This window comes from Rhodanobacter sp. FW104-R8 (genome assembly GCF_001617365.1).
Taxonomy (GTDB): Bacteria; Pseudomonadota; Gammaproteobacteria; order Xanthomonadales; family Rhodanobacteraceae; genus Rhodanobacter.
On sequence record NZ_LVJR01000026.1, the window covers coordinates 55,895 to 112,186 of the forward strand.

Consider the following 56,292-nt stretch of genomic DNA (forward strand, 5'->3'; position numbering starts at 1 on the left):
CCTGGTTGAGGGTGTCGGCGCGCTGCCGCACACGGCTCACCACCTGCACGAGCTTCCTGTCCATGCGGCCGAGGCCGGCCAGCAGGCGACCGATCTCGTCGTTGCGGCCGGGGTCGACCGGCGCGCCCAGCGCCCCCTCGCTGATCCGCGACGCCACGCTCGTGGCAGCCACCAGCCGTCCGGTGAGCTGGCGCAGGATGCGCAAGTCCATCCACAGCGTGAGGCCCATCGCTGCCAGCGCCAGCGCGACCAGGGCATAGAGGCCGATCCGGTTGACCCGGTGTTGCACGGCAGCCATGGCCTGGCCATCGTCCAGCGCCAGGCCGAACAGGTTGGAGAAGTCGCTTTGCAGCGGCCCGAACGCGTCGTGCACGTCGTTGGATACTTTCAATCGCGCAAGATCGAACTGTTCCGCCTTGAGCAGCTGCATGGTGTCGTCCACTGCCTGGTCGGCCGCCGCACGATGTGCGTCGATCAGGCCGAGCAACTGCTTCTGTTTCGCTCCCAGGCCGCTATCCAGCAGGCGCTGCCGGTACTTGGCGATGTCCACGCGGCGCGCCCCGATCAGCGTCTGCGCATCGTCGACCGACGAGGGCAGTTCGGTGAGTGCGGCATGGGTGAGCGTCTGCAGCACCGCGTTGTAGTCGTTCTGGATGTGTCCCACCGCCGAGACAGGCGCGAGTGTTTCGGACACGACGCTCTGCAGCCGCGTGTCGGAGCGGCTGAGCAATCCGGCCGACACCAGCAGTACCAGCAACAGCAGCGCCACCGTACCCGCGAGACGGGCAACCAGGCGTGCACCAAACGAGGACGGCGAGGGGAGAGGCAATCGCGGAAACATGGGGATACCGGCTGTCGGGGGAGCTTGCTTAGCGGCAGATCGGATCGGGAGCTTGAGGGAAACTTAAAATATTTCTCTTTTGTTTCAGTGATTTGAAACATCCATGGCGCTTCGCGTAATACGCCAGCCCAGCATAGTCGGCGTACGTGAAAGATCAGCGTCGTGTGCCGAAGTATCCGGGTCGGTTCACGTTGAGCTGGCCTCGGCGTACCTCTTCTTCAGGCGTCGGTTCTCGTCCTGCAATTCCTTGAACCGGGACATCAACGGTGCATCCACGTCGTCAAACTTGCTGCGCCACCAGCAGAACGTCGCTGTGCTGAGGCTTTGTCACGGCACTGCTTCGGTACCGGCGTGCCGGCTTCCGCCTCGCGCAGGAAGCCGATGATTTGTTCTTCGGTAAACCGCTTCTTCACGTCCAATCTCCTTCGGATGGGGGATTGGACTCCAAACCACGGTGCTACTCAAAAGCGGGGGGACGTCGGTGGCTAGCGAAGATTGCGCAAACGCGCAAACTCTATTCGTCTGCACAACAAGTCGCACTCTCGGACAAATGTGTGGTGGGCCCACCAGGACTCGAACCTGGAACCAAAGGATTATGAGTCCTCTGCTCTAACCATTGAGCTATAGGCCCGCGCAAGGGCGGAAGTTTACCGTAGCGCGCCAGTCGTGCACGAAGACGACATGCCGCAAGTCGTGTGGTGACGTGATGGCTCGGGGCGTAGGCTGGTCATCCCCCCTAGGTCGGAGCATGCGCATGAACACCGAGGCGATCGCGAAACGGTTGGTCGAGTTGTGCCGTGAAGGCAAATACGAGGACGCGCAGCGTGAGCTGTATGCGGAGGATGCGGTGAGCATCGAGCCGGATGGCCTGCCGCCGGGGGCGCTGGGCAACGTGCGCGGGCTGGCGGCGATCTACGAGAAGGGGCGGCAGTTCAGCGCGATGATCGAGGCGGTGCACGGTGGCAGCGTGAGCGAGCCGGTGGTCGCGGAGAACTGGTTCAGCATCGCGCTGGCGATGGACGTGACGATGAAGGGCCGGGGCCGGACGAACATGAGCGAGATCTGCGTGTATCGCGTGCACGGCGGCAAGATCGTGCGCGAGCAGTTCTTCTACGACGTCGGCTGAGTGCGTACCCATGAAAACGAAGAAGCCCCGCATCGGCGGGGCTTCTTCGATGTTGCGATGACGCAGCAGTGATCAATCGACGTCGAGGAACGAACGCAGCTGTTCCGAACGGCTCGGGTGGCGCAGCTTGCGCAGTGCCTTGGCCTCGATCTGGCGGATGCGCTCGCGGGTGACGTCGAACTGCTTGCCGACTTCTTCCAGCGTGTGGTCGGTGTTCATGTCGATGCCGAAGCGCATGCGCAGCACCTTCGCTTCGCGCGGGGTGAGTCCGGCGAGCACGTCGCGCACGGTTTCCATCAGGCCGGTTTCGGTGGCCGAGTCGATCGGCGAGCTGGCGTTGCCGTCCTCGATGAAGTCGCCCAGGTGGGAATCCTCGTCGTCGCCGATCGGGGTTTCCATCGAGATCGGTTCCTTGGCGATCTTCAGTACCTTGCGGATCTTGTCCTCGGGCATGTCCATCTCCTTGGCCAGCTCCTCCGGCGTGGCCTCGCGGCCGAACTGCTGCAGCATCTGGCGGGAAATGCGGTTCAACTTGTTGATCGTCTCGATCATGTGCACCGGGATGCGGATGGTCCTGGCTTGATCGGCGATGCTGCGGGTGATCGCCTGGCGGATCCACCAGGTGGCGTAGGTCGAGAACTTGTAGCCGCGGCGGTATTCGAACTTGTCCACCGCCTTCATCAGGCCGATGTTGCCTTCCTGGATCAGGTCGAGGAACTGCAGGCCGCGGTTGGTGTACTTCTTGGCGATCGAGATCACCAGGCGCAGGTTCGCCTCGACCATTTCCTTCTTGGCGCGGCGGGCCTTCGCCTCGCCGCTGGCCATGGCGCGGTTGATGTCCTTGATGTCGGTGAGCGGCAGGAACAGCTTGCGCTCGATTGCGGCGAGCTTTTCCTGCTCGGCGTCGATCGCCGCGCGGTGGACCTTGATGTTCGGCGACCATTTCTGGCGCTTGCGGCTGAGCTCGGCCACCCACTCGAGGTTGCCCTCGTTGCTGGGGAACGCCTTGATGAACTCGGCCTTGGGCATCTTCACCTGCTTGACGAAGATGTCCATCAGCACGCGCTCGTGGTGGCGGATGTCGTTGACCACCTCGCGCAGCTTGCGCACGAAGCCGTCGATCAGCGCGCTGGGCAGCTTGAGTTTCAGGAACTCCTCGGCCATCAGGTCGCGCAGCTTGACTATCTTCCTGTCGGTGATGCTGGCGGCTTTAGGCGCGGCCTTCTGGAACTTGGCGTAATGCTCGCGCAGCAGCTCCATGCGGCGCTTGACCTCTTCCGGGTCGGGACCGCTGGGGCCGGCTTCTTCCTCGTCCTCGGTGGCGGTGTCGTCGTCGTCGGTGTCGGCGTCGTCGTCACCGACCTCGGGCTCGGGCGCCAGCAGGGCGGCGGCTTCCTTCTCCTTGCGGGCGAGGTCGGCGGCTTCCTCCAGGTCGAGGAAGCCGGCCAGGATCTCGCTGAGGCGGCGCTTGCCGTCCAGGTGCTGGTCGTATTCCTCCAGCAGCAGCTCGATGGTCAGCGGGAAGCTGGCCAGCGCGGTCTGCACCTGGCCCAGGCCTTCCTCGATGCGCTTGGCGATGGCGATCTCGCCCTCGCGGGTGAGCAGCTCGACCGTGCCCATCTCGCGCATGTACATGCGCACCGGGTCGGTGGTGCGGCCCACTTCGGAATCCACCGCGGAGAGCAGCGCCACGGCTTCCTCGGCGGCGGCCTCGTCGTCGGTACTGCTGCCGGCCTTGTCGGCCAGCGGGTCGGTGTCCGGCGCGGCGTCGTGCACTTCGATGCCGACGCCCTTGAGCACCGCCATGATGTCTTCGATCTGCTCCGGGTCGACGATGTCGTCGGGCAGGTGGTCGTTGATCTCGGCGTAGGTCAGGTAGCCCTGCTCCAGGCCCTTGGAGATGAGCGCCTTGATTTCAGACTGTTGCTCGTGGGGAGCTTTGCTATTCATTCACCGACCGCCGCAGGGTTCAAGAACCGGACATTATAGCGATGTGCTGCTTTTTTGACCAGTTTTCAAGTGGAAAAAGGTCGCGGGGGGACACGCAAAAATCGCGCCAGATCGCGGTGTTGCCATGTCTCGCCGGCCTCGGCTTGGCGAAACACGCCACCCGCCGTTCAGCCGGTGTCGAGCCAGAAGGTCACCGGGCCGTCGTTCACCAGCTGGACCACCATATGGGCGCCGAAGCGCCCGGTTTCCACCCCGGGGTACGCGGCGCGGGCCAGCTCCAGCAGCCGTTCGAACCAGCGCCGGCCGTGTTCGGGCGGTGCCGCGCTGGTGAAGCTGGGGCGCATGCCGGAACGGGTGTCGGCGGCGAGGGTGAACTGGCTGACCAGCAGCAGGCCGCCGCCGGTGTCGGCGAGCGAGCGGTTCATCTTGCCGTGGTCGTCGGCGAACACGCGGTAGCCGAGCAGGCGTTCCAGCATGCGTTTCGCCTGTGCCTCGCCGTCGTCGGGCTGCACCGCCACCAGGGCCAGCAGGCCGGGGCCGATCGCGCCGACCGTTTCGCCGCCGACGCCGACGCTGGCAGACAGGACACGCTGGATCAGGGCAATCATCTGTTCGGGATTCGGGATACGGGACTCGGGATTCGCAAGAGCATAAGCGATGGACGGCTGGCGGCGCGCGGCCCGCTACACTGGCGCCCCTATGCGCATCGACATGTACCTCATCTACCTGCTGCTGCGCCTGCTGGCGCTGCTGCCGCTGCGCGTGCTGCACGGCCTGGGCGCTGCCCTGGGCCGGCTGTTGCTGTGGCGTGGCGGCCGCACGGTGCACAACAGCGCGGCGAACCTGGCGATCGCGCGCCCGCAGCTGGACGGCGCGGCGCGGGCGGCGCTGCTGCGCGAGGTGCTGGCCGAAAGCGGCAAGTCCGCCAGCGAGATCGTCAAGGTCTGGGGCGCGGGCGCCGGGCGCGCGCTGGCGCTGGTGCGCGAGGTGCGCGGCGAGGCCTTGCTGGACGCGGCGCTGGCCGCGGGCAAGGGCGTGATCATCGCCGCGCCGCATCTGGGCTGCTGGGAGCTGCTGAACTACTGGCTGTGCCGCAAGACGCCGATGGCGATCCTGTACCGGCCGCCGCGCATCGCCGCGATCGAGGGCCTGCTGCGCAAGGTGCGCGGCGCGCTGGCGCCGGAGCAGGTGCGCGCCGACGGCGCCGGCGTGCGCACGCTGTACAAGCGGCTGGCCGCGGGCGGCACGGTCGGCATCCTGCCGGACCAGAAGCCGCGCGCGGGCGAGGGCCAGGTCGCGCCGTTCTTCGGCCGCGACGCGCTGACCATGGTGCTGCTGCCGCGGCTGGCCGCGCGTACCGGGGCGACCGTGCTGTACGCGTTCGCCGAACGGTTGCCGCGCGGCGCCGGCTATCGCATCCACCTGCTGCCGGCGCCGGGCGGGCTGGCCGACGCCGACCTGGGCGTGGCCTGTAGCGCGCTCAACCGGGGGGTGCAGGAATGCGTGGAGCTGGCTTTCACGCAGTACCAGTGGCAGTACAAGCGCTACTCGGCGGATGGCCTGGTCAGCCCGTACGACTGAGCGAACGGGTAGGGGCACACTCCGTCCACAAGGGACTTCCTTCGGTCGTGCGTGAATGCTCTTGAGGGTTGATTACAACCAAAAGCATTCGCGCACAGGGTGCGCTCTACAGTTTCGTAGGGCGGACACCGTCCGCCGGCTCTTCGACAATGCGCCACGGCCGAGGGCGGCGGACAGTGTCCGCCCTGCGAAGCCAAGGCAAGGGCATCGCGCACGACCGAAGGAAGTCCCTTGTGGACGGGGCGCGCTACCGCTGGGCCTTCTCCAGCCGGCGCAGGAACACGCCCATTTCCTTCTCGGCCTGCTTGTCGCCGCGAAGGGCGGCGGCGGCGATGCCGCTGCGCCAGGCGTCGGCGGCGGCGATTTCGTCGCCGTGGGCCAGGCAGGCCTTGCCGAGCAGCTTCCATGCCGCCGAATAGGTCGGATCGAAGCCGAGCGCGCGGCGCAGTTCGTCGACCGCGGCGCCGGCGTCGCCTTCGGCTAGCAGCGCGCTGCCCAGCGAGAAGCGCAGCAGCGCGCCGTCGCGCGGGCCGCCGCATTGCTGGCGCAGGCTGGCGATCAGGTTCGCGCTCATGGCTGGGTGCGGTAGCGCCAGTCGTCGGCCGGGTAGACCCGGGTCGGCTGCGCGGGTTCGGGCGGGGTGTGGCCGCTGCGCAGGTCGGCCAGCGAGACGGCGGGCCAGGCCACCAGCCAGGAGGAGCGGAACGGCTGCGCCAGCAGGGCGTAGCGCAGGTCGTTCGCGTCCGGCCTGTGCACGTGCAGCACGATCACGCCGTCCGGGTGGGCGCGGGCGAAATCCTGTATGGCCTGGTCACCGAACAGTTCGCTGATCGGCCGGGTCAGCCGCCCCTCGAAATGGAACTGGCCTTCGTAGTTGCCGGTGTAGGCGAGCGGGTGGCCGGCCTGTTCGGCGGCGCCGAGCAGGTGGGCGATCGGGCGCAGGTCGAAACGTGGCCACAGGGTCAGCGTGAACAGCGCGTTGAGCGCGAGCACGCCGACCAGCCCGGCCACCGCCAGCCGACGCAGCTCGCCGCGGCCGCGCAGCAGCAGCAGGCCGCCGAGCAACAGGAACACCACGCTGAAGTAGCGGCTGTACGGCGCCGCCGAGTCGACCCACTCGCCGTGCAGGCGGTTGCTCGCCACCAGCAGCGGCAGCATGAACAGCGCCACGGCGAACGCGATGCCGCCCACGCCCAGCGGCCACGTGCCGAGCCAGCCGTTGCCGGCCAGGTTCGGCCGGCGCTCGCGCAGCACGGCGATCGCGCCGGCCATCAGCAGCGCGGCGCCGGCGAGTTCCGGCAGCGGGTAGTACAGCTGCTTGCCGCTGATCAGCGAAAACACCACGAAGGTGGGCAGCAGCCAGCACAGCGCAAAGCGCAGGCCCGGTTCCAGCGGCCGGCGCAGGCCGGCCACGGCCACCCAGATCCGCGGCCAGCCGCTGAACGGGAACAGCATCAGCGGCAGCCACAGCAGGTAGAACCAGAACGGCTCGGCGTGGTTCTGCAGGTCCTTGCCGGCGGCCAGCTTGTCGACCACGCGGCCGGCAGTCTGGGTGAAGAACAGCCGCTGCCGGTACGCCTCGCCGCCGGAGAAGCCGGCCGGCAGCGCCCATGCCAGCAGCATCGCGCCGCCGAGCAGCAGCGCCAGCGCGCCGCGGCCGTACCAGCGCGCGCGGTGGCGGTCGGCCCAGTCGTTCCACAACGGGCCGAGCAGCCAGGGGAAGGCCACGTGCAGCAGCATCACCGGCCCCTTGGTCAGCAGTCCCAGGCCCACGCACACGCCGAACAGCAGCCAGCGCGGCTCGGCCCGCTGCGTCTTCGGGGTCAGGCACAGCAGGGCGGCGAGCGCCCACGTGGCCAGCAGCACGTCGTACATGATCTGCAGGCCGAACAGGAACGCGTAGCCGAATGCCAGCAACATCCACGGCGTCGCCTTGGCCATCCACGGCCGGTTCGGGAACAGTCGCCGCGCCAGCAGCGAGGCCAGCACCAGCTGCGCGCCGCCCACCAGCACCTCGAGCACGCGCGGCCACGCGTCGCTGACGCCGAACGCGAACCAGCCGGCATGGATCAGCCAGAACAGCAGCGGCGCCTTCTCGCTGTACGGCTGGCCGTTGATGTGCGGCACCAGCCAGTGGCCCTGGTTCCACATCTCCCAGGCCACCGCCAGGGTGCGGGTGGAATACAGCGGCATCGGCCCGTGCGAGAAGATCGCCAGCAGCGCCACGGCGGCCCACAGCGGCAGCCAGGGCCAGACGGCGCGCAGTTGTTCGGAACGGCTGTAGGAGGGGCTCAATGACACGGGCAGGCTCTTGGCGGGCTGGAGACGGATTCTAGACTGCGCGAGGCGGCGGCAAGGCAACCGGGCCCGGGCACCCGGCTCAGGCCGGGCCCCAGTAGCCGATGCGCCGGCGGATCTTCAGCTTGCGCCACAGGTTCAGCGGCTTGCGCCGGCGGTTGCGCGCGCCGGCGGCAACGAAGCTGTCGATCGCGTCCAGCACGCGTTCGCTGGAGCGGCCGTCGCGGTAGGGGTGGATCGCGTCGGCGTACCCGCGGATCGCCTGCAGCAGTTCCGGTGGACGCGCCAGCGCGCGCTCGATCGCGCTCTCGAACTGCGCCGGGTCGTCGATGTCGATCAGCTGCGGGCCGGGCCGGCGGTTCCTGAACGTCACCACCGGCTTGCCGGTGAGCAGGAACTCGTTGAGCGCCGAGGAGGTGTCCGAGCACATCATGTCCACCTGCGGGAACAGCTCCAGGATGTTGTCGTTCCCGGCGAAGCTGAGGTACTCGTTCTGCAGCGCCTTGAACTTCGCGGTGGTGTCGGGGTTCATCTTCGGGTGGAAAGTGACGATCCAGCGCCAGCGGCCGTCGCGCGACAGCCGCTTCACTTCCTCGTACAGCGTCTCCGCCGCGCTCCACGAGGGCGAGAAGGTGGAGTGGTACAGGATCACCGGCGGCCGGCGCACCGGCGGCAGCGGGCCGGTGATCTCCTTCATGAAGGGGTCGAGCTTGGGGAAGCCGGTCTCGATGACGCTGAAGTGGCCCACCTTGTCGGCGATCGCCTGGAACTGCGCAGTGTCGCGCGGGCCGGTGGTGCAGTACAGGTCGAAGAAGCCGCGCACGTAGATGTGCCGCGGCTTGCCGGCATCGAAGCCATGGAAGGTCTCGACCTTCACGCCGGGAAAGAAGTGCGGCACCACGTTGGACGAGGTGATCACCGCCAGCGGCTGCCACGCGCGCACCTCGGCCACCGTCAGCAGGCGCTCGCCCGCGACCAGGTCTTCGGCGCCGGGGCCGTCGAAGAACCACGCGGCCTCGTCGCCGCGGGCGCGGATCGCCTCCTGCAGCGGGCGCAGGATGGCCAGCGCATAGCGCTCGGAACCGTAGAGGAGGTAGTGCTTTTTGGAAGACATCGCGGGATTTGGAATCGTGAAGTGTGCTTGACACAGTTTATGGCCAGCCCTGACACCCTCTCCTCAATCCTCTCCCGGAGGGAGAGGAGGCGAAGGTGCCGTGCGGTTTCGTTGCCTCGTGCATTGCGGTGGACTTGTGTTCAGCGATCTATGTGATGTTTGTTCAATAAATCGGTCGCATCCGCGACCGATTTGGGGTTGTTGACCATCTCGTAGTAGCGCATGCGCTTGTACAGCGCGTAGCTGGCCGCGGTCTGCGCGATCAGGAAGCCGCGCCAGCCGTCCAGGAAGGCCAGCCGGAACAGGTAGTCCTTGACGAAGGCCAGCAGGTAGACGAACGGCGCCTGCCACATCCGCACCGGCTTGCCCTTGTCCAGCCAGTCGCGGCATTTCAGCTCGGCGTAGCGCAGCACCTTCAGCTGCTTGTGCGGCAGGGTCGGGTTGTTGGCGTGGTCGAACGGGGCGCGCAGGGTCGGCGCGGCGCCCTCGAAACGCAGCGATTCGTGTACCCGCGCATCGCTCCAGCGCGCGCGGCCGCGGTGGTACAGCCGCGCCAGCTTCTCGCCCACCGACGGGCGGTACCAGCGCATCGGCCGCCCCATGTAGATCGTGCGCCGGCGCAGGTACGCCGCCGGCGCATCGCCGGCCATCAGTGCCGGCAGGCGCTGCTGCAGTTCCGCGGCGAGTTCCGGGCTGAGGTATTCGTCGGCGTCCAGCACCAGGATCCAGTCGTGCGCGCACTGTGTGGTGGCGAAGTTGCGCTGCGCGCCGAAGCCCAGCCAGTCCTGGTGCACCACGCGCGCGCCGCGCGCCTGCGCGATCGCCACGGTATCGTCGTCGCTGCCGGAGTCGACCACCAGCTTCTCGGCCGCGAACGGCACGCTGTCCAGGCAGCGCGCGATGCTCCCGGCCTCGTTGCGGGTGATGACGGCAAGGGTCAGCGGCAGGGTGGGCATGCGCGGATTCTAGCCGAAGCCCGTGCCGGCTCCGGCCGCGCCGGGCGGGGCGGATTTCCCGTTCAGCCGGGCCGGTCGCATCCTCGCGGGGAAATCCATGACAATATTTGTCAACTTGCGACCGGCCGGGCCTCGCTGCCTGTTCTCTCATCCATCATCGGCATGCCATGAAACGAACCCTCGTCACCGGTGGTGCCGGATTCCTCGGATCGCACCTGTGTGATCGCCTGCTTCGCGACGGCCACGAAGTGCTGTGCGTGGACAACTTCTTCACCGGCAGCAAGCGCAACGTGGCGCATCTGCTCACGCATCCGTACTTCGAGCTGATGCGGCACGACGTGACCTTCCCGCTGTACGTGGAGGTGGAGCGCATCTTCAACCTGGCCTGCCCGGCCTCGCCGGTGCACTACCAGCACGACCCGGTGCAGACCACCAAGACCAGCGTGCACGGCGCGATCAACATGCTGGGCCTGGCCAAGCGGGTGAAGGCGCGCATCCTGCAGGCCTCCACCAGCGAGGTGTACGGCGACCCGGAGGTGCACCCGCAGGTCGAGGGCTACTGGGGCAGGGTGAACCCGATCGGCATCCGCAGCTGCTACGACGAGGGCAAGCGCTGCGCCGAGACGCTGTTCTTCGACTATTACCGCCAGCACGCGCTGGACATCAAGGTGGTGCGCATCTTCAATACCTACGGCCCGCGCATGCATCCGAACGACGGCCGGGTGGTGAGCAACTTCATCATGCAGGCGCTGCGCGGCGAGGACATCACCATCTACGGCGACGGCAGCCAGACCCGCAGCTTCTGCTACGTCGACGACCTGATCGAGGTGATCGTGCGCATGATGGAATCCGAACGCGGCTTCACCGGCCCGGTGAACATCGGCAACCCGGTCGAGCACACCATGCTGGAACTGGCCGAGAAAGTGATCGCCCTGGCCGGCGGCCGCTCGAAGCTGGTGTACAGGCCGCTGCCGTCGGACGACCCGCGCCAGCGCCAGCCGGACATCGGCGTGGCCCGCGACCGGCTCGGCTGGCAGCCGACGGTGGCGCTGGAGGACGGCCTGAAGGAAACCATCGGCTACTTCCGCCGGCTGCTGCAGGACGGTGCGGCGGCATGACCGGCTTTGCGGTCGTCATCACCAGCTACAACTACCGCGAGTTCGTCGGCCTGGCGATCGACGACGCGCTGGCGCAGACCCGCGCACCGATGCAGGTCATCGTGGTGGACGACGGCTCCACCGACGGCACCCCGGCCCACCTGCGCGAACGCTACGGCGCCGACCCGCGGGTGACCTTGCTGTGCGGCGACAACGGCGGCCAGCTCAGCGCGTTCCAGCGCGGCATGGCCCAGGTGCGGGCCGACGTGGTCTGCTTCCTCGACGCCGACGACCGCTGGGAGCCGGATTATCTCGCGCAGCTCGGCGCGCTCTACGACGCGCGCCGCGACATCGACTTCGTGTTTTCCGACATGCAGCTGTTCGGCGACGAGCAGCGCTGGATGGGCTGGGGCGGACGCTCGCAGGACCTCGGCTTCACCGTGATCAGCACCTACATGCTGATGCACTGGTACGGCGCGCCGACCTCGGCGTTGTCGATGCGTGCCTCGTGGGCGCGCCGCACGCTGGAACTGCCCGCGCATCTCATCGGCACCTGGCGGCTGTCCGCCGACAACTGCCTGGTGTTCGGCGCCAGCGTGCTGGGCGCGCACAAGTACTACCTGCGCACCGGCGCCGTGCGTTACCGCATCCACGGCAAGAACGGCTGGTGGGGCAGGCAGACGCCGGCCAGCCGCTACCTCAACCGGTTCCATTCGCGCTGCCTGATCGAGACCTACGCCAAAAGCATCGGCCTGGACGAGCGCTGCGTGGAAAGCGCCAAGTTCGAGTTCCGCACCAAGCCGGACCCGACCTGGAAGGAGGCGAAGCGCTACGCGAAACTGGCGCGGCTGCGCCGTGGCTCGTGGCTGGCCAACCAGGAACGCGCGCTGGCGATCCTGTGGCCGGCGCTGTGGCGCCGCCGCCGCGCGCCCGACGAGTCATGAGGCCGGACGGGATCGCCGCGATGCGCATCAGCGTTGCCGTCATCACCTACAACTGGCCCGAGGCGCTGGCGCTGGTGTTGCACGCGCTCGCGGCACAGACCGAGCTGCCCCACGAGGTGATCGTCACCGACGACGGCTCGCAACCGGCCACGCGCGAACTGCTCGAGCGCATGGCGCGGGACTATCCGGTGCGCCTGGTGCACCTGTGGCAGCCGGACGACGGCGCGCGCATGAGCCGCGCGCGCAACCGCGCGATCGCCGCCGCGCAGGGCGACTACGTGATCCTGCTCGACGGCGACATGGTGGCCGAGCCGCACTTCGTCGCCGACCACCGCGCGTTCGCGCGCCGCGGCTGTTTCGTGCAGGGCTCGCGCGTGCTCACCGACGCCGCGCTGACCCGACGCATGCTGGAACGGGAGGTGACGATGCCGGGCTTCTTCAGCCGCGGCATCGAGCGGCGCCGGCACACCCTGCGCCTGCCGCTGCTGGCGCGCTGGTATGCCCGGCCCGGCACCAAGCGGCGCGGCATCAAGAGCTGCAACATGGCGTTCTGGCGCGACGACCTGCTGCGCGTGAACGGCTTCAACGAGACGATGACCGGCTGGGGCCGCGAGGACACCGAGCTGGCGCTGCGCGCGTTCCATGCCGGCCTGCTGCGGCGCGAGCTGCGCTTCAGCGGGCTGGCCACGCACCTCTACCATCGCACCCGCAAGCACGTGGTCGGCAACCCGAACGACCGCATCGTGGACGACACCCGCGCACGCGGCCTGGTGCGCTGCGAATTCGGCGTCGACCGGCACCTGGCCGAGTTTGCCGTGCCGCCGGCCGACCTGCGCGAGCTCGTGCGCGGGCGCGACGCCGGTCAGAGCAGCTGACGCAGGACCGCGTCCAGCCGCGCGGCGAAGGCCGCCTCGTTCGCGGTGAACCACGCCCGCGCCTGCTCGCCCAGCGCCACGCGCTCCTGCGCGGGCATCGCCAGCAGGCGTTCGACCTCGGCCTCCAGCGCCGCGTCGTCGAACTGGTGCCGGGCGGCCAGGTTGAATGTGCCGGTGGCGCGGGTCTTTACCAAGGCGCCGCGCATCGCGGTGACCAGTTCGTTCATCGGCGGCGCGTCGCAGGTGATCACCACCGCCTTGCAGCTCATCGCCTCGGCGATGTAATGGCCCCAGCCCTCGGTTTCCGACAGGCACAGGTGGAACTGGTGCGCATTCTGCAGTCGCCGGACCTCGTCCACGCTGTCGAGGTAGCCGATCCGGTGTTCGAGGTTGGCGGGAACGGGGTCGGCCAGGCGGGTCGCGGTGCGCGGCGACTGCAACACCAGCAGTTTCGGCCATTCCGGGTGCCGCCGCCACAGCGCCAGCAGCCGTTGCGTGCCCTTCATCCGGCTGGCGCCGGCCAGGTGCAGGAAGGTCGGCTGCCGCGGGATTTCCGGCTGCAGGCAGTCGGTGCTGCGGAAGCCGATGTGCAGGGCGCGGCAGCCGCGCGCGGTGAACAGCTCGACGGCGTAGCGGGTCTTGCACAGGATCGCATCGTAGCGGCCCAGGTGGCGCTGGCTGCGCGGTGACAGCCATTCCGGGTTCGGCACCAGCAGGTTCAGCCGGGCCAGCCCGAACCAGTCCGGGCGCACGTGTTCCAGCGCGATGTTCGCGTCGTACAGCGCGAGCCGGCGGTCGGCATGGCGCAGCCGCCGCCACCACAGGCGCAGGCGCATCCGCCACGCCTGCCAGCGGCCGTCGTGCCGGCGCGGCCCCAGCCGGGTCACCTCGACCTGGTGGCCGAGCGCGCGCAGCGCGTCGGACAGCAGCCGGATGTCGTGGCTGAGACCGCGCTGGTTGTCCCATGCGAGCAGATTGATACGAGCCATGGCGGGTCGGGGTCAGTGGGGCGGGGCGTTGCGCAGCTGACGGCCGATGCTGACGGCCAGACCCAGTACGAGGAACAGGTAGAGCGACTGCGGCATGGCCCGGTACAGCACGTTGTCGCTGAACGCGCACAGGACATACATGCCGACCACGATCAGCCCCGCCGCCGCATCGGCGGCGACCGGCTCCTGCGGATGGCCGAGCCGGCGGCCGAAGAAGACCAGCGGCACGGCGAACAGCAGCAGCAGCACGAGCAGGGCGGGCATGCCGCCAGCCACCATCGACTCGAGGTACTCGCTGTGCGGGTGCACGTAGCCGGCGATCGACGCGCTGGCCTTGCCGGCCGCGACCTGTTCGCGCGCGTACACGCCGAACTGGTCCAGGCCGATGCCGGCCAGCGGATGCTCGCGGAAGGCCTGCCAGGCGACGCGCCACATCTCCAGTCGCTCGCCGATCGCGCCGCTGGTGGCGCTGGCGGCGCCATCGCCGTAGCTGGCGACTTCGGCCGGAACATTGGCCAGCCGGTCGACCATCTCCCGGTGCAGCGTGGCGGTGACCGTGAGCATGCCGGCCACGGTCACCGCGAACAGCACGAGCGCGCGGCGCCAGTGGCGCGAATGCGCGCAGTACCACGCCACCAGGCTGAGGTAGACCGGGGCGAAGGCCAGCAACGGCCCGCGGCTCTGGGTCAGCACCGCCCCGTACAGGCCCACCACCACCGCGGCGATGTGCAGCCAGCGCAGCCGGCGCGGGGTGGTTGGGCGCAGCGCCTGCAGCGTCGAAAGCAGCACCATAATCAGCAGGAACATCGCGAACTCGACCGCGGCCCAGTCGCCGCCATTCAGCCCGAAGGGCCGGTCGACGCCCTGCACGTAACGCTGGTGGATGGCGGCCGCGCCGAGTATCAGGGCGGTCAGGCTGATCCCGACGTCGATCACGCTCCGCCTGAGCGGCAGGCTGAACACGGCGGCGATCGCCAGGAACAGCAGGGTCTGCGCCGGCAGGTCGATCGCGGGCCAGTCGAGCCGATGCCCGAGGAAGTTGCCGAGGTCATACACCAGGCGCAATGCGCAGACGGCGGCCACCGGCCACGCCAGGCGATAGGCGCGGCGGGATTCCGGGCGCGTGGCCAGCAGCACGAGGCCGGCGACGAACAGCAGCGCCATCGGCACGGCCTTGAGGCGGCTCGAGACGGCGAAACAAAGCGGCATCACCGCCAGCAGCGATGATGCCGTCCAGACTTGCCATGAAACCGGATGTGCGCGCACGTGATGAACCTGTCGAACCAACACCTACTCCCTGTCCGCTCATGCTAACGGCGCGGCGCCACCGACGCGGCCTGCATGGCACATCCCTGTACCGCGGAGGTTCATCCGGGTTGTGTATGGCCGCCGTGAACGATACATCTTACTGCCCCTGCGGGTCGCGGTCTCAGGGCTGATCGTCGGCATCCTGCTCCGCGCTCGCGCCGGGCACGCAGCCGGGTATCACCGCGTCGGTCCGGAACAGCCACCATTCGCGGCGGTTGGCATGGCCGACGTAGGTGGCGCGGCGGCGATCCACGCAATCGCCCATCGCCTCGTCGAGGCTGAAGATCCAGCGCTGCGCCGGATCGGCCCGCAGCCAGGCCACCGCGTCGGCGTACTGCTGCGGCCACGGCTTCAGGAAGCCGAACTCGGCGACCGGGCCCTGCGCCATCAGCAGGTTCTGCTCCTTCCAGGCGAGCAGGCCGATGGTCGTGTCCGGGCCGGCGATGGCGCGCGCCCGCACCATCACGTCGCGCGCCGAACGGTCGCCGTTGAGCATCGGGTAACCCCACAGGCCGTACACGCTCCACAGCACGCCGGCGAACAGCAGCCAGCCCAGCGGCGCGCGGCGCACCCGGGTGAACGCGACGACGACGAGGCCGGCCACGCCGATGGCCAGCAGCATCCACCAGATGCGCGGGTCGAGGCTCTCGCCCAGCTTCACCGCCCAGGCCGGACGGCGATGGACCGCCCAGGCCGCGGCCACGGCCAGGCCGCTGGCCAGCAGCGCGGTGAGCGCGAACACCGCGAGGCGCACGCCGCGCCGGCGCAGCAGGCCGGGCAGCAGCGGCGCCAGCGCCAGCGCGGTCATCGGCAGCGCCGGCAGGATGTAGACGTCGCGCTTGCCCGGGCTGAACGAGAAGAACAGCAATACCAGCACGATCCAGCCCAGCGGCAGCAGGAAGCGCGCGTCGCGCCGCTGCAGCCGGCGCCACCATGCCGGCAGCGCCCACGGCAGCAGCAGCGACAGCGGCAGCCAGTCGGCGACGATGATGCCGAGGAAGTAGAACGGCGAATGGAGGTGCCCGGGCGGCGTGGCGTAGCGGTGCACGGTCTGCCCGAACAGGATGTTCTGCACGTACTCGGCGTGTTGCGGGTCGCCGTCGGCATGCGCCACCAGCAGCATCGGCAGCAGCCAGCCCAGGATCGGCACGAAGAACAGCGCCAGGGCGCCGGCCCAGCGCCAGCCGCCGGTGGGCAGCGCCAGCTGGCGCCAGCGGCCGCGGCGCGCCACGAGATAGGGGATCAGCATCAGCAGCGCCAGCACGCCGACGCCCTTGGTCGCCACGCCCACCCCGGCGAAGAAGCAGCCGGCGGCGAACCAGCGCCACGACGGCCCCAGCAGCAGGTGGCGCAGCAGGCCGTAGTTGGCCAGGGTGATCCAGCCCAGCAGCAGCGGGTCGATCTGCGCGTTGCGCATCTGGTAGGTGAAGTGGATGGTGACCAGCAGCGTGGCCGTCGCCAGCAGCGCGCTGCGGTGGTTCCACAGCCGGCGCGCCAGGTCGTAGACCAGCGCCAGCGCGCCCAGCGCGGCGAGCAGCGAGGGCAGCAGGAAGGCGATGCGCCAGCTGCCGGTGAGGAAATGGCTGAGCGCCTGCAGCCACATGAACACCGGCGGCTTGTCCGGGTACAGCTCGTGGCCGCGATGCGGGAACAGCCACTGGCCGTGCCCGACCATCCATTGCGCCACCAGCGCGAAGCGCGGTTCGTCGGACGGCCACGGGTCGCGCAGGCCCAGCCCCAGGCCGAGCAGCAGCAGCGCGAACACGCCGAACAGCAGCAGCTCCGAGCGGGCGCTGCGCAGCCACAGCGGACGCGCTTGGGACAGGGGCAGGCAGGGCTTCACGGGCGGGCGTTCCGGCGGCGGCGATCAGGGGTGCCGGCATCATATCCCGGCAGGTGGATGGCATTCGCGCCGGCGCGGCGGGCCGCCGCGAGCGGCCGGGGATTTCCTCAGTCCCGCTTCTGCAGCACCGCGTAGTACATGCCGTCGAGGTCGCCGTCGCCGGGCAGGATCTGCCAGCCGACGGCGGCGGGCTGCCCGGCCGGCAGGGTGAACGCCACAGCCTGCGCATCGGCTTGCGTGGCCAGCAATTCGCCCACGATCGCCTCGTTCTCCGCACGCAGCACCGAGCAGGTGATGTAGACCAGCCGCCCGCCCGGCGCCAGCAGCGGCCACAGCGCGGCCAGGATGCGGCGCTGCTGCGTCTGCATCGCGGCGATGTCGCTTTCGCGCCGGTGCAGGCGCACGTCCGGCCGGCGGCGCAGTACGCCGCTGGCCGAGCAGGGCGCGTCGATCAGGATGCGATCGAACGGCCGGCCGCTCCACCAGCCCTTCGGCGCGCCGGCGTCGCCGGCCACCACTTTCGCGTCCAGGCGCAGGCGCATCAGGTTCTGGCGGATGCGTTCGACGCGCGCGGCGTCGAACTCCAGCGCGGTCAGCTCGATGTCGGCGCGTTCGAGCAGGTGGCAGGCCTTGCCGCCGGGCGCGGCGCAGGCGTCCAGCACGCGCAGGCCGTCGCGCAGCTCGGCGAGGTCGGCGGCCACTTGGGCGGCACCGTCCTGCACCGCGAACAGGCCATCGTCGAAGCCGGGCATGCGGGTGACGTCGGTGCTGTGCGGCAGCACCAGCGCGTCGTCCAGCCATGGATGCGCGGTGGCGGCATAGCCGGCGGCCTGCAGTCGTGCGATCAGCGCCTCGCGCCCGCTGCGTCGCCGGTTGACGCGCAACATCAGCGGCGGTTCGCCGTTGTCGGCGGCCATCACCGCCTCGGCCTGCTGCGGCCAGTCGCGCCGCAGCGCGGCGGCCAGCCAGGCCGGATGGGCGTGACGGGTCTGCGGCGTGGCGTCGAGTTTCGCCAGCAGGCTTGCGCGCTCGCGCTGCCAGCGCCGCAGCACGGCGTTGACCAGGCCGGCCAGTTGCGGCCGCTTGAGCGCGCGCACCGCCTCGACCGTGGCGGCCACCGCGGCGTAGTCCTGCAGTTGGAGGATCTCCAACTGCACCAGGCCGAGCACCAGCAGCGCGTGTACCGCCGGGTCCTTGGGCCGCAGGGATTTTTCCAGCAGGCCGTCGACCGCGGGATCGAAGCGCAGCCACCAGCGCGCGCCTTCGCTGAGCAGGGCCATCAGCAGGGCACGGTCGCGCGGGTCGGCCAGTCGCGGCGCGGAACGCTCCATCACGTCACGCAGCGAGGCGCCGCGCAGGGCCACCTCGGCGAGCCCCTTGGCGGCCAAGGCGCGGGTATCGGTCTTCATCGGCGCTGACGCAATTCAGGACGGGCGTTGAGGTAGTCCATCGCACCGATGCGCTTGCCGCCGGCACGCTGTACCGCGGTGATGCGCAAGACGCCCTGGCTGCAGGCGATGTCGATGCCTTCGCGGCCGGTCGCCAGCACGCTGCCGGGAGCGGCGGAGTGATTGCCTTCGAGTGCGTGCGCCGCCCAGATCCGCAGCGTCTCGCCGGCGATCTCGCCCTCGGCCACCGGCCACGGGTCGAACGCGCGCACCTGGCGTTCCAGCTCGGGCGCGCAGCGGCTGAAGTCGAGCTTCGCCTCGGCCTTGTCCAGCTTGTGCGCATAGGTCACGCCGTCGTCCGGTTGCGGCGTGGCGGCCAGCACCTCGCCGGCCAGCGTGCGACGCAGGCCTTCGGCCAGCACGTCCGCGCCCAGCGTGGCGAGGCGGTCGTGCAGCGAGCCGCCGGTGTCGCCGTCGCCGATCGGGGTGCGCCGTTCGAGCAGCACCGGGCCGGTATCCAGGCCGGCTTCCATCCGCATCAGGTCGACCCCGCTCTCGGCGTCGCCGGCGAGGATCGCGCGTTGGATCGGCGCGGCCCCGCGCCAGCGCGGCAGCAGGCTGGCGTGCACGTTCCAGCAGCCCAGGCGCGGGATCGCCAGCACCTTGCGCGGCAGGATCAGGCCGTAGGCCACCACCACCAGCAGGTCGGGGCGATAGCCGGCGAGCCGCTGCTGCACCTCGGCGGGCTTCAGCGATTCGGGCTGTTCCAGCGCAAGGCCGGCGGCCAGCGCGGCCTGCTTGACCGGACTGGGGGCGAGCTTGCGGCCGCGACCGGCGGGACGGTCGGGCTGGGTATAGACGGCCACCACCTCGGCGCCGCTGGCGCGGCAGGCCTCAAGGCAGGGCACGGAGAATTCCGGGGTGCCGGCGAAGACCAGCCGCAGGGGCTGTGGGTTCAAGCGCTGGCCGCCTGCTTGCGGTGCTTCTCCAGCCGCTTCAGCAGCAGGCTGCGTTTCAGCGGCGAGAGGTAGTCGACGAACACCTTGCCTTCCAGGTGGTCCATCTCGTGCTGGATGCACACCGCCAGCGGGCCCTCGGCCTCGACGACGACCTCCTTGCCGTCCGCGTCCCGCGCCTTCACCTTCACCCTCAGCGCGCGGGTGACGTCGGCGTACAGGCCGGGAAACGACAGGCAGCCTTCCTGGTAGACCTGCGAGCCGTCCTTTTCGAGGATCTGCGCGTTGACCAGCGCCAGCGGCTGGTTGCGCCCTTCGCTCATGTCGGCCACCAGCACGCGCTGGTGCACGTTGACCTGGGTGGCGGCGAGGCCGACGCCGTTGGCGGCGTACATGGTCTCGACCATGTCGGCGACGAACTGCTTCAGCTTCGCGTCGAACACGGTCACCGGTTCGGCGCGGGTGCGCAGCCGGGGGTCGGGGAATTCGAGAATGGACAGGATGGACATGGAAATCACCTCGGCGCCGAAAATGCGGGCGATTTGGTAAAAAGCCACCCTCGGAGCCATCTAGAATGTGCCTCATTGTACGTCGGCAAGCGTCCGAGTACAGACGATTTTTGCCAACCCGCGCCAGTTGCGCACGTTAACCATTCGGTTACACTCGACCGAGTTCTGGGAAGGGGGGATTCCCGCCAATGATCCGAAAAACTATCGTGTTGCTCGCCGGCATGCTGGTCACCGTGGCCGTGTATGCGGCGGGTGCGCAACTGCGAGCCGATCATCCCGACAGCTACACCGTGCGTCGTGGCGACACCCTCTGGGACATCTCCGCCAAGTTCCTGTCCAAGCCGTGGCTTTGGCCGGAAATCTGGCAGGCCAATCCGCAGGTGCGCAACCCGCACCTGATCTACCCCGGCGACGTGCTCAACCTGTCCTTCATCAACGGTCCGCGCCTGGGCCTGCAGCCGAGCGTGCATCGCGAGGGCGAGGCGGTGCCGGCGATCCCGCTGTCCGAGTTGAGGATGTTCCTCAAGGACATGCGGGTAATGGACTCGAAGGCGGTCAGTTCCGCGCCGTACGTGGTCGGCCTGGAGGAGTCCCGCTTGCGCGGCGCCGTCGGCCAGAACATCTATGTGCGCGGCCTGCAGGGCGAGCCGGGCCAGCGCTGGGCGATCGTGCGGCCGAGCCATGTGTTCCGCGGCTTCGACCAGAACGATGCGGCCCATGCCGATCTGGTCGCACATGACCTGGACAGCAACGCGGCGATGGTCCGCGCGCCGTGGCGCGAGGATTCCCGCAACGACGGCCACTACGGCAAGGGCGACGACCTCGGCGTCGAGGTCAGCGTGATCGGCACCGCCGAGACGCTGCGCACCGGCGATCCGGCCACGCTGCTGCTGCTCGGCGCCACCCAGGAGATCCGCAGCGGCGACCGCATCATGCCGGTCGACGACGCGCCGTACGACGCCTACTACTACCCGCACCCGCCGAAGTCGGTGCCGGCCAATGCCAAGGTGATCGGCTTCGCCGACGCGATGGACGCGGCCGGGTCGCGCCAGGTGGTGCTGCTGTCGGTCGGCGCGAAGGACGGCGTCGACAACGGCCAGACCTTCGCGATGTTCCAGCCCGGCGAGACGGTCCACGACGACGTGGCCAGCAACAGCTGGAACCGCGGCGTCGGCGAGACGGTGAAGCTGCCGGACGAGTACATCGGCCACGTGATGGTGTTCCGCACCTTCGACCGGGTCAGCTACGGCCTGGTGATGGACGGCCTGCGGCCGGTGCACGTCGGTTCCCGCCTGGTCATGCCGGAATAGGCGTCCGCGACCGACGTTGCGGCATCTGCCTACAGGACGGCGCGGCTTCCACCGCGCCGTTTCCTTTGCGGCCCGCTCCGTAAACTGCCGCCATGACCATGGACGATCCCGATGAACTGCGCGCCTGGCTGATCGCCCTGCGCACGCCCGGCCTCGGCCCAGGCGGGCTGCGCGAACGGCTGGACGCGGCCGGCAGCGACATCCGTGCGGCGCTGGCGCAGCTGCGCCGCCATGCCGCGCCGCTGGGCGAGCCGGCGCAGGCCTGGCTGGCGCGACCCGACGAGGCGCGCCTGGCCGCCGACCTGGCCTGGCTGGCCGAGCCGGGACACCGGCTGCTGCGTTGCACGGAGGCGGATTTTCCGCCGCAGCTGGAACACATCCCGCAGCCGCCGGCCGTGCTGTTCGTGGCCGGCGACGCCAGCCTGCTGTTGCATCCCCAGGTGGCGATCGTGGGCGCGCGCGGCGCCAGCGCGGCGGGGTTGGCGCATGCGCGGACGTTCGCCCGTGTGCTCGCCGCGACCGGCTTCGCGATCACCAGCGGCATGGCCGACGGCATCGACGGCGCCGCCCACGTGGCGGCGCTGGACGCCGAGGCGCCGACCCTGGCCGTGGTCGGTACCGGCCCGGACCGGGTGTACCCGCGCAAGCACCAGGCACTGGCCCGGCGGATCGCCGCGCACGGCGCGCTGGTCAGCGAATTCCCGCCCGGCACGCCCGCGCGTGCCGATCATTTTCCGCGCCGCAACCGGATCATCGCGGGCCTGGCGCTGGGCACGCTGGTGATCGAGGCGGGCCTGCGTTCCGGCTCGCTGATCACCGCCCGGCTGGCCGCCGAACAGGGACGCGAGGTGTTCGCCCTGCCCGGTTCCATCCATAATCCGCTGGCCCGCGGCTGCCATCGGCTGATCCGTGACGGCGCCCGGCTGGTCGAGGACGCCGCGGAAATTGTCGAGACATTGACGCCGGCTGCGCGCATGCTGGGCGGTGAGCTGGCCGCACGGCTGCGTGAGGCTGGCGGCGGGGAGATCCGTTCCGGCAGCGTGGCCGGTGCCTCGCACGGGCTCGACGGGCATGGCGATGACCCCGGGTATCGGCGGCTTTTGACTGAACTTGGTCATGCGCCGACGACGTTGGACGAACTTGTGCAGCGTACCGGGCAATCGACGGCCGCGCTTTCCTCGATGCTGCTGATGCTGGAGCTGGAGGCGCGGGTCGAATGCCTGCCCGGCAACCGCTACCAGCGATTGCCCGGCGGCTGAGCCGCGCGGCGCGGTTTGCTTGACAGCCGCTGGCGCGGCGTGGTTTCAACTATATATATGCCCGGCACGGAAGCGCCGGTGGTTCACCTCTGGATACCCTGTTTCATGGCAAAAAACCTGCTCATCGTCGAATCGCCGGCCAAGGCCAAGACGATCAACAAATACCTCGGCAAGGACTTCCAGGTACTTGCCTCCTACGGTCACGTGCGTGACCTGAAGCCGAAGGAGGGCGCGGTCGACACCGAGCACGATTTCGCGATGGCCTACGAGGTGATCGAGCGCAACGAGAAACACGTGGAGGCGATCGCCAAGGCGGCGAAGCTGGCCGACGACATCTACCTGGCGACCGACTTGGATCGCGAGGGCGAGGCGATCAGCTGGCATATCAGCGAGATCCTGAAGGAGCGCGGCCTGACCAAGGGCAAGCAGCTGCACCGGGTGGTGTTCTCCGAGATCACGCCGAAGGCGATCAAGGCCGCGGTGGCCTCGCCGCGGCAGCTGTCGCACGACCTGGTCGATGCGCAGCAGGCGCGCCGCGCGCTGGACTACCTGGTCGGCTTCAACCTGTCGCCGGTGCTGTGGCGCAAGGTGCAGCGCGGCCTCTCCGCCGGCCGCGTGCAGTCACCGGCGCTGCGCATGATCGTCGAGCGTGAGGATGAGATCGAGGCGTTCAAGGCGCGCGAATACTGGACCATCGAGGCCCAGCTGAAGCACGCCGAAGGCGATTTCACCGCGCGCCTCTCTAGGCTCAACGGCAAGAAGTTCGAGCAGTTCGACCTCACCAACGAGGCCGACGCGCAAGCCGCCCGCGACGCCTTGAAGCAGGCCGCGCGCGGCCGCCTCACGGTCAGCGAGGTCAGCTCGAAGGAGCGCAAGCGCCGCCCGGCCGCGCCGTTCACCACCTCCACCCTGCAGCAGGAGGCCGCGCGCAAGCTCGGCTTCACCACCAGCCGCACGATGAAGGTGGCGCAGGGCCTGTACGAAGGCGTGGCGCTGGGCAGCGAGGGCAACGTCGGCCTGATCACCTACATGCGTACCGACTCCACCATGCTCGGCGACGACGCCGTGGCCGAGCTGCGCCAGCTGATCGCGCGCGATTTCGGTGGTCACGCGTTACCCGATGCTCCGCAGGTGTACAAGACCAAGTCGAAGAACGCGCAGGAAGCGCACGAGGCGATCCGCCCGACCTCGGCGCTGCACACGCCGAAATCGGTGGCGTCCTTCCTCAACGACGACCAGCGCAAGCTGTACGAACTGATCTGGAAGCGCACCGTCGCCTGCCAGATGATCCACGCCACGCTGAACACCGTCACCGCGGAATTCGCCGTGCGCGACGTGGCCGGCGGCGACGCCGCGCTCCGCGCCAGCGGCACCACCGTGGTCGACCCCGGCTTCCTTGCCGTGTACGAGGAGGGCCGCGACCAGAAGAGCGCCGAGGACGACGACGAAGGCCGCCGGCTGCCGCGGCTGGAGAAGGGCGAAGCGGTGCCGCTGCACGAGATCGTCGCCGACCAGCACTTCACCGAGCCGCCGCCGCGCTACTCCGAGGCGAGCCTGGTCAAGGCGCTGGAAGAGCACGGCATCGGCCGGCCGTCGACCTACGCCAGCATCATCCAGGTGCTGCAGAACCGCGAGTACGTGTTCCTCGACAGCCGCCGCTTCAAGCCCAGCGACGTCGGCCGCGCGGTCAGCAAGTTCCTCACCCAGCACTTCACCCGCTACGTCGACTACGACTTCACCGCGAAGATGGAGGACGAACTCGATGCGGTCAGCCGCGGCGAGGAAGCCTGGGTGCCGCTGATGGAGCGCTTCTGGCAGCCGTTCAAGCAGCAGGTGGACGAGAAGACCGAATCGGTCGACCGCAGCGAGGCCACCGGCGCGCGCGAGCTGGGCAGCGACCCGAAGACCGGCAAGCCGGTCTCGGTGCGGCTGGGCCGCTACGGGCCGTACGCGCAGATCGGCGACAAGGACCAGGACGAGAAGCTGCAGTTCGCCAGCCTGCGCGGCGGGCAGAGCATGCACACCATCACCCTGGCCGAGGCGCTGGAGCTGTTCAAGCTGCCGCGCAAGCTGGGCCAGGCCGACAACGGCGACGAGGTGAGCGTCGGCGTCGGCCGCTTCGGCCCGTTCGTGAAGCAGGGCAGCACCTACGCCTCGCTCAAGCCCGAGGACGATCCGTACACGATCGAATTGCCGCGCGCGGTGCAGATCGTGCAGGAAAAACTCGAGATGCTGGCCAACCGCGTCATCCTCGACTTCGGCAACGGCGTGCAGGTGCTGAACGGCCGCTACGGCGCCTACATCACCGACGGCGAGAAGAATGCGCGCATCCCGAAGGAGCAGGAACCGAAGGAGCTGACCGAAGCGCAGTGCATGGAACTGCTCGCCGCCGCGCCGGTGCGCAAGGGCCGTTTCGGCAAGAAGACCGCCGTGAAGAAGGCGGCCGCGAAAAAGGCCGCGCCAGCGAAGAAGGCTCCTGCCAAGAAGGCGCCGGTGAAGAAAGCCGCGGCAAAGAAGACGGCCGTGAAGAAGGCCGCCGCGAAAAAGGCCGTCGCGAAGAAGCCCGCCGGCGGCAAGGCCGAGGCCTGAGTGCTGCAGCGCTTCACGCTCGCCGAGGTCGATGCCGCCGCCGCGCTGCTGCGTGGCGGCGGCGTATTGGCCTATCCCACCGAAGCGGTGTTCGGGCTCGGCTGCGACCCGCACGACCAGGCCGCGTTCGCGCGCGTGTTCGCGCTGAAGCAGCGCCCGGCGACCCAGGGCGTGCTGCTGATCGCCGCGGATTTCGCCCAGGTCGAGCGCTACATCGAATTGGCGGCGGTGCCGGGCGAGGTGTTCGCGCAGGTGCGCGCGAGCTGGCCCGGCCCGCATACCTGGGTCTTCCCGCGCTCGGCCGCGGTGCCGGCCTGGGTCGCCGGCGCGCATGCCGGCATCGCGCTGCGGGTCACCGCGCACGAGCCCGCCGCCGCGCTGTGCCGCGCGTTCGGCGGTGCGCTGGTGTCGACCAGCGCGAACCCGCATGGCCGACCGCCGGCGCGCGAGGCGCAGACCGTGGCGGACTATTTCGATGACGCGCTGGACGGCCTGCTGGATGCCCCGCTGGGCGGCCAGGCCAGCCCCACCGTGATCCGCGACGCGCTGTCGGGCGCTATCATCCGCGCCTGAGCGCTCGGGGGAGCGCTCAGGCCCATGCGTCAGCTGAACCGCCGTAAGACGTCGGCGGCAGCCGTTCATGCCGCCGTTCATCGTATGGCGCGATGCTGCCGGCCGTGACGAATCGAAGATCAGGGAGACCGCAGTTTGGCCATCGTTTACGACACCTACCAGCGCGAGGCGCCGTCGCGGCTGCCGCTGCTGGGCGCGGTCGATCCCGCGCGGATCGTGGCCTGGCGCAGTGGCGCCCCGGTCGATGCCGCGCGCTTCCTGGCGCAGGTGCGCGCCGTGGCCGCCGTGCTGCCGACCGCGACCGCCGCGGTGAACCTGTGCGAGGACCGCTACGCGTTCCTGGTCGCGTTCTGCGCCATCGCGCTGCGCGGCCAGGCCAACCTGCTGCCGTCCTCGCGCGCACCGCAGGCGGTGGACGAGGTGATGGCGGCGCATCCGGGCTGCTACGCGCTGGGCGAGCAGGCGCTCGATCCGGCCCCGCGGGGCTACCGGCAGCTGCCGCCGCTGGAAGCCGCGTCGCCGCTCGAGCTCGATGCGGCGTGGCCGTCGATCGCGGCCGACCAGGTGGTGGCGGTGGGCTACACCTCCGGTTCCACCGGTACGCCCAACGCGAACCCGAAGACCTGGGCCAGCTTCCACGCCAGCAACGCCGGCAACCTGGCGATGCTGCGTGGCGCTGCCGGTGCGCATTTCGAAGTGGTCGCCACGGTGCCGCCGCAGCACATGTACGGCATGGAGATGTCGGTGCTGCTGCCGCTGCTGGGTGGCGTAGGCGTGCATGCCGGGCGGCCGTTCTTTCCGGCCGACGTGGCCGCTGCGCTGGCCGAGGTGCCGGTGCCGCGCGTGCTGGTGACCACGCCGGTGCACCTGCGTGCGCTGGTCGACTCCGGCATCGCGCTGCCGCCGGTCGCCGCCATGCTGTCGGCCACCGCGCCGCTGCCGGTGGAGCTGGCGCAGGCCGCCGAACGGCGGTTCGGCGCACCGCTGCTGGAAGTGTTCGGCTCCACCGAGACCTGCGTGTTCGCCAGCCGTCGCCCCACCGTGGACGAGGACTGGTCGCTGTACGACGGTGCCAGCCTGCATCCGCAGCCGGACGGCACGATGGTGGAGGCACCGCAACTGGCCACGCCGGTCACCCTGGCCGACATCGTCAGCCTGTCCCGCGACGGGCGCCGCTTCCGCCTGCGCGGCCGCCATGCCGACATGCTGGAGATCGCCGGCAAGCGCGCCTCGCTGGCCGACCTCACCCGGCGCCTGCTGGCAATTCCCGGCGTGCAGGACGGCGTGGTGTTCCAGCTCGGTGACGGCGATGCGCTGGGCGTGCACCGGATCGCCGCGCTGGCGGTCGCGCCGGGGCTGGACGAGCACGCCATCCTCGATGCGCTGCGCCGCGCGATCGACCCGCTGTTCCTGCCGCGCCCGCTGAAACTGGTGCCGGCGCTGCCGCGCAACGAGACCGGCAAGCTGCCGCGCGCGGCGCTGCTGGAGCTGCTGCACCGGCACGACTGAGCGCGCCGCGGTTTCGCGGGCGGTGCGGCGCAGCCGCTACAATGCGCGACTGCGCCGCGTGGCGGTGCGCGAATTCCCGGAGTGCAGGCATGAAGGTTCTGGTCATCGGCGGCGGCGGGCGCGAGCACGCGCTGGCGTGGAAGCTCAGGCAGTCGTCGCAGGTCGACGAGGTGATCGTGGCGCCCGGCAACGCCGGCACCGCGCGCGAGCCGAAGATGCGCAACGCCGACGTCGCGATGAACGACATCGACGGCCTGTTGCAGCTGGCCCGGCGCGAGAAGGTCGGCCTGACCGTGGTCGGCCCCGAGGTGCCGCTGGTGGCCGGCGTGGTCGACAAGTTCCGTGCCGCCGGCCTGCGCATCTTCGGGCCCCGTGCGATTGCCGCGCAGCTGGAGGGCTCCAAGGCGTTCGCCAAGGATTTCCTGCAGCGGCACAACATTCCCACTGCGCACTACGCGGTGTTCACCGAACTGGCTCCGGCGCTGGCCTACGTGCGCAAGCATGGCGCGCCGATCGTGATCAAGGCCGACGGCCTTGCCGCCGGCAAGGGCGTGGTGGTGGCGCTGACTCCGGCCGATGCGGAGCTGGCGCTGCACGACATGCTCGGCGCGCACGCCTTCGGTGACGCCTCGGCGCGGGTGGTGGTCGAGGAATTCCTCGACGGCGAGGAAGCCAGCTACATCGTGATGAGCGACGGCCAGCACGCGCTGCCGATGGCTTCCAGCCAGGACCACAAGCGCCGCGACGAGGGCGACCTCGGCCCGAACACCGGCGGCATGGGCGCGTATTCGCCGGCACCGGTGGTCACGCCGGAAGTCGAGCGGCGGATCCTCGAGGAAGTGATCGAGCCGACCCTGCGCGGCATGGCGGCCGAGGGCGCGCCCTTCATCGGCTTCCTCTACGCCGGCCTGATGATCGACAAGTCGGGCGCGCCGAAGGTGATCGAGTTCAATGTGCGCTTCGGCGATCCGGAAACCCAGCCGATCATGCTGCGCCTGAAATCGGACCTGGTTGAACTGATCGACGCGGCGCTGGATGGCCGGCTGGCGCAGACCGCGGCGCGCTGGGATGCGCGCCCGGCGATCGGCGTGGTCATGGCGGCCGGCGGCTATCCGGGCCGGGTGCGCATGGGCGACGTGGTCGAGGGCCTCGACGCGCCGATGGATGCCGAGGTGAAGGTGTTCCACGCCGGTACCCGCCTCGACGGGCAGGGCCGCACGGTCACCGCCGGAGGCCGCGTGCTGACCGTGTGTGCGCTGGGCGGCGACCTGGCCGCGGCACGCGAGAGTGCCTACGCCGCGATCGGCCGCATCCGCTACGACGGCGCATTCTGCCGCCGCGACATCGCGCACCTGGCCTTGCGCCGCCGCTGACCCGGCCTGCCCGCGGGCGGCGTTGCGCGTTGCGTACGCCGGCGCATGGCAGGCCATCGGATGGGTTGACTTTTCCGTGTCGCCATTTTTGGGCTATGCTAGAAACTTCCCCCGCGTAGATGTCGTGGCGCAGAGCGCCTGAACGATCTCGTGCTTGTTTTCACCCAGATTTGAGGTTTCCCATGCGCAAGACGTTTTTGTCGCTGATGTCCGTTGCTGCACTGGCGCTGGCTGGCTGCAACAACGCGTCCAACTCGACGCAGTCGGCGGAGTCCAAGGCGCCCGCGTCCGCCAACACGGCCGGCGCGACCGCCCAGGTGCCCAGCCAGGTAAGCGGCACGATCTCGCTGCGCGCCGGCTCGCCGACGCCTTCGGACAAGGCCACCCTGGTGGTGAACCTGGTCGACGTCTCGTCCACCGCCGTGGGTTCCGCCCCGCTGGCCAGCAAGACGGCACCGGCCGGTACCTTCCCGCAGTCGTTCACGCTGACCTTCAACCCGGCCGAGGTGAAGTCGAGCGACCTGTACGTGATCCAGGCAACCCTCACCGACGGCGATCGCAAGTACGTGATGCCGATCCAGGCGCCAGTGCTGGCCAAGGGTAGCAAGAACGACGGCGTGGCGATCGAACTGGCCGCCGAGCAGACGCCCAGCGAGAAGCTGATGGCCGGGTTCAATGAAGTGAAGGCGCAGCTCGGCGGCATGAAGATCAGCCACGGCACCAAGCTGGAGAGCAACGACTCGCGCGGCTGGCAGCTGTTCCGCCAGGCTGGCGAGGTGAAGTTCATCCGCGAGGAAGTCGACTACGGCGACAAGGGCTACACCAGCACCGACTACGCGTACAAGAACGGCAACCCGTGGGTGATCGTGCAGGAGACCAAGGCCAGCCGCGATGGCAAGCCGAGCGCGACCGATCGTGCGGGCTGGAGCGAGGACGGCTCGCTGGTGCTGAAGCAGCACCAGGCCGGCAGCGGCGTGCAGGCGCTGGATGACGCCGCCGCGGCGACCATGAGGAAGCAGGCCATGGAGATTCTCAGCCTGGCCACCGGCGGCAAGAACAAGTAAAGCCACCGTCCGGACCTACGGGCAACAAAAAAGCCGCCGGTCTCCCGGCGGCTTTTTCGTTGCCGGTCGACCGGCTCAGAACATGACTTTGAAGCCCATGTTGAAGCTGTTGTACTTCTGGCTGTTGTCGCTGAAGCGGCCGTTGTAGCCGATCCAGCTGGTGACGCTTGGGGTCAGCTTGGCGGACAGGCCGAGGTCGACCGAACCCCAGTTCCGGTCCGGCGTGAAGCCGGGCAGGGCGAACGTGCCGTTCATGCTGTTCAGGCCGGCGCTGACCATGCGCGGACCGGCCTTGTCGTCGTGGTTCCATGCCAGCTCGGCGAACGGCGAAAGCACGGTGTTGCCGACGTTCCAGTCGCCCTGCAGGCGCCAGCCGAGGGTGGCGATCAGCGCGTCGCGCTGCTGCCGTCCGAACCACATCGCGCTGCTGTCGTTGCCGCTCTCGTTGTAGCCGCTGACCTTGACGGTCTGCCACTCGACGGTGGCGAACGGGCCGGTACGCAGGCTGCTCACGTCGAACCACCAGCCGCCGGTGAGGCCGCCGCCCAGGTGCGTGCCATCGGTCTTGCCGCTTTCGGTGCGCCGGGCCGTACCGACGTCGATGTGGCGATTGATGTTCTTGAAATTGGATTGGCCGAAATCCGCGTAACCGCCGATGTAGCCGCCGCCGACGTGGTAGGTGAGATAGCCCAGCGCGCTGATGTCCTGCATCGTGTAGCCGCCGCGGCCGCCGGAGAAATCGGCGTTGTTGCGGCCGATGCCGAGCGCGAGGCCGGCCGAGAGGTTGTCGCTCGCGCGGGCATCCGCGCCGAGGGTGAGGTTGAAGTTGTCGCTGCGGGTCTTCGGCGAGCTGTTGCTGGCATCGAAGCGCTGCATGCCGTAGTCGATGTTGACGAAGGCGCGGGTCTCGCCGCCGGTGCTGTCCATCAGCATCTGCTTGCGCACCACGCGGCCCTGCACGGCGGTGGACGACAGCGGCGCCTCGCCGAGCATCGAGATCTGCTCCGGCGCGTGGATCGTCGCGAGCACGTACTGGCCGAGCATCGCGTGGACGGCGGCGGTCGGGTGCACGCCGTCGGCGAACAGGTAGGTCTGGTTGGTGCCCGGCGCATAGGTGTACGGCAGGCCCGAGCCCTGCGGGCCGCATTGCACCGAGCTGGAGCCGGCGCCGCAGGCCGGGGCGGTGACGTTGCTGAGACCGTAGGCGGACGGGTTGGCGACCACCTCGTTGAGCAGCGCGTAGGTGTTCACCGGGATCACGTTCAGGCCGTTGCCGCTGAGCTGGCCGAGGCCGCTGCTGAGCACGCCGTTGTAGAGCACGGCGAGCTGGGTGGCCCCGGCCTGTGCGGCGGGGCCGCCGGCGGCGGCCGACGGGGTCAAGCCGAGATTGGGCAGGTTGTAGACCACCACGTACTTCGCGCCGGCGGCCTGCAGGCCGTTGAGCAGGCCGAGTTCGGTCTGTGCCGCCTTGACGGCGCCGACGGCGATCGCGTTCGGGTCGGTCAGCGCGCCGCTCAGGTAGAAGATGTCGTTCGCCCCGCCCCAGACCTGGTACAGGGCACGGGAGTCGGCCTTGCCGCCACTCGCGCCCAGGTACATCTGCAGCTGCTGCGGGATGGTCGGCACGGCGGCCACGTTGTTGACGAAACCGGCGCCGCCCCAGGCGAAGTCGGTGCCGCCGGCGACCGACGGCTTCAGCGTGAAGCCGAGGCCCGCCGCCACGTTTTCCGCCGCGGTGAGACCCGGATTGGTGGTGAAGCGCAGCGGCGGCTGGATGCCGGGCGCGGAGGCCAGCGAGATGTTGCCGCCGTCGCTGAGGCTGTCGCCGAAGACGATGACGTTGCTGAAATCGGCGGCCGCGGCGGCCGTGCTGAACAGCAGGGCGGTGGCGATGGCGCCAGCCAGATGGCGGGTACGTAGCATGCTGACACTCCTGGACCGGGATGATCCTGTTAGCTGGATGTTACGTTACGGCATTCCATACGGAACCGCATGCTGCAGTGCATCGCCGCCGTGCGCGAGGCTGCGCGGCGGGTTCAGCGCTTGATCGCACGCGTCAGCGCATCGGCGAACGCACTGTTGGCCGGGATGGGCGCGGGCTTCGGGGCGGTGCCGCCCGGACGCGGGCCGCGACCGTCGCGCTGGCCGCCGTGGGCATCGCCGCTGCCCGGCCGGCCGCCGCGCGCCCGGCCCGGTTCGTCGTCCAGCCGCATGCTGAGGCCGATGCGCTGGCGCGGCAGGTCCACCTCCATCACCTTGACCTTGACGATGTCGCCGGCCTTCACCGCGTCGCGCGGATCCTTGACGAAGGTGTGCGACAGCGCGGAGACGTGGACCAGGCCGTCCTGGTGCACGCCGATGTCGACGAACGCGCCGAACGCGGCCACGTTGGTGACGCGGCCTTCGAGGATCATGCCGGGCTTGAGGTCCTTCACGTCCTCGACGCCCTCGGCGAAGCTCGGGGCGACGAACGCCGGGCGCGGATCGCGGCCGGGCTTCTCCAGTTCCTTGAGGATGTCGCGTACGGTCGGCACGCCGAACTTGTCGTCGGTGAACTGCTCGGGCCTGAGGCCGCGCAGGAAGCCGCTGTCGCCGATGATGTGGCGCACCTCGCGGCCGCACTGCGCGATGATCCGCTCGACCACCGGATAGGCTTCCGGATGCACCGCGCTGGCGTCCAGCGGGTTGTCGCCGTTCGGCACGCGCAGGAAGCCGGCGCACTGCTCGAACGCCTTGTCGCCGAGGCGCGGCACCTTCAGCAGCGCCTTGCGGTTCGGGAACGGGCCGTTCGCGTCGCGGTGCTTCACCACGTTCTCGGCCACCGACGACGACAGGCCGGCCACGCGCGAGAGCAGCGCGGCCGAAGCGGTGTTCACGTCCACGCCCACCGCGTTGACGCAGTCCTCGACCTTGGCGTCCAGTGCGCGCGCCAGCTTCACCTGGTTGACGTCGTGCTGGTACTGGCCCACGCCGATCGCCTTCGGCTCGATCTTCACCAGCTCGGCCAGCGGATCCTGCAGCCGGCGCGCGATCGAGACGGCGCCGCGCAGGCTCACGTCGAGCGCGGGGAATTCCTTCGCCGCGGTTTCCGAGGCGGAATACACTGAGGCGCCCGCCTCGCTCACCACGATTTTGGAAAGCTTCGCATCAGGCAGCTTCTTGATCAGCTCGCCGGCCAGCTTGTCGGTCTCGCGCGAGGCGGTGCCGTTGCCGATCGCGATCAGGTCCACGCCGTGCTGCCGGCAGAGTTTCGCCAGCGACACCAGCGATTCGTTCCACTGCCGGCGCGGCTCGTGCGGGTAGATCGTGTCGGTGGCGAGCAGCTTGCCGGTGGCATCGACCACCGCGACCTTGCAGCCGGTACGGATGCCGGGGTCCAGCCCCATCACCGTCTTCGCGCCGGCCGGCGCGGCCAGCATCAGGTCCTTCAGGTTGTCGCCGAACACGCGGATCGCCTCGTCCTCGGCGCCTTCGCGCACGCGGCCGAACAGGTCCAGCGTGAGGTGCAGGTGCAGCTTCACGCGCCAGGTCAGGCGCACCGCCTCGCGCAGCCACGCGTCCGCGGCGCGGCCGCGATCAAGGATGCCCGCGTGTGCGGCCACGCGGCCCTCGCCCTCGGCGTGGCCCTGCTCGCTGTCCGCGGCGGGCGCGAGTTCGAGTTCGATCACGCCTTCGTTGCGCGCGCGCATCAGCGCCAGCAGGCGGTGCGAGGGAATCTTCGCGATCGGCTCGACGTGGTCGAAGTAGTCGCGGAACTTGGCGCCTTCGCTCTCCTTGCCTTCGACCACCTTGGCGCGGATCTGCCCCTGCGCCCACAGCCAGTCGCGCAGCTCGCCGACCAGGTGCGCGTCTTCGGCGATGGCCTCCATCAGGATCGCGCGGGCGCCGTCCAGCGCGGCGCGCACGTCGGCGACACCCTTGTCCGCATCGACGAAGGCTTCGGCGAACGTTTCCGGCGCGCGCGTGGGGTCCTCGCGCAGGCCCAGCGCCAGCGGCTCCAGCCCGGCCTCGCGGGCGATCTGTGCCTTGGTGCGGCGCTTCGGCTTGTACGGCAGGTACAGATCCTCCAGCCGCGCCTTGGTGTCGGCGGCGAGCAGGTCGGCCTTCAACGCATCGCCGAGCTTGCCCTGTTCCTCGACGCTGGCCAGGATCGCGGCGCGGCGCTCTTCCAGTTCGCGCAGGTAGCGCAGGCGTTCCTCCAGCAGGCGCAGCTGGGTGTCGTCGAGGCCGCCGGTGACCTCCTTGCGGTAGCGCGCGATGAACGGCACGGTGGCGCCGCCGTCGAGCAGGCCGATCGCCGCCCGCACCTGTTCGGTCTTCGCGGCGATGTCGTTGGCAATGCGTTGTTCGATGCTGAGCATGAGTGGCTTTCGATTCCTTGCGGCCGTGCGTGGCGTCGGGTGAAGAGGGTCAAGCCGTCGATAATAACAAGTGGTTGCGGGCGCGCCGTTGTACAAACGAGAACGGCGCCGCGGATCAACCGCGGCGCCGTGATGGGGGCTCGCCGGATCAGGCGCTGAACGAGTTGCCGTTGCCGGACGCGGCCTGGTTCGGCTTGAACTCGCTGGCGCGGCCGTTCAGCACCAGCGTGCCTGCGATCATGTCGTGCAGGCCCTGCTTGCGCTGGGTCCATGCCACCATCAGGAAACCGACGCCCAGGATGATGGCGCTGAGGAATTTGGCGAAGTAGCGGCCGAGTGCGCGCGGGAAGCTGATCCGGCGCCCTTCCAGGTCGGTGACCCGGATGCCCAGCGCCAGCTTGCCCAGCGTGCCCTGCCAGGCCGAGCTTTCGCACACGGCGAAATACAGCACGCCGAGCACGAGGATCAGCAGCATGGCCGGCCACATCGCGGAGTAGTAGTGCATGTTCGCCGCCATCATGGCGTCGGCGTTGCCGGCTGCGTCGAGCGTGGCCTGCTGCAGCGCCGCCTTGGCGGCATCGCCGCCGAAGGCTTTCTCGATCAGCACCTGCGGGATGTACAGCACGATCGCGTCGAGGATGTAGGCGGCCGCGCGCTTCCAGAAGCCGGCATGGTCCTCCAGCGCGACGGCGGTGGTCTGCGGCAGCAGGGGGACGGCCGGTGCGGCGTAGGGGTTGGCGGCGGCAGGCGTCGCGGCGGCCGCGTCGGGGAACAGCACCGACAGCGGCTGCCAGTCGGCGAGGCCTTCGTGCCAGGCCAGGTCCGCCGGGCTCAGCTGGCCGCTGCGCAGCCACTGGCGCACGTCGTCTTCCTTGTACGGGCCATGCCGTTCGCCGTCGCGGCCGATCCAGATTTCCATGCGTGCGTTCCCGTGTTGGTCAAGTTGCGCATGATGCCATGAGCGGATTGCCGCGCGGGCGGCTCAGGCGGCGTCGCGGCGCTTCAGGTGCACCAGCAGCAGCGAAATCGCGGCAGGGGTGACGCCGCCGACACGCGCGGCCTGGCCGACCGTGGCCGGCAACGCGCGCTTCAGTTTCAGCAGCACTTCGGCCGACAGGCCGCGCACCTTGTCGTAGTCGAAGCCGGCGGGAATCGCCAGGTGCTCGTGCCGGCGCTGGCGCTCGATCTCCTCGCGCTGGCGCTCGAGATAGCCGGCGTACTTCGCCTGCACCTCGACCTGCGCGGCGACGTCGTCGCGCTCGACCGCCGGGCCCAGCTCGGGCACGCCGGCGAGCTTGGCGTAATCGAGCTCGGGCCGGCGCAGCAGGTCGATGGCGCTGGTCTCGCGGCTGACCGCGATGCCGAGCCGGCGCTCGACCGCCGCGCCGCGTGCGTTCGCCGGGGCCACCCACAACGCGCCGAGGCGCTGCAGTTCGCGTTCGACCGCGTCGCGCTTGGCGCGCATCGCGTCGAAGCGCACCTGCGGCACCACGCCCAGCTCGAAACCCTTTTCGGTGAGGCGCAGGTCGGCGTTGTCCTCGCGCAGGTGCAGCCGGTATTCGGCGCGCGAGGTGAACATGCGGTACGGCTCGATGGTGCCGTTGCTGGTGAGGTCGTCGATCAGCACGCCGATGTACGCCTCGTCGCGACGCGGATGCCACGGCGCCTTGCCCTGCACCGCCAGCGCGGCGTTGAGGCCGGCGACCAGGCCCTGCGCGGCGGCCTCCTCGTAGCCGGTGGTGCCGTTGATCTGGCCGGCGAAGTACAGGCCGGTAATCGCCTTCGTCTCCAGCCACGGGTGGAGTCCGCGCGGGTCGAAGTAGTCGTACTCGATCGCGTAGCCGGGGCGGGTGATGTGGGCGTGCTCGAAGCCCCTGATCGACTGCACCAGCGCAAGCTGCACGTCGTACGGCAGCGAGGTGGAAATGCCGTTCGGGTAGATCTCGAACGTGTCCAGCCCTTCCGGCTCGATGAAGATCTGGTGCGATGATTTCTCGGCGAAGCGCACCACCTTGTCCTCGATCGAGGGGCAGTAGCGCGGGCCGACGCCCTCGATCTGGCCGGTGTACAGCGGCGAGCGGTCCAGCGCGCCGCGGATGATCTGGTGGGTGCGTTCGCTGGTGTGGGTGATCCAGCAGCTGACCTGGCGCGGGTGCTCGTCGCGCGCGCCGAGGTAGGAGAACACCGGTGCCGGCGCGTCGCCGGGCTGCTCTTCCAGTCCGCTGAAGTCGATGCTGCGCCGGTCGATACGCGGCGGCGTGCCGGTCTTCAGGCGGTCGGCGGCGACCGGCAGCTCGCGCAGTTTCGCCGCCAGCGTGCTGGCCGGCGGATCGCCGGCGCGGCCGCCGGCGTACTGCGCCTGGCCGATGTGGATCTTGCCGGCGAGGAAGGTGCCGGCGGTGAGCACCACGCAGGTTGCGCCGAACGAGAGTCCCATCTGGGTGACCACGCCGCAGACGCGGCCGCCCTCGATGGCCAGGTCGTCCACCGCCTGCTGGAACAGTTCGAGGTTCGGCTGGGTTTCCACCATGCGGCGGATCGCCGCCTTGTACAGCGCGCGATCGGCCTGGCAGCGGGTGGCGCGCACGGCCGGGCCCTTCGACGCGTTCAGCGTGCGCCACTGGATGCCGGCGCGGTCGGCCGCGTGCGCCATCGCGCCGCCCAGCGCGTCGATTTCCTTCACCAGGTGCCCCTTGCCGATGCCGCCGATCGCCGGGTTGCAGCTCATCGCGCCGATCGTCTCGATGCTGTGGCTGAGCAGCAGCGTGCGCGCACCGGCGCGCGCGGCGGCCAGCGCGGCCTCGGTGCCGGCGTGGCCGCCGCCGATCACGATGACGTCGTAGTGGGTCGGGTGGCGCATCGGGCTGACCTGGGCGTGCAAAAAGTGACGAAACGGGGCGCCATGGTAGCGCCATCAAGGTCTTGCGAGCTGATCCGGGCAACTGGCACGCTTCCTGCTTCAATGAAGTCAGCACTTTCATGGGCAGACGCTGCGCGACCACGCGCGCCGAGATCGGACGGACAGGGGTTCGATCGCGTACCAGGAAAGGAAGCAAGACGGCACCCTTCGGGGTGCCGTCGCCATTTTGTGCCGCCGGAGAATCCGGCAAACGCCACAAAGACGAGGCCCCGCGGCTTGGCAGCCGCGGGGCCTCGTGCTTGTAGATCTGGCGCCCGGCGGTCTCAGGAACAGGGGGAATCCAGGATGACCGTATTGCCGAGCGCCAGAAACCGGAAATCTGCTGGCGCGCACCGCCGTATTGCCGCGGAACGTGGAAGCGATAATCGCCGCGAATGCGTGAACATGGGGTGACTGAAAAGGGATTTTCTGCCCGATCGCGGCAGCTGATGACGTGTTGCGTCAGTCGCGTGATGAATAGCGCGGACGGGTCGTGATGGACGTCACAGATGGCACGGCGGTTGCATCCGTTTCCTCGTCAGCCAAGCGAGGGTTCGCCATGGACACCAGTCGCGATTTCCAACCGGTTTATCCGTACCACGACCTGCTGGTCGAACTCGGCCAGGTCGAGATGGCCATTGAGGGTCTGGGCGGGCGCGGGGAGAGCGAGCGCAACGCGCTGCAGCCGGACCTGGAGTCGCGCATGCAGAGCCTGCTCGACGCCCTCGATCATCTGGCCGTCTGAATCCGGCCATCCGCCGCATGGGTGAGCGGGGCGCCACGGGCCTGCGCAGCGGCCCGATGGCGCCGCGGCCGCTCAGTGGTTCAGCACGCTGTCGACGATCTCGGCCAGGTTGCGGGAGAGTCCATGGTGCCGGGCCAGTTCCGCGATCGCCGCATGCGCCGCTTCGCGCCGCCGCGGCTCCAACCGCTGCCAGCCATTGAACGCCGTGGCCAGCCGCGCCGCCACCTGCGGGTTCAGGGCATCCAGCGCCACCAGCCGCTCGGCCAGCAGGCGGTAGCCGGCGCCGTCGATGCGGTGGAAGCCGCTGGGGTTGTTGCGCACGAACGCGCCCAGCAGCGATTGCACCCGGTTCGGGTTCTTCAGCGTGAACGCGGCATCGCGCTCCAGCATCCGCACGCGCTCCAGCGCCGGCTCGCCCGGCAACTGCACCTGCACCGCGAACCACTTGTCCAGCGCCAGCGCGTTGCCGGCGTGGCGCTCGCGGTAGTCGCGCAGCGCCGCGGCGGCCTGCGGCGCGTCGTTGCGCACCAGCACGGCCAACGCGGCCAGCCGGTCGGTCATGCCGGGTGCGTCGTGGTACTGCGCGGCGGCCAGTTCGCCGGCACCGGCGTGGTCGACCAGGGCGAGCAGTTCCAGCATGCGGCGTTTCAGTCGGCGGCGCGCCTGGCTCGATGCGTCGAGCTCGATACCGGTGTGCGCGGCCAGCGCGGCATACCGTCGGCGCAAGGCTTCCGCGCCCAGTCGCTCGGCCAGCCGCCGCTGCAATTCCTGGCGCAATTGATGGATGCGCTGCGGGTCGATCGCGGTCTCGCGTTCGGCCAGCTCGATCTCGCCCGGCGGGGTGAGCAGGTCGGCCAGCAACGCGTCGTCGATGACGGCGTTGCCGAACAGCCGGGCCTGTGCGTCGCACCAGGCTTGCAGGGCGGTGCCGTCGCTGCCGTCGCTGCCGTCGCGCAGGTTCTCGTAGGCGCGCGTGGCCAGCTGCTGGCCCGCCTCCCAGCGGTTGAAGCCGTCGACGTCGTGGGCCAGCAGCAGCGCCAGTTCGTCCGGCGTGTAGTCGCATTCCAGGATCACCGGCGCGGAAAAGCCGCGCAGCAGCGACGGTACCGGCGCGGTGGCGACGTTGGTAAAGACGAAGCTCCGCTCGGACCGGTCCAGCACCACCACCTGCTCGGTGACGGATTTGGACGTCTGGCCGTCCAGATGCAGCGGCAGCATGCCGCCGTGCGGCGCGAACAGCGCCAGCTTCACCGGGATCGGCAGCGGCGGCCGGGCTTCGGTCGCGGCTACACCGGCCATGTGCTGGGCCAGCGTCAGCGTGTAGGTGTGGTTGGCCGCGTCGTAGCGGCCCTGCGCCTTCAGCCGCGGCGTGCCGGCCTGGGCGTACCAGGCGAGGTAGGGCGTGAGATCGGTGCCGTTCGCCTCGCCCAGCGCGCCGAGGAAATCCTCCAACGTGGCGGCGCGGCCGTCGTTGCGCTCGAAGTAGCGGTCCATGCCGCGGCGGAAGCCGTCCCGGCCCAGCGCGCCGGCCAGCATGCGCACCAGCTCGGCGCCCTTCTCGTACACCGTGGCGGTGTAGAAGTTGTTGATCTCGCTGTACTGCGCCGGACGCACCGGGTGCGCCAGAGGGCCGGCGTCCTCGGGGAACTGCGCGCGACGCAGCAGGGCGACGTCCTCGATCCGTTTCAGCGGCGCCGAGTTCATGTCGGCCGAGAAGCTCTGCTCGCGGAACACCGTGAGTCCTTCCTTCAGGCTGAGCTGGAACCAGTCGCGGCAGGTGACGCGGTTGCCGCTCCAGTTGTGGAAGTACTCGTGCGCCACCACCGCCTCGACGTGGCGGTACTCCTCGTCGGTGGTCGAGTCGGGCGCGGCCAGCAGGCACTTCGCGTTGAAGATGTTGAGGCCCTTGTTCTCCATCGCGCCCATGTTGAAGTCGTGGGTGGCGACCACGTGGAACACGTCGAGGTCGTAGTTGCGGCCGTAGGCCTGCTCGTCCCAGCGCATCGCGCGCTCCAGCGCATCCATCGCGTAGTGGCAGCGCCCGATCGCGTCGGCCTCGGCCCAGATCTTCAGCGTGACCGCGCGGCCGTCGGCTGTGACGTAGTCGCGCTCGATCACCTCCAGACGGCCGGCGACCAGGGCGAACAGGTAGCTTGGCTTGGGATGCGGGTCGACGAAGCGCGCCCAGTGCCGGCCGCCCTCCAGCTCGCCGGCGCCGTCCGGGTTGCCGCCGGCCAGCAGCACCGGGAAGCGGGTGCGGTCGGCGCGCAGGGTGATCGTGTAGCGCGACAGCACGTCGGGCCGGTCGGCGAAGAAGGTGATGTGGCGGAAGCCTTCGGCCTCGCACTGGGTCAGCAGGAAGCCGGTCTCGCGCGAGCCTGACAGGTACAGGCCCTCCAGCGCGGTGTTCGCCGCCGGGCGCAGCCGCACGCGGGTCTCCAGCACGCTGCCGTCGCGGGCGCCGTCCACTTCCAGCACGCTGCCGTCGTAGCGGTACGCGCTGGCGGGCAACTGCCTGCCGTCGAGCGCGATCGACAGCAGCTGCAGGCCCTCGCCGTCCAGCCGCAGCGGCGCGTCCTGCGCGGGGTCTCGGCGCAGCTGCAGGCGCGCCAGCACTTCGCTGGCGTCGATGCCGAGGTCGACCTCCAGCTCGACCGCCTCGACCCGCCAGGCGGGCGCGCGGTAGTCGCGGAGGCGGATCAGGCCCGAAGTGGCTGGTTGCGGCAGTGCATGCATGGGGGGAGAACACGGAGGAATGGGGACTGGTCAGGGTAACATGGGGTGTTTCAGCCGCAGGAGAACCCCCGTGGATGCGACGCGATATGCCGCCGGACATGACCGTCTCGGCGAGCGGGAAATCGTGGTGCTGGCCGAGGCCGGCGCCGGCCGGCGCGTGCGCATCGCGCGACGCGGAGCGGCCCTGTTCAGCTTCGAGGCGAACGTTGCCGGAGTCGCGCGCGATCTCGCCGACGGTTACCGCGATGCGGCCGAAGTCGCCGCCCGCGCGGGCTCGCGCTTCGCGATCATGGCGCCGTTCGCCGGGCGCATCGCCGATGCGCGCTACCGCTTCGATGGCCAACTGCAGGATCTGCAGCCCGGCGTGACCGGCGCCGCGCGGGCCAGTCGGCATGGCTTCGTGCGCGACGTGGATTTCGACATCGCGGCGCTGGACGCGGACGACGGCCGCGCGCAGGCCACCCTGGCCACCCGCGCGATCCGCCCGCAGCCCGGCTACCCGCATGCGATCGACCTCGCCGTGACGTTCACCCTGGATGACGGCGGCCTCACCCTGGAGGCATGCATGCGCAATGTCGGTGATCGCGCTGCGCCGTGTTTCTTCGGCTGGCATCCGTATTTCCGCGTGGCCGACGGCGAGGTCGACGACTGGCAGCTGCAGATTCCCGCGCAGACCCTGATCCGCACCGGCGCCGACCTGATCGCGCTGGACGGGACGGAAGCGTACGTGGCGCTGGACGATGCGCCGGCGCTGGATTTCCGCGAGCCGCGGCGGATCGGCGACAGCATCATCGACCAGGGCTATACCGACCTCGAAGCCGATGCCGACGGACGCGTCCGCACCCGCCTGCGCGACCCCGCCAGCGGCTTCGGCATCGCGGTGTGGCAGGAGCGCGGCGTGCTGCACGCGTTCACCGCTGACACGGTGAGCCGCGATGCGCGGCGCGCGGTCGCGCTGGAGCCGATGGAGTGCATGGCCGACGCGTTCAACCGGCCCGAGTGCGCGGCGGCGGTCCGGCTCGAACCCGGCGCCGAGCGCCGCTTCCGTTGTGGCGTGGAGATCGTTTCGTGATGGATGCCTTGCCCGATTTCGCGCAGATTCTCGACGCCGCCGCGCGGATCGCGCCGTACGCCAGCGTCACGCCGGTGCTGCGCAGCGCAATGCTGGACGCCCTGAGCGGCGCAGAGCTGCACTTCAAGTGCGAGAACCTGCAGCGCGGCGGCGCGTTCAAGTTCCGCGGCGCCTGCAACGCGGTGTGGTCGCTCAGCGACGGGCAGGCCGCGCGCGGCGTGGTCACCCATTCCTCCGGCAACCACGGCAACGCGCTGGCGCTGGCCGCCGCCACCCGCGGCATCGCCGCGCACGTGGTGGTGCCGGAAGGCGCGGTGCGCGCCAAGCTCGAGGCGATCGAGCGCGCCGGCGCGGTGCTGCACCGCTGCGCGCCGACCCAGGCCGCGCGCGAGGCGAAGTGCGCCGAGGTGCAGCGCGCCACCGGCGCCGAGCTGGTGCACCCGTATGCCGACACCCGCGTGATGGCGGGCCAGGGCACCCTCGCGCTGGAGCTGCTGCAGCAGGTGCCGGGGCTGGACGCGCTGGTCACCCCGGTCGGCGGCGGCGGCCTGGCCAGCGGCGTGGCGATCGCCGCGCACGGCGTCGACCCGGCGCTGGCGCTGTTCGGCGCGGAGCCGCTCGGTGCCGACGACGCGGCGCGCTCGCTGGCGCAGGGCAGCCGGGTCACCAGCGTGGTGCCCGACACGGTCTGCGACGGCCTGCGCGCGCTGGTTGGCGAGCACAACCTCGACGCGCTGCGCACGCACCGCGTGGAAGCGATCACCGTCAGCGACGTGGAAACCGTCGCCGCGATGCGCCTGTTGTGGTCGGAGCTGAAGCAGGTGGTGGAAGTGTCCAGCGCCACCGTGCTGGCGGCGGTGCTGCAGCAGCGCCAGCGCTTCGCCGGCCGCCGCGTGGGCCTGGTGCTGACCGGCGGCAACGTGGATCTCGACGCGCTGCCGTGGTGAGATCAACTAAGGCAACATCGCGATCAACTTAAGTTTCTGCGCCTAGCCGCTAGATTTACCGCAACGATGGTGCACCCCCCATTGCCTTGCTCGGGGCAAGCAGTAGTAGAGTTCCTCCTTGGCAATTAGGGATGATCCGACAGGGGAGCGGGATGACGATCAATATTGCGTTGGCGACAGCCGACTGCATTGTTCTTGGCTGCGATAGCCTCTCTAGCATCATCCAGTCGGCGATTTTTCCGTACATGCATGGGGCCGAGCCAGCGTGCGACAAAGATGGGATGCCACTGCTTGACGAAGACGGGAACATGTTGATCCCGCTGCGATTCGACACGATGAGGCCGGTCGCGACGCATGTGTTCAGCGGTGTCAACAAGATGTTTTGCATTTACGAAGACGAGAGCAAGGACACTGTTGTTGGTGCGGTGACCTCGGGACTTGCGATTCTTGAAGGCTCGACGATCGCTGAGTTGGCCAAGCGCTTTAGACGGCAGACAGTAGAAAGCCGAGCCGAATACCGCACAGTCGAGCAAGTGGCTCGTGCCTTTACTGACTTCATCGGCGAAATTTGGGCGCGAGATCAGAAAGACATACCGCAGAATTACCGGGCGACAGTCCAGTTCCTCATCGCCGGGTACGGCAAGGATGATCCACATGGGAAGATCTACCGATCAGATACCATGGCGAACCAGCTTGCTGAGCAGTTTGACGAAGCGCCTCATTCAGGACTGTGCTGGGCAGGACAGGCGGACTATGTTGAACGGCTGATTCAGGCGGTTGACTCTCAGCTTAGATCCGCGGTTGGCCGGGAGCTTTCTAAGGCCATGACTGCGCAGCGAGAGTTGACTATCGCCGATTTATCTAAGGCATTGATTGATAAGAATATCAACTTGCCAGAGGACTTGGAAATCCAAGTCACTGAGCATCAACCGACTACATTACCATGGCAACAGTTTCGGGCCGATATTGATTACGCGAATCTATCGACTCAATACGCCATTCACTTGGTCGAAATGCTTGTGAATACACAATCCGGCATGCAGCGCTTCGCTCGTGGCATTCCGACGGTGGGGGACGTACCCACATCGGCGTCATCAAGCAGGGAGAAGGATTGCAGTTGCTCAACGCTCCGGCTTTGGAGCACAAGCACACGGGGTACGGCGATGAATAACGATCTCTACTTCAACGCTGGTCGCGCAACCTTCCGAGATGGAGAGGTTCGCTCCCCCAAGGCGTCCGAACGTGCAGGAGCTGCATCAACAAAGCCCCCGTCGACACCGCCTGTTAAGACGAAAATCTATTCGGTGGTGGTGAAGCAAGGTACTCTCAAGATTGCCTCTGCGCCCCGTAAGGTCCGGTAGAATCTACCCACCGCGACGCAATTTTTCGCCTCGTCGAACATCGGTTCCAAGTTCAATTCATACGAGTGCGTTGTATTCAAAGCCAGTGATGTGGGCCTCTACGCGTTATCGTTTGGATCTAACCTCTCAAGCTGTCGTGGGTTCCTCGATGGCCGCGTTGCCCGCGGCCACTCCGGCCGGGGCGGGGTGGGCGCTGCCGCCCGGCAGGTGGTGCGCCAGCGCGTGCAGGTCGAGCTGGGCCACCGGGATCGGGCGATAGCTCACCGGATCGAACGCCACCTCGCCCGGCTTCCAGCCGTCCAGCGTGCGCACCGCGCCCCAGAAGCGCCTCAGCGCGGCCCAGTGCAGGCCGACCAGGCCGTAGTTGTTGTCGGCGTCCACCACCGGATCGCCCACGCCGGTGGGGCGCGCCGGCTCGCCGTACAGCGCGGTGCCGAACAGCACGTCCCATACCGACAGCACCTGGCCGAAGTTGCAGTTGTGCAGGCCGGGCCGCTCCGGATCCACCAGCATGTGGTGCAGGCGATGGAAGCGCGGGTCGACGAACACGCGCTGGAACATCCGGCCGAAGCCGACGCGGGTGTTGGTGTGCGAGAAGTTCTGTACCAGCTCGCCGATCAGCATCAGCCAGGCGAACTCGTCCGGGTCCACGCCGATCGCCAGGCCCACCGTGGCGAGGATCATCGACTGGATGAAGCCGTCCACCAGGCTGCCGCGGTCGTTGGTCCAGCAGTTCATCTGGCGCGTGCTGTGGTGCATGCTGTGCAGCGCCCACCACCACGGCAGCGCGTGCTGGGTGCGGTGCATCCAGTAGTACGTGAAGTCGTAGACCACGTAGTACACCGCGAACAGCGCATACGGATGGTCGTTGAACCACGGCACCAGCGCCTTCAGCGCCAGCGGCGAGCCGGTGCCCGTGGCGCCGGGGTCGGCGCCGCCGAACAGGTGGCTGAACGGCATCAGCACCAGGTAGGTGAACAGCGGGAAGATGCCCAGCAGCATCAGCAGCGTGTAGTTGCGGTCCACCAGGGTGAGCTTGCGGTCCGCCCATTTTTCCGCCGGAAAGAAGGTCTCCAGCGGGCGGAACACGAAGCCGATGATGGCGATCTGCAGCGCCGCGATCAGCAGCGCGGCGGCGATGTCCTCGGGGTTGCCGGTCAGTCCGTCCAGATGCAGCGCATCCAGCACCGGCACCACGGCATGGCCGCTCAGCCAGCTGACCAGGTGAGCCCACCACAGGGAGAGATCGAACATCGGCTTTTCTGCGAATCCGGTAGGGGCGCATTCTATCGCCGTTGCCGGGCCCGCAGGCTGAACCGGCTCAGCCCGAACCGGCTCGGCTGCGCCGGCGCGCGCCCACGCCGCTGACCGCGGCCAGTCCCAGCAGCACGAACACGATGCCGAGCCCCTCCATCGGCGACGGCCGCTCGTGCAGGATCAGCCAGGCCAGCAGCACGCTGACGATCGGCACGCCTAGGCTGGACACGCTGGCCACCGTGGTCGGCAGCCGCTGCAGCACGATCGACCACAGCCACCAGGCCAGGCTGGAGGCCAGCAGCACGCTGTAGGTCAGCCCGCCGATGAAGATCCAGTTCCACTCGATCGCGCGCTCCGGCACCGCCAGCGCGGCACCGCCGAGCGCAATGCCGCCCAGCAGCATCTGCCAGGCGGTGAGGCTGAGCACCGACGGTGCATGCCGGTGGAACAGTCGCTTGCTGAGTACCGTGCCGGCAGCCCAGGCGACGCCGCCGGCGATCGCCAGGGTGGTGCTCAGTACGCTGCCCATGTCGTGCCATGGTTCGATGATGCACACCAGTCCGAACGCGGCCAGCGCCAGCCCCAGCCAGTGCCGCTGGGTGGGGCGGTCGCCCAGCAGCAGCCACGCCAGCAGCACGGCCCAGAACGGCATGGTGTAGGCCAGCAGTGCCACGTGGCCGGCGCCGCCGCCGAGCAGCGCCCATTGTTCCAGCCCCTGGAACGCGGCGGTCTGGCACAGGCCGATCAGCAGCGTCGGTCCCAGCGGCGGCGGCCGCAGCGACTGCCGCGTCAAAAGCAGTGCGGCGAACAGCACCGCCGCACCGAGCAGGTAGCGCAACGCGGCGAAATGGAACGGCCCCGCGTACGCCAGCACCTGTTTCATCACCACCCAGCTGTAGGCCCAGATCAGGATGGTGGCGAGCAGCGCGAGCAGGGCGCCGCGTGATGGCGAGGGAGACATGGGAAGCCGGGTCGGGGAGAGGCGACAAGTCTAGCGGCGTGGGTTAGCTTGTGGCGCCCCTTTCGACCATCCGCCAGCCATGATGACCACGACCACCGAGCCGTCGCGCTGCCACTGGGCCACCGGCAGCGACGCGCTGATGCGCGACTACCACGACACCGAGTGGGGCGTGCCGCTGCACGACGACCGCGCCCTGTTCGAGTTCCTCTGCCTCGAAGGCGCCCAGGCCGGCTTGTCCTGGCGCACCGTGCTGGCCAAGCGCGAGAACTACCGCAAGGCCTTCCACCGCTTCGAGATCGACCGGGTCGCCGCGATGGGCGACCGCGAGCTGGAACGGCTGCTGCTCGATCCCGGCGTCATCCGCAACCGGCTGAAGATCTCGGCCGTCCGCGACAACGCGGTCGCCGCGCAGCAGGTAATTGGCGAGTTTGGCAGTCTGGACGTCTATCTGTGGTCGTTCGTCGGCGGCAGGACGCTGCGCAACCGCTGGCGCGACCGCGCCGAGGTGCCGGCCAGCACCGAGCTGTCCGACCGCATGAGCAAGGCGCTGAAAAAGCGCGGCTTCCGCTTCGTCGGCAGCACCATCTGCTACGCGCTGCTGCAGGCCACAGGGATGGTCAACGACCATCTGACGGGTTGTTTCCGCCATCGGCAGGTGTGATCGCGACGTTGCCTGCTCTGCAGGAAATTGCGTGCCGAGTCATCGCGCAGCGCGGGAAATGTGCGTTCTTTCACACTAACGCGACATATTTGAACGCTTGCCGTGATGCGGGCAAAACGCGTGCTGAATGGAATGGCGCGCGCACTTGTGAATTCCCTGTTCCGCGATGGAAGCTGCGCAGGTCGAGGCCGGTCGTTCGTTGCATTCACAGGGCGTGGCGACGTGCATCGAAGCATCGCAGGGGATAGCAACGCATCTGGCCATGTCCAGTCATCTTTGACCGCAACACTTTCGGAGGCACTCAATGAAATCACGTCACCTCATGCTCAAGCTGGTCAGTGCCGCCGTACTTACCGCGCTGGCCGCGTCGCCGGTGCTGGCGCAGACCACCGGCACCACGACGACCACGACGACCACCGCCACGACCTCCCATGAATCGGTCACGCTGGGCAACCAGTTCAGCACGTTCGCCGGTTCGACCACGAACTCGCAGTCGCTGGTGCAGGGCCTGCGCGACGGTACCGCGATCACGCTCAGCGAACCGGTCACCACCACCTCATCCACCGGCGTCAAGACCACGACCACGGTGTCCACCACCTTCACGCCCGCCACCGGCCCGATGGGCTACGGCAACGTGAAGATCGCGCTGTCGCTGGCCGAGGCCAGCCTGGCCAAGGCGGGCATCACCGATCCGACCGCCGCCGAGATGCAGGCCGCGCTCAACGGCGGCACCCTGGTGCTGGCCAATGGCACCAGCATCAAGCTCGACGGCATCCTCGCCGCACGTGCCGCCGGCGAAGGCTGGGGTCAGATCGCCAAGGCCGAGGGTTTCAAGCTCGGCGACGTGATGCGTTCGCCGAAGGCGGACGCGCATGCGCATACCCACGTGAAGGTCGAACGGGTCGAGCAGGCCAAGGGCCATGACGTCGATCGCCCGGGCAAGCCCGAGCACGTGGCCAAGGCCGATCGCCCGGAGCGCCCGGAGCGCCCGAACAAGCCGGAGCGCCCCGAGCATCCCGACCACACCGGCCGTCCGGGCGGCTGAGCCCAGCCGCTCCGGACACGCTAGTCTTTGCAGGCCCGGTGTGAAGCCGGGCCTGCTGCCATTTCCCACCATCGCAAGGAAATCCTGTTCATGCGCAACTCTCACCAATGGATGCTCGCCGGCGGCCTGCTGCTGATCGGCGCACCGGCGGCCCATGCCGCCACGTCGGACAGCGGTCAGTTCAGCCTCAGCGCGGGCGCGAACTACAGCAGCGGCAAGTACGGAACCAGCAACACCACCGACATCTGGTCGGTGCCGGTCACCGCCGAGTACGACGTCGACCGCTGGACGTTCAAGCTGGTCGTGCCGTACATCAACATTAGCGGCTCGGACAACGTGATCCCCGGCGTGGGCAAGGTCAAGAACGGCAATCCGCGTGGTCGCGGTCTCGGCCATGTGATCGGTGGCGTCCTTCCCGGCGGTGGCGGCAGCACCGGCACGACCGCCAGCGGTTCGGCATCGGGCCTCGGCGACATCGTCGCTTCGGCCGGCTACGAATTGTTCACCAGCGCGGACCGGACCGCCGGGCTCGATCTCACCGGCAAGGTGAAGTTCGGCACCGCCGACGAGAACAAGGGCCTGGGCACCGGCAAGAACGACTACGGTATCTCGCTCGACACCTACAAGGTGATGGGCGACTGGACCGCGTTCGGCGGCGTCGGCTGGATGAAGTACACCAGCTCGCAGTACATCCAGCTGAAGAACGGTTTCAACGCGAACGTCGGCATGGGCTACAAGCTCGGCGGCAGCGACGACATCGGCGCGTACTATTACTACCGCGAGCGAATCGCCACCGGCGGCGCGCCGCAGAGCGAGCTGACCGGCTACTGGAACCACAAGTTCAACGACAGCCTGCGCCTGCAGGCCTACGTGCTCGGCGGTTTCGCCAACGGCAGCCCGGACTATGGCGTGGGCGCGTCGCTGAAGTACAGCTTCTGAGGAAACCGCGGACGACCCTGCGGCCCGCCGCCATGGCGCGCCGCGAAGGTCGGCCCGGAAATTTCGGTCCATCCGGCTCCGTGCGTGTGCACGGAGCTTTTTTCATGGCGCCGCCAGGTCAGCGCCGCCGCGAGCCGCGCAGCTGGTCGATCGAGAAACTGGCGATCTCGGTGCCGCCGACGCGGCGCGGCTGGCCCACGGGCGGGCCCCAGGCATGGGCGCTCACCACTTCCCAGCTGGCCGGGATGCGGCCGTCCGTGCGCATCGCCTCGTAGGCGGCCAGCATGCGGCGGTAGCGCCCCTTGCCGGTGAGGCCGCGCGCGCGTGCGCGGTCGGCGTTGGTGGCGCCGAGTCCCTGCAGTTCTTCCAGCAGCTTGCGCGGTTCGCTGTAGGTGAGGGTATAGCGGAACACGTCCAGCACGGGGTCGCGCAAGCCGGCGTTGAGCATCGCGTCGCCGACGTCGTGCATGTCGAGGAAGCGGCCCACGTGCGGTTGCTGGTCGGCCTCGGCCCAGGCCGCGCGCAGTTCCTTCAGGGTGTCCGGGCCGAAGCTGGAGAACGCCATGAAGCCGCCGGGTTTCAGCACGCGCATGCACTCGCCGAACAGCGCGGACAGGTCGTCGACCCACTGGAAGCACAGGTTGGAATACAGCACGTCCACGCTGTGGTCGGCCAGCGGCAGATGGGTGGCTTCGGCGCACACGCGCATGAACGGCTTTAGCCAGCTGCTGTGCTGCTTCGCGGTGCGCAGCATCGGCAGCGCCAGGTCGAGCGCGATCACCTCGGCCTTGGGGTAGCGCTGCTTCAGCAGCGCGGTGCCGCGGCCGGTGCCGGCGCCGACGTCGACCACGCGCAGCGGCGTCTCCAGGTAGAAGCCCAGCCGTTCGAGCAGGGCATCGCCCACCTCGCGCTGCAGCGCATCGTGCTGTTCGTAGCTGGTGGCGGCGCGGCCGAAGTGGCGGCGCACCTGCCTGGGGTCGAGTTGGAAGTCGCTCATCGCGCCTGCTCAAGGGAAAGGGGTGCCAGCAGCGGCTGCAGCGCCTGCGCCACCGCGTCGGCGTGGCCGAAGAACGGCGCGTGGCCGGCTTGCTGGATCTCGGTGTAGCCGCCGCCGCACTGGCTGGCCGACCACTGCATCGCCTGCGGCGGCACCAGCCGGTCGCGCCGGCCGCTGATCCAGGCGCTGGGCACGCGCAGGTCCGGCAAGGCGGCGCGGCGATCGCTGGTTTCCAGGATGCGGATGCCTTCCTGCAGCACGCGCAGGTCCGGTTCGCCATGCGCGAACACCAGCTCGCGCAGGTGGCGCAGTTCGCCGCGCGGGTCGGCGCTGCCCATCGCTTCCAGTGCGAGGAAACGTTCGATGGTATCGTGGTAGTCGGTTTCCAGGTCGCTGGCCAACTGGTGCACCAGCTGGCCGTCGGCGCCGTGCGGCCAGCCCGCGTCGCGCACGAACTTCGGCGTGGCGCACAGCATCGCCAGGGCGCGCACCTGCCGCGGCAGTTCCAGCGCGGCGGTGAGCGCGATGGTGCCGCCCAGCGACCAGCCCAGCCAGACCGCCGGCGGCGTGACCCCGGCGATCGCCGCGGCGCAGGCGTGCGGCTCCAGCGGCAGGCCGCAACCGCGCGAGCGGCCGTGGCCGGGCAGGTCGACCACGTACATCGTGCATTGGTCTTCCAGCGCCTCGACCAGCGGCGCCAGCACGCCGCCGTGCATCGCCCAGCCGTGCAGCAGCACCAGCGGGACGGGGCCGTGGCCGCGCCGGTCGACGTACAGGCTCATGCTTCGCTCCAATGGAGTGAGGCGCTTTTTACGTTCGCTTCCTCTCCCCTTTGGGGAGAGGATTGAGGTGAGGGGCAGGTGCTTGCGGGAAAACCGCTCGGAGCGAGCATCGAGTGGGCGACATCGCCAGCGTGCCCCCTCACCCCCGCCCTCTCCGCGTAGGGGAGAGGGGGTGAATTTGTAGGGGCGAGGTTTGCATCCACGGCGCCGCGCCCGTCGAACACGAAGCAGTCGCCCTGCCAGTGCGTGCCGTCGGTCTGTTCGAGGTACTTCAGGATGCCGCCGTCGAGCTGGTAGACGTGTTGCATGCCGAGGTCCTGCATGTGCAGCGCGGCCTTCTCGCAGCGGATGCCGCCGGTGCAGTACGAGACGACGGTCTTGCCCATGTATCGTTCGCGGTCGGCGGCGATCGCGGCGGGGAAGCCGGTGAAACTGGCGAGGCGATAGTCGACCGCCTGCGGGAACTTGCCGGCATCGGTCTCGTAGTCGTTGCGGGTATCCAGCAGCAGCACCTCGCGGCCGTCGTCGTCGTGGCCCTGGTCCAGCCAGCGCTGCAGGGTGGGCGCGTCCACCGCCGGCGCGCGGCCGCCTTCGGGGCGGATCGCGGGCCGGCGCATGGTGATGATCTCGCGCTTCAGGCGCACGCGCAGGCGGCCGAACGGCACCACGTCGGACAGCGACTCCTTCGGCGCGACGTCGGCGAAGCGCGGGTCGTGGCGCAAGCCGGCCATGAAGCCGTCGATCTGCGCGCGGCTGCCGGCGAGGAACAGGTTGATGCCCTCCGGCGCCAGCAGGATCGTGCCCTTCAATGCCAGCGCTGCGCAGCGCGCGAGCAGCCGTTCGCGCAGCGCGGGCAGGTCGTCCAGGCTGATGAACTTGTAGGCGGAGATGTTGACGATCGACATGCGGGGGAATCGGCGGAGCAGGCGGCGATTATACGTGGTCGTCCGGTCATGCCTGCCGCGCCGGCGGCAGACGCAGCGTTTCCAGCGCGCCCAGCAGCCGGTCGACGTGGGTCTCCTCGTGCGCCGCCGACAGCGTGATGCGCAGCCGCGCCTGGCCGGCGGGCACGGTCGGTGGGCGGATCGCGGTCACCAGCAGGCCTTGCCGTTCCAGTGCCTGCGTGGCCTCCAGCGCGGCGTCGGCGCTGCCCAGCAGCAGCGGCTGGATCGCGCTGGGCGAGGCCGCCAGCGGCAGGCCGAGTTCGCCGGCGCCGCGGCGGAAGCGCCCGATCAGCACGGCGAGCTTCTCGCGCCGCCACGCTTCGGACTGCGCCAGCTGCACCGCTTCGAGCGCGGCGGCGGCCAGCGCCGGCGGCATCGCGGTGGTGTAGGTGTACGGGCGCGCGAACTGCACCAGGCCCTCGACCAGCGCCGCCGGGCCGGCCACGAACGCGCCGCTGCAGCCGAGCGCCTTGCCCAGCGTGGCCATCAGCAGCGGCACCTCGTGCTGGCCCAGGTTCGCCGCGTCGAGGCTGCCGGCGCCGTGCCCGCCGAGCACGCCGAGCCCGTGCGCGTCGTCGACCATCAAGGTGGCGCGCTCGCGCGCGCACAGCTGCGCCAGTTCGCGCAGCGGCGCGACGTCGCCGTCCATGCTGAATACGCCGTCGGTGGCCAGCAGCGCGGCCGCAGCGGGATTCGCCGCCAGCCGGCGCGCCGCCGCCGCCACGTCGGCGTGCGGATAGCGCTTCAGTTCGGCGCCGCTGAGCCTGGCGCCATCGAGCAGGCAGGCGTGGTTGAGCTTGTCCTGCACGCAGGCGTCGCCGCGCGCCAGCAGTGCCTGCAGCACGCCGAGGTTGGCCATGTAGCCGGTGGAGAACAGCAGCGCGCGCTCGCGCCCGGTCCAGGCGGCCAGCGCTTCCTCCAGCTCCGCGTGCGCGGTGCGGTGGCCGCAGATCAGGTGCGCCGAGGTGCTGCCGACGCCTTCCTCCCGCGCTGCACGGATGAGTGCGCCGACCAACTGCGGGTGCTGCGCCAGGCCGAGGTAGTCGTTGCTGCAGAACGACAGCAGGCGCTGGCTGCCGCTTTCCAGCCACGGGCCGTTGGCGTGGTCGATCGTGCGCAGCCGGCGCAACAGGTTGGCGTGGGAACGTTCAGCCGTCTGGACGGCCATGCGTTCGAGCAGGTCAGGCCGCGGCACTGCAGCCGCAGCCCTGCCCGCAGCCGGCAGCGTCGTTTTCGAGAAGGTCGGCGTGCACCGTGCCCGCTGGCGCGACCACCTCCATGGAATGCAGGTCGAGCCGGCGGAACAGCGCGCGGTCCGCCTCCACGTCCGGGTTGCCGGTGGTGAGCAGCTTTTCGCCGTAGAAGATCGAGCCGGCGCCGGCGAAGAAGCACAGCGCCTGCACGGCGTCGTCCATCTGCTGGCGGCCGGCGGACAGCCGCACGACCGACCGCGGCATCAGGATCCGCGCCACCGCGATCGCGCGCACGAATTCGAACGGGTCGAGCGGCTCGGCATCGGCCAGCGGCGTGCCGGGCACCGGCACCAGCTGGTTGATCGGCACCGAATGCGGGTGCTCGGGCAGGTTGGCCAGCGCCTGCAGCAGGCCGGCGCGCTGTTCGCGCGTCTCGCCCATGCCGACGATGCCGCCGCAGCAGGTCTTCAGGCCGGCGTCGCGCACCTGTTCCAGCGTTTCCAGACGGTCCTGGTAGTCGCGGGTGTGGATGATCTCGCCGTAGAACTCCGGCGCGGTGTCGATGTTGTGGTTGTAGTAGTCGAGGCCGGCGTCCTTCAGCGCCTGTGCGTGGCCGTCGCCGAGCAGGCCCAGGGTGGCGCAGGTCTCCAGGCCCAGATCCTTCACCGCGCGCACGATCGCTGCCACCTTGGGAATATCGCGGTCCTTCGGGCCGCGCCATGCCGCACCCATGCAGAAACGGCTGGCGCCGGCGGCTTTCGCGGCGCGGGCGCGTTCCAGCACATCGTCAGCATCCATCAGTTTCTGCGCGGCGACGCCGGTGTCGTAGCGCGCCGCCTGCGGGCAGTAGGCGCAGTCCTCGGGGCAGCCGCCGGTCTTGATCGACAGCAGGGTCGATACCTGCACCGCGTTCGGGTCGTGGTGTTCGCGGTGCACCGTGTGCGCGCGATGCAGCAGCTCGTTGAACGGCAGCGCGAACAGCGCAGCCACCTCGGCGCGGCTCCAGTCGTGGCGGATGGCAGTGTCGGCCATGGAACGGGTACTCCCTGCAGGAAGCGCGAAAGTGTGGAAGCCGTTCCGGGGCGTGTCAACTGAATACTTGTGCGAATGGTTGACGGCACACGGGTGCATCCCTGCCGCTACCATCGCCGCTCGAACCACCACACCACCCGAGGGAGTCGGCCAGATGAGCGAAGGACAGGGCAGTACCGGCAACGTGATCGCGGCGATCTGCAGTTTCTTCATCCCGGGGCTGGGCCAGCTGGTGCAGGGGCGGTTGCTGATGGCGGTCGTCATGTTCGTGCTGGCCGCGGCGCTGTGGATCGTCCTGCTCGGCTGGCTGATCCATCTGTGGTCGATCCTCGACGCGGCGCTGTACAAGCCGGGCCGTTGAGCCGGAGCCCGGCATGGATGCACTGGTGACAGCCTGGCGGCGCCTGCAGCGCTTCGTGCTGCCGCCGCGCTGCCTGCTGTGCGGCGGCCATCATGGCGACGGCATCGACCTGTGCGCCGCCTGCGCGAACGAATTGCCGCGCAACCGCAGCTGTTGCGCGCGCTGCGCCCTGCCGCTGGCCACGCCGGCAGCATGGTGCGGCGAGTGCCAGCGCCGCGCGCCGCCGTGGGATGCGGCATGGGCGCCGTTCCGCTACGGCTGGCCGCTGGACCGGCTGGAATCGCGCTACAAGTTCCAGGCCGACCTGGCTGCCGGCCGCGTCCTGGCGCAGCTGTGGCTGGGGGAACGGCTGCCGCTCAAGCCACCGCAGCTGCTGCTGGCCGTGCCGCTGCATCGCAGCCGCCTGCGCCGCCGCGGCTACAACCAGGCGCTGGAACTGGCCCGGCCACTGGCGCGCGCGCTCGGCGTGCCGGTACATCCGGACGCGCTGCAGCGCCATCGAGCCACCGGCGCGCAGACCGAACTCGACGCGATCGGTCGCCGCCGCAACGTGCACGGCGCGTTCGCCCTGCGCCAGGACGTGGTGCTGCCCGCGCACGTGGCGATCCTCGACGACGTGATGACCACCGGCGCCACCCTCGCCGAATGCACCCGCGTGCTGCGCCGCGCCGGCGTGCAGCGGGTGGATGTGTGGGCGCTGGCGCGGGCGCCGTCGCCGCGGGTCAGCGGCGCGCAGGGTTGAGATAGACCGGGTTGCCGATCAGCAGGGGTTTGCCGGCGTCGTCGCGGACCTCCGCGCGCAGCCAGTGCGCGCGGCCGTCGCTGGTCCAGTCGAAGCCGATGCGCTGGTCGGCATCGCCGATGGCGGCATCGACGGCCGGGGCGAACGGCTTGCCGTCGAGCAGCACGGCAAGCCTTTTCCCGGATACCTGGACGACATGCACTTCGAAGTGGACCTGCGCGCCCGCGTCGGCGCGCAGGGCGTCGCCCATCGTGGCGTGCTGCCCGCCGCTGCGCGCGTCGAGTTCCAGTAGCCGGTCGCGACTGCCTTCCACGTCGACGAACACGTGACCGGCGCGGATGCCGGCCAGGATCGCCGGCATCGACAGTTCCGCGGCGTGCACCACCGTGGTGGGCCGGCCGACCAGGCTGGAACCGGGTTTCGCCGCGGTCAGCGAGGAATCGTGGTTGTCGCTGCCGCCGATGCCGGTGAGCCGGTAGCCCCGGGCGAGTTGCTGTTCCCAGAACGGCACGCCGGAGAGGGGCGTGCCGGCGTCGCCGTCGTTGACGATCTCGATCGCCTGCACCTGCGCCATGTCGACCGGCGGCACGGCGGTCCAGCCGCAACCCATGCAGTTCTCGCCGCTGGGGCGGACCGGGTGGTTGATCGAGAGCAGGCCGTGCAGCGGCGCGATCCGCTGCAGCAGGGTGTTCCAGTCCTTCACCTCGCGGCCGTCGACGCGGAAGTCCACCGGCGCGGTGCTGCCGAACAGGTTGGCGTGGCCGCTGAAGGTGGTGATCTCGCGGCCGGGGATCAGCAGCAGGCGGTCGAAGTACGGCTGCAGCTCGCGCATCGGGTTCGCCTGCGACACCGTGTTGTGGTCGGTGATCGAGATGAAATCCAGGCCCTGCCGCGCCGCCGCCTCGACGGTGAGGAACAGCGGGCAGGGCACGCGCTGGCCGGACTGGCTGGCGCAGCTGGCATCGCTGTGCGCGTCGTGCATGTGCAGGTCGCCGCGGTACCAGCGCGCGTCGCGGCGCAGCGGCGGATTCAGCACGGCCGGTTCCCACGCGGGGTCGTCCGGCCGGCCGAACCAGATGTTCGCGGTGTAGCGGGAGCGGCTGTTGCGGCGGATGTTGGGGATGCCCAGCAGCAGGCTCCAGCGGCCCGGGCGGATCGCGCCGGGCAGGTAGGAGGGCGTGGCGTCGGTGGCGGACACGGTGAACACGTGCTTCGAGCCGCCGCTCCAGCCGCGAAAGCCGTCCTGGCCGTGGAAGCCGTCCGGGCCGAGCAGGCCCAGGTCGATCGTGGTGCGCTCGTCGTCGTGGCCGCTGTAGTCGAACTGCACGGTGATGCGGCTGGTGCCCGCGGGCACCTCGAACGGCAGCATGCGGTAGGTCTGGTTGTCCGTGCCGTCCAGTTCGCCATGCAAGGTCAGGCCGGGCTGCGCGTGCCCGGCCCGGCTGGTGGCGGCCTGCACCATGCCGAGCAACAGCATCAGGCCAGCCAGCAGCAGGCCGGCGAGAAGGTGGGTCAGGCGGTGGCGCAGGCGCGGGTTCATGGCGGATTTCCGATGGCGGCCGGTGGCGGGGGTGTGATGGCGTGCGGCCGTGGCCGGTGGCGGGTCGGCGGGCGGCCGTCGGGCGCGGGCGACACTCCGGCAGCGGCCGGGCGGCAAGCCGCCCGGCCGCGCGGGGTCAGAAGCGGTACATCACCGCGGCACGGTACGAACGGCCCAGCACCGGCCGCGCGATGAACGTGTTCGCCCCGGCGTCCGCGCTCTGCAGCTCGCCGGCACGCGGGTTGCCCTCGGTCAGGCCCAGCGA

48 protein-coding genes, 1 tRNA gene and 1 pseudogene (2 of these 50 only partly in view) are annotated in these 56,292 nt (G+C 69.4%); 21 read left to right on the forward strand and 29 right to left on the reverse strand.

Annotation, left to right across the window (positions count from 1 at the left end):
• The 3 genes and pseudogenes from RHOFW104R8_RS07960 to RHOFW104R8_RS07965 all read right to left on the reverse strand — a co-directional run.
• Positions 1-841, reverse strand: partial view of a methyl-accepting chemotaxis protein gene (locus RHOFW104R8_RS07960; RefSeq protein WP_068094332.1) — the 5' portion only. 797 nt of this gene lie to the left of the window's left edge; the window shows 841 of its 1,638 coding nt (coding positions 1-841); it begins with the start codon at positions 839-841; its stop codon lies beyond the left edge, outside the window.
• Positions 842-1,042: 201 nt separating this feature from the next.
• Positions 1,043-1,254: pseudogene (locus RHOFW104R8_RS17600) on the reverse strand (transposase); the annotation flags it as partial.
• Between the two features lie 142 nt (positions 1,255-1,396).
• Positions 1,397-1,472: transfer RNA gene (locus tag RHOFW104R8_RS07965), tRNA-Ile, on the reverse strand.
• A 123-nt stretch (positions 1,473-1,595) separates the two neighbouring features.
• Between RHOFW104R8_RS07965 and RHOFW104R8_RS07970 the strand changes: the two genes are divergently transcribed.
• The gene (locus RHOFW104R8_RS07970) at positions 1,596-1,967 is read left to right on the forward strand and encodes a nuclear transport factor 2 family protein (protein WP_068094605.1); all 372 of its coding nucleotides are present in this window, start codon (positions 1,596-1,598) and stop codon (positions 1,965-1,967) included.
• Positions 1,968-2,039: 72 nt separating this feature from the next.
• Here RHOFW104R8_RS07970 and rpoD read toward each other — a convergent pair whose 3' ends face one another.
• Positions 2,040-3,917, reverse strand: a complete 1,878-nt coding sequence (rpoD, locus tag RHOFW104R8_RS07975) for an RNA polymerase sigma factor RpoD (protein ID WP_068094337.1) — start codon at positions 3,915-3,917, stop codon at positions 2,040-2,042.
• A gap of 167 nt (positions 3,918-4,084) precedes the next feature.
• Complete coding sequence (dtd, locus tag RHOFW104R8_RS07980; RefSeq protein ID WP_068094340.1) at positions 4,085-4,525, reverse strand: D-aminoacyl-tRNA deacylase; 441 nt, start codon at positions 4,523-4,525, stop codon at positions 4,085-4,087.
• Positions 4,526-4,616: 91 nt separating this feature from the next.
• Here dtd and RHOFW104R8_RS07985 point away from each other — a divergent pair, with 91 nt between their 5' ends.
• Positions 4,617-5,498, forward strand: coding sequence for a lipid A biosynthesis acyltransferase (locus RHOFW104R8_RS07985; protein ID WP_068094610.1), 882 nt, complete (start codon positions 4,617-4,619; stop codon positions 5,496-5,498).
• A gap of 247 nt (positions 5,499-5,745) precedes the next feature.
• On the opposite strand, the gene RHOFW104R8_RS07990 is transcribed toward RHOFW104R8_RS07985, so the two are convergent.
• The 4 genes from RHOFW104R8_RS07990 to RHOFW104R8_RS08005 all read right to left on the reverse strand — a co-directional run bounded on the left by RHOFW104R8_RS07990 (position 5,746) and on the right by RHOFW104R8_RS08005 (position 9,866).
• A complete protein-coding gene (locus RHOFW104R8_RS07990; RefSeq protein ID WP_068094343.1) occupies positions 5,746-6,072 on the reverse strand; it encodes a tetratricopeptide repeat protein in 327 nt (108 codons plus the stop codon).
• Positions 6,069-7,793 (reverse strand): glycosyltransferase family 39 protein, encoded by a 1,725-nt coding sequence (locus RHOFW104R8_RS07995; protein WP_068094346.1) that lies wholly within the window; start codon positions 7,791-7,793, stop codon positions 6,069-6,071. The genes RHOFW104R8_RS07990 and RHOFW104R8_RS07995 overlap by 4 nt, the downstream gene beginning before the upstream one ends.
• 85 nt (positions 7,794-7,878) lie before the next feature.
• On the reverse strand, positions 7,879-8,910 hold the full coding sequence (locus RHOFW104R8_RS08000; RefSeq protein WP_068094348.1) for a CDP-glycerol glycerophosphotransferase family protein: 1,032 nt from the start codon (positions 8,908-8,910) through the stop codon (positions 7,879-7,881).
• A 140-nt stretch (positions 8,911-9,050) separates the two neighbouring features.
• Positions 9,051-9,866 carry a glycosyltransferase family 2 protein gene (locus RHOFW104R8_RS08005; protein ID WP_068094350.1) on the reverse strand — a complete coding sequence of 272 codons (816 nt, stop codon included), beginning with the start codon at positions 9,864-9,866 and terminating at the stop codon, positions 9,051-9,053.
• 167 nt (positions 9,867-10,033) lie between these two features.
• On the opposite strand from RHOFW104R8_RS08005, the gene RHOFW104R8_RS08010 reads away from it, so the two are divergent.
• The 3 genes from RHOFW104R8_RS08010 to RHOFW104R8_RS08020 are packed head-to-tail and all read left to right on the forward strand — an operon-like array spanning position 10,034 to position 12,782.
• A complete protein-coding gene (locus RHOFW104R8_RS08010; RefSeq protein WP_068094352.1) occupies positions 10,034-10,984 on the forward strand; it encodes a UDP-glucuronic acid decarboxylase family protein in 951 nt (316 codons plus the stop codon).
• Positions 10,981-11,907: a glycosyltransferase family A protein gene (locus RHOFW104R8_RS08015; RefSeq protein WP_068094354.1), complete on the forward strand. Its 927-nt coding sequence runs from the start codon at positions 10,981-10,983 to the stop codon at positions 11,905-11,907. The genes RHOFW104R8_RS08010 and RHOFW104R8_RS08015 overlap by 4 nt, the downstream gene beginning before the upstream one ends.
• A gap of 20 nt (positions 11,908-11,927) precedes the next feature.
• Positions 11,928-12,782: a glycosyltransferase gene (locus RHOFW104R8_RS08020; protein WP_068094355.1), complete on the forward strand. Its 855-nt coding sequence runs from the start codon at positions 11,928-11,930 to the stop codon at positions 12,780-12,782.
• Here RHOFW104R8_RS08020 and RHOFW104R8_RS08025 read toward each other — a convergent pair.
• From RHOFW104R8_RS08025 to def, 6 genes are all read right to left on the reverse strand, one after another.
• Complete coding sequence (locus RHOFW104R8_RS08025; RefSeq protein WP_068094358.1) at positions 12,770-13,771, reverse strand: glycosyltransferase; 1,002 nt, start codon at positions 13,769-13,771, stop codon at positions 12,770-12,772. The two genes, RHOFW104R8_RS08020 and RHOFW104R8_RS08025, sit on opposite strands and share 13 nt — an antisense overlap.
• Positions 13,772-13,783: 12 nt before the next feature.
• Positions 13,784-15,037 carry an O-antigen ligase gene (locus RHOFW104R8_RS08030; RefSeq protein ID WP_235604386.1) on the reverse strand — a complete coding sequence of 418 codons (1,254 nt, stop codon included), beginning with the start codon at positions 15,035-15,037 and terminating at the stop codon, positions 13,784-13,786.
• Between the two features lie 163 nt (positions 15,038-15,200).
• Positions 15,201-16,922 carry a glycosyltransferase family 39 protein gene (locus RHOFW104R8_RS08035; protein ID WP_068094361.1) on the reverse strand — a complete coding sequence of 574 codons (1,722 nt, stop codon included), beginning with the start codon at positions 16,920-16,922 and terminating at the stop codon, positions 15,201-15,203.
• A gap of 107 nt (positions 16,923-17,029) precedes the next feature.
• Positions 17,030-18,331, reverse strand: coding sequence for a 16S rRNA (cytosine(967)-C(5))-methyltransferase RsmB (gene rsmB / locus RHOFW104R8_RS08040; protein WP_068094362.1), 1,302 nt, complete (start codon positions 18,329-18,331; stop codon positions 17,030-17,032).
• Positions 18,328-19,254, reverse strand: coding sequence for a methionyl-tRNA formyltransferase (gene fmt / locus RHOFW104R8_RS08045; protein WP_201028741.1), 927 nt, complete (start codon positions 19,252-19,254; stop codon positions 18,328-18,330). Before fmt ends, rsmB begins: the two co-directional genes overlap by 4 nt.
• A gap of 11 nt (positions 19,255-19,265) precedes the next feature.
• On the reverse strand, positions 19,266-19,775 hold the full coding sequence (def, locus tag RHOFW104R8_RS08050; RefSeq protein WP_068094613.1) for a peptide deformylase: 510 nt from the start codon (positions 19,773-19,775) through the stop codon (positions 19,266-19,268).
• A gap of 188 nt (positions 19,776-19,963) precedes the next feature.
• On the opposite strand from def, the gene RHOFW104R8_RS08055 reads away from it, so the two are divergent.
• The 7 genes from RHOFW104R8_RS08055 (at position 19,964) to RHOFW104R8_RS08085 (ending at position 29,452) form a co-directional block, all read left to right on the forward strand.
• Entirely contained in the window at positions 19,964-21,085 is a 1,122-nt protein-coding gene (locus RHOFW104R8_RS08055; protein WP_068094367.1) for a LysM peptidoglycan-binding domain-containing protein, read from the forward strand.
• Positions 21,086-21,177: 92 nt separating this feature from the next.
• Positions 21,178-22,344 carry a DNA-processing protein DprA gene (gene dprA, locus RHOFW104R8_RS08060; RefSeq protein ID WP_068094369.1) on the forward strand — a complete coding sequence of 389 codons (1,167 nt, stop codon included), beginning with the start codon at positions 21,178-21,180 and terminating at the stop codon, positions 22,342-22,344.
• 105 nt (positions 22,345-22,449) lie between these two features.
• Entirely contained in the window at positions 22,450-24,933 is a 2,484-nt protein-coding gene (locus RHOFW104R8_RS08065) for a DNA topoisomerase I (RefSeq protein ID WP_068094373.1), read from the forward strand.
• The gene (locus tag RHOFW104R8_RS08070) at positions 24,934-25,506 is read left to right on the forward strand and encodes an L-threonylcarbamoyladenylate synthase (protein WP_068094377.1); all 573 of its coding nucleotides are present in this window, start codon (positions 24,934-24,936) and stop codon (positions 25,504-25,506) included.
• Between the two features lie 135 nt (positions 25,507-25,641).
• On the forward strand, positions 25,642-27,015 hold the full coding sequence (locus RHOFW104R8_RS08075) for an AMP-binding protein (protein WP_068094382.1): 1,374 nt from the start codon (positions 25,642-25,644) through the stop codon (positions 27,013-27,015).
• 89 nt (positions 27,016-27,104) lie between these two features.
• The gene (gene purD / locus RHOFW104R8_RS08080; protein ID WP_068094385.1) at positions 27,105-28,388 is read left to right on the forward strand and encodes a phosphoribosylamine--glycine ligase; all 1,284 of its coding nucleotides are present in this window, start codon (positions 27,105-27,107) and stop codon (positions 28,386-28,388) included.
• Positions 28,389-28,570: 182 nt separating this feature from the next.
• Entirely contained in the window at positions 28,571-29,452 is an 882-nt protein-coding gene (locus tag RHOFW104R8_RS08085) for a YbaY family lipoprotein (protein ID WP_068094387.1), read from the forward strand.
• Positions 29,453-29,527: 75 nt separating this feature from the next.
• Here the strand turns inward: RHOFW104R8_RS08085 and RHOFW104R8_RS08090 are convergent, their stop codons facing one another.
• The 4 genes from RHOFW104R8_RS08090 to mnmG form a co-directional block, all read right to left on the reverse strand.
• Positions 29,528-31,375: an autotransporter outer membrane beta-barrel domain-containing protein gene (locus tag RHOFW104R8_RS08090; RefSeq protein ID WP_068094390.1), complete on the reverse strand. Its 1,848-nt coding sequence runs from the start codon at positions 31,373-31,375 to the stop codon at positions 29,528-29,530.
• Between the two features lie 113 nt (positions 31,376-31,488).
• Positions 31,489-33,813 (reverse strand): Tex family protein, encoded by a 2,325-nt coding sequence (locus RHOFW104R8_RS08095; RefSeq protein WP_068094392.1) that lies wholly within the window; start codon positions 33,811-33,813, stop codon positions 31,489-31,491.
• Positions 33,814-33,961: 148 nt separating this feature from the next.
• A complete protein-coding gene (locus RHOFW104R8_RS08100) occupies positions 33,962-34,732 on the reverse strand; it encodes an RDD family protein (protein WP_068094394.1) in 771 nt (256 codons plus the stop codon).
• A gap of 63 nt (positions 34,733-34,795) precedes the next feature.
• Positions 34,796-36,673, reverse strand: coding sequence for a tRNA uridine-5-carboxymethylaminomethyl(34) synthesis enzyme MnmG (gene mnmG, locus RHOFW104R8_RS08105; protein WP_068094619.1), 1,878 nt, complete (start codon positions 36,671-36,673; stop codon positions 34,796-34,798).
• Between the two features lie 598 nt (positions 36,674-37,271).
• Here mnmG and RHOFW104R8_RS08110 point away from each other — a divergent pair.
• The gene (locus tag RHOFW104R8_RS08110) at positions 37,272-37,457 is read left to right on the forward strand and encodes a hypothetical protein (RefSeq protein ID WP_068094396.1); all 186 of its coding nucleotides are present in this window, start codon (positions 37,272-37,274) and stop codon (positions 37,455-37,457) included.
• Between the two features lie 72 nt (positions 37,458-37,529).
• Here the strand turns inward: RHOFW104R8_RS08110 and pepN are convergent, their stop codons facing one another.
• The gene (gene pepN / locus RHOFW104R8_RS08115; protein WP_068094397.1) at positions 37,530-40,193 is read right to left on the reverse strand and encodes an aminopeptidase N; all 2,664 of its coding nucleotides are present in this window, start codon (positions 40,191-40,193) and stop codon (positions 37,530-37,532) included.
• A 70-nt stretch (positions 40,194-40,263) separates the two neighbouring features.
• Here pepN and RHOFW104R8_RS08120 point away from each other — a divergent pair, with 70 nt between their 5' ends.
• From RHOFW104R8_RS08120 to RHOFW104R8_RS08130, 3 genes are all read left to right on the forward strand, one after another.
• A complete protein-coding gene (locus RHOFW104R8_RS08120) occupies positions 40,264-41,265 on the forward strand; it encodes an aldose 1-epimerase (protein ID WP_068094399.1) in 1,002 nt (333 codons plus the stop codon).
• Positions 41,265-42,212, forward strand: coding sequence for a pyridoxal-phosphate dependent enzyme (locus RHOFW104R8_RS08125; protein WP_068094402.1), 948 nt, complete (start codon positions 41,265-41,267; stop codon positions 42,210-42,212). The genes RHOFW104R8_RS08120 and RHOFW104R8_RS08125 overlap by 1 nt, the downstream gene beginning before the upstream one ends.
• A 152-nt stretch (positions 42,213-42,364) precedes the next feature.
• Positions 42,365-43,573 (forward strand): hypothetical protein, encoded by a 1,209-nt coding sequence (locus RHOFW104R8_RS08130; protein WP_153021699.1) that lies wholly within the window; start codon positions 42,365-42,367, stop codon positions 43,571-43,573.
• 126 nt (positions 43,574-43,699) lie between these two features.
• Here the strand turns inward: RHOFW104R8_RS08130 and RHOFW104R8_RS08135 are convergent, their stop codons facing one another.
• Together RHOFW104R8_RS08135 and RHOFW104R8_RS08140 are read right to left on the reverse strand one after the other, a co-directional pair.
• Positions 43,700-44,827, reverse strand: a complete 1,128-nt coding sequence (locus RHOFW104R8_RS08135; RefSeq protein WP_068094410.1) for a sterol desaturase family protein — start codon at positions 44,825-44,827, stop codon at positions 43,700-43,702.
• 67 nt (positions 44,828-44,894) lie between these two features.
• The gene (locus RHOFW104R8_RS08140) at positions 44,895-45,791 is read right to left on the reverse strand and encodes a DMT family transporter (RefSeq protein ID WP_068094411.1); all 897 of its coding nucleotides are present in this window, start codon (positions 45,789-45,791) and stop codon (positions 44,895-44,897) included.
• Positions 45,792-45,873: 82 nt separating this feature from the next.
• Between RHOFW104R8_RS08140 and RHOFW104R8_RS08145 the strand changes: the two genes are divergently transcribed.
• The 3 genes from RHOFW104R8_RS08145 to RHOFW104R8_RS08155 all read left to right on the forward strand — a co-directional run bounded on the left by RHOFW104R8_RS08145 (position 45,874) and on the right by RHOFW104R8_RS08155 (position 48,436).
• Positions 45,874-46,452, forward strand: coding sequence for a DNA-3-methyladenine glycosylase I (locus RHOFW104R8_RS08145; RefSeq protein WP_068094621.1), 579 nt, complete (start codon positions 45,874-45,876; stop codon positions 46,450-46,452).
• Positions 46,453-46,756: 304 nt separating this feature from the next.
• Entirely contained in the window at positions 46,757-47,497 is a 741-nt protein-coding gene (locus tag RHOFW104R8_RS08150; RefSeq protein ID WP_068094414.1) for a hypothetical protein, read from the forward strand.
• Positions 47,498-47,587: 90 nt separating this feature from the next.
• A complete protein-coding gene (locus tag RHOFW104R8_RS08155) occupies positions 47,588-48,436 on the forward strand; it encodes a hypothetical protein (protein WP_068094416.1) in 849 nt (282 codons plus the stop codon).
• Positions 48,437-48,554: 118 nt separating this feature from the next.
• On the opposite strand, the gene bioC is transcribed toward RHOFW104R8_RS08155, so the two are convergent.
• Genes bioC through bioB form a run of 5 tightly spaced genes read right to left on the reverse strand, consistent with a single transcriptional unit; the run spans position 48,555 to position 53,384 of the window.
• Entirely contained in the window at positions 48,555-49,433 is an 879-nt protein-coding gene (gene bioC / locus RHOFW104R8_RS08160; RefSeq protein WP_068094420.1) for a malonyl-ACP O-methyltransferase BioC, read from the reverse strand.
• The gene (gene bioH / locus RHOFW104R8_RS08165; RefSeq protein WP_068094422.1) at positions 49,430-50,215 is read right to left on the reverse strand and encodes a pimeloyl-ACP methyl ester esterase BioH; all 786 of its coding nucleotides are present in this window, start codon (positions 50,213-50,215) and stop codon (positions 49,430-49,432) included. The genes bioC and bioH overlap by 4 nt, the downstream gene beginning before the upstream one ends.
• Positions 50,212-51,120 carry a sulfurtransferase gene (locus RHOFW104R8_RS08170; protein WP_068094427.1) on the reverse strand — a complete coding sequence of 303 codons (909 nt, stop codon included), beginning with the start codon at positions 51,118-51,120 and terminating at the stop codon, positions 50,212-50,214. The genes bioH and RHOFW104R8_RS08170 overlap by 4 nt, the downstream gene beginning before the upstream one ends.
• A 46-nt stretch (positions 51,121-51,166) precedes the next feature.
• Positions 51,167-52,354, reverse strand: a complete 1,188-nt coding sequence (bioF, locus tag RHOFW104R8_RS08175; RefSeq protein WP_068094430.1) for an 8-amino-7-oxononanoate synthase — start codon at positions 52,352-52,354, stop codon at positions 51,167-51,169.
• Positions 52,341-53,384: a biotin synthase BioB gene (bioB, locus tag RHOFW104R8_RS08180; RefSeq protein ID WP_068094432.1), complete on the reverse strand. Its 1,044-nt coding sequence runs from the start codon at positions 53,382-53,384 to the stop codon at positions 52,341-52,343. Before bioB ends, bioF begins: the two co-directional genes overlap by 14 nt.
• A gap of 154 nt (positions 53,385-53,538) precedes the next feature.
• On the opposite strand from bioB, the gene RHOFW104R8_RS08185 reads away from it, so the two are divergent.
• Both RHOFW104R8_RS08185 and RHOFW104R8_RS08190 read left to right on the forward strand, forming a co-directional pair.
• Positions 53,539-53,745, forward strand: coding sequence for a hypothetical protein (locus RHOFW104R8_RS08185; protein ID WP_068094433.1), 207 nt, complete (start codon positions 53,539-53,541; stop codon positions 53,743-53,745).
• 13 nt (positions 53,746-53,758) lie between these two features.
• The gene (locus RHOFW104R8_RS08190) at positions 53,759-54,487 is read left to right on the forward strand and encodes a ComF family protein (RefSeq protein ID WP_068094435.1); all 729 of its coding nucleotides are present in this window, start codon (positions 53,759-53,761) and stop codon (positions 54,485-54,487) included.
• Here the strand turns inward: RHOFW104R8_RS08190 and RHOFW104R8_RS08195 are convergent.
• Both RHOFW104R8_RS08195 and RHOFW104R8_RS08200 read right to left on the reverse strand, forming a co-directional pair.
• Positions 54,468-56,027 carry a CehA/McbA family metallohydrolase gene (locus RHOFW104R8_RS08195; RefSeq protein WP_068094438.1) on the reverse strand — a complete coding sequence of 520 codons (1,560 nt, stop codon included), beginning with the start codon at positions 56,025-56,027 and terminating at the stop codon, positions 54,468-54,470. The genes RHOFW104R8_RS08190 and RHOFW104R8_RS08195 overlap by 20 nt on opposite strands.
• A gap of 136 nt (positions 56,028-56,163) precedes the next feature.
• Positions 56,164-56,292: the 3' portion of a TonB-dependent siderophore receptor gene (locus RHOFW104R8_RS08200; protein ID WP_235604387.1), read on the reverse strand. Its footprint extends 2,385 nt past the window's final position; 129 of the gene's 2,514 nt are visible here — the last part of the coding sequence; its start codon lies beyond the right edge, outside the window; the stop codon is at positions 56,164-56,166.

Bases quoted from the DNA above. Each gene is read 5' to 3' on its own strand.
- RHOFW104R8_RS08020 (WP_068094355.1), top strand. From the start codon at position 11,928: ATGCGCATCAGCGTTGCCGTCATCACCTACAACTGGCCCGAGGCGCTG.
- bioH (WP_068094422.1), bottom strand. From the start codon at position 50,215: ATGAGCCTGTACGTCGACCGGCGCGGCCACGGCCCCGTCCCGCTGGTG.
- RHOFW104R8_RS08140 (WP_068094411.1), bottom strand. From the start codon at position 45,791: ATGTCTCCCTCGCCATCACGCGGCGCCCTGCTCGCGCTGCTCGCCACC.
- RHOFW104R8_RS08150 (WP_068094414.1), top strand. From the start codon at position 46,757: ATGAAATCACGTCACCTCATGCTCAAGCTGGTCAGTGCCGCCGTACTT.
- purD (WP_068094385.1), top strand. From the start codon at position 27,105: ATGAAGGTTCTGGTCATCGGCGGCGGCGGGCGCGAGCACGCGCTGGCG.
- def (WP_068094613.1), bottom strand. From the start codon at position 19,775: ATGTCCATCCTGTCCATTCTCGAATTCCCCGACCCCCGGCTGCGCACC.
- RHOFW104R8_RS08135 (WP_068094410.1), bottom strand. From the start codon at position 44,827: ATGTTCGATCTCTCCCTGTGGTGGGCTCACCTGGTCAGCTGGCTGAGC.
- bioC (WP_068094420.1), bottom strand. From the start codon at position 49,433: ATGAGCGACTTCCAACTCGACCCCAGGCAGGTGCGCCGCCACTTCGGC.
- RHOFW104R8_RS08100 (WP_068094394.1), bottom strand. From the start codon at position 34,732: ATGGAAATCTGGATCGGCCGCGACGGCGAACGGCATGGCCCGTACAAG.
- RHOFW104R8_RS08185 (WP_068094433.1), top strand. From the start codon at position 53,539: ATGAGCGAAGGACAGGGCAGTACCGGCAACGTGATCGCGGCGATCTGC.
- rpoD (WP_068094337.1), bottom strand. From the start codon at position 3,917: ATGAATAGCAAAGCTCCCCACGAGCAACAGTCTGAAATCAAGGCGCTC.
- RHOFW104R8_RS08145 (WP_068094621.1), top strand. From the start codon at position 45,874: ATGACCACGACCACCGAGCCGTCGCGCTGCCACTGGGCCACCGGCAGC.
- bioB (WP_068094432.1), bottom strand. From the start codon at position 53,384: ATGGCCGACACTGCCATCCGCCACGACTGGAGCCGCGCCGAGGTGGCT.
- RHOFW104R8_RS08015 (WP_068094354.1), top strand. From the start codon at position 10,981: ATGACCGGCTTTGCGGTCGTCATCACCAGCTACAACTACCGCGAGTTC.
- RHOFW104R8_RS08110 (WP_068094396.1), top strand. From the start codon at position 37,272: ATGGACACCAGTCGCGATTTCCAACCGGTTTATCCGTACCACGACCTG.
- RHOFW104R8_RS08005 (WP_068094350.1), bottom strand. From the start codon at position 9,866: ATGCCCACCCTGCCGCTGACCCTTGCCGTCATCACCCGCAACGAGGCC.
- RHOFW104R8_RS08000 (WP_068094348.1), bottom strand. From the start codon at position 8,910: ATGTCTTCCAAAAAGCACTACCTCCTCTACGGTTCCGAGCGCTATGCG.
- RHOFW104R8_RS08190 (WP_068094435.1), top strand. From the start codon at position 53,759: ATGGATGCACTGGTGACAGCCTGGCGGCGCCTGCAGCGCTTCGTGCTG.
- dtd (WP_068094340.1), bottom strand. From the start codon at position 4,525: ATGATTGCCCTGATCCAGCGTGTCCTGTCTGCCAGCGTCGGCGTCGGC.
- RHOFW104R8_RS08085 (WP_068094387.1), top strand. From the start codon at position 28,571: ATGCGCAAGACGTTTTTGTCGCTGATGTCCGTTGCTGCACTGGCGCTG.
- RHOFW104R8_RS08095 (WP_068094392.1), bottom strand. From the start codon at position 33,813: ATGCTCAGCATCGAACAACGCATTGCCAACGACATCGCCGCGAAGACC.
- RHOFW104R8_RS08025 (WP_068094358.1), bottom strand. From the start codon at position 13,771: ATGGCTCGTATCAATCTGCTCGCATGGGACAACCAGCGCGGTCTCAGC.
- rsmB (WP_068094362.1), bottom strand. From the start codon at position 18,331: ATGAAGACCGATACCCGCGCCTTGGCCGCCAAGGGGCTCGCCGAGGTG.
- RHOFW104R8_RS07970 (WP_068094605.1), top strand. From the start codon at position 1,596: ATGAACACCGAGGCGATCGCGAAACGGTTGGTCGAGTTGTGCCGTGAA.
- RHOFW104R8_RS08195 (WP_068094438.1), bottom strand. From the start codon at position 56,027: ATGAACCCGCGCCTGCGCCACCGCCTGACCCACCTTCTCGCCGGCCTG.
- RHOFW104R8_RS08130 (WP_153021699.1), top strand. From the start codon at position 42,365: ATGACGATCAATATTGCGTTGGCGACAGCCGACTGCATTGTTCTTGGC.
- RHOFW104R8_RS08090 (WP_068094390.1), bottom strand. From the start codon at position 31,375: ATGCTACGTACCCGCCATCTGGCTGGCGCCATCGCCACCGCCCTGCTG.
- pepN (WP_068094397.1), bottom strand. From the start codon at position 40,193: ATGCATGCACTGCCGCAACCAGCCACTTCGGGCCTGATCCGCCTCCGC.
- RHOFW104R8_RS08155 (WP_068094416.1), top strand. From the start codon at position 47,588: ATGCGCAACTCTCACCAATGGATGCTCGCCGGCGGCCTGCTGCTGATC.
- mnmG (WP_068094619.1), bottom strand. From the start codon at position 36,673: ATGCGCCACCCGACCCACTACGACGTCATCGTGATCGGCGGCGGCCAC.
- RHOFW104R8_RS07985 (WP_068094610.1), top strand. From the start codon at position 4,617: ATGCGCATCGACATGTACCTCATCTACCTGCTGCTGCGCCTGCTGGCG.
- RHOFW104R8_RS08055 (WP_068094367.1), top strand. From the start codon at position 19,964: ATGATCCGAAAAACTATCGTGTTGCTCGCCGGCATGCTGGTCACCGTG.
- RHOFW104R8_RS08065 (WP_068094373.1), top strand. From the start codon at position 22,450: ATGGCAAAAAACCTGCTCATCGTCGAATCGCCGGCCAAGGCCAAGACG.
- RHOFW104R8_RS08170 (WP_068094427.1), bottom strand. From the start codon at position 51,120: ATGTCGATCGTCAACATCTCCGCCTACAAGTTCATCAGCCTGGACGAC.
- RHOFW104R8_RS08010 (WP_068094352.1), top strand. From the start codon at position 10,034: ATGAAACGAACCCTCGTCACCGGTGGTGCCGGATTCCTCGGATCGCAC.
- RHOFW104R8_RS07990 (WP_068094343.1), bottom strand. From the start codon at position 6,072: ATGAGCGCGAACCTGATCGCCAGCCTGCGCCAGCAATGCGGCGGCCCG.
- dprA (WP_068094369.1), top strand. From the start codon at position 21,178: ATGACCATGGACGATCCCGATGAACTGCGCGCCTGGCTGATCGCCCTG.
- RHOFW104R8_RS08125 (WP_068094402.1), top strand. From the start codon at position 41,265: ATGGATGCCTTGCCCGATTTCGCGCAGATTCTCGACGCCGCCGCGCGG.